This is a genomic window from Methylocaldum sp. RMAD-M, assembly GCF_017832375.1.
In the GTDB taxonomy this organism is placed as follows: domain Bacteria; phylum Pseudomonadota; class Gammaproteobacteria; order Methylococcales; family Methylococcaceae; genus Methylocaldum.
The window spans coordinates 1-57,474 of the sequence record NZ_JAFIBZ010000010.1; the positions used below are offsets into that span (position 1 = coordinate 1).

47 protein-coding genes (1 of these 47 only partly in view) are annotated in these 57,474 nt (G+C 63.4%); 13 read left to right on the plus strand and 34 right to left on the minus strand.

The features are described from left to right. Nucleotides 1–289: 289 nt before the first annotated feature. The 9 genes from JOD69_RS11645 to JOD69_RS11685 all read right to left on the minus strand — a co-directional run bounded on the left by JOD69_RS11645 (nucleotide 290) and on the right by JOD69_RS11685 (nucleotide 13,997). Nucleotides 290–787 (minus strand): hypothetical protein, encoded by a 498-nt coding sequence (locus JOD69_RS11645; protein ID WP_086134070.1) that lies wholly within the window; start codon nucleotides 785–787, stop codon nucleotides 290–292. Nucleotides 788–802: 15 nt separating this feature from the next. Then, complete coding sequence (locus JOD69_RS11650; RefSeq protein ID WP_168183799.1) at nucleotides 803–4,018, minus strand: DUF6519 domain-containing protein; 3,216 nt, start codon at nucleotides 4,016–4,018, stop codon at nucleotides 803–805. Nucleotides 4,019–4,030: 12 nt separating this feature from the next. Then, the gene (locus tag JOD69_RS11655; protein ID WP_086134069.1) at nucleotides 4,031–6,229 is read right to left on the minus strand and encodes a hypothetical protein; all 2,199 of its coding nucleotides are present in this window, start codon (nucleotides 6,227–6,229) and stop codon (nucleotides 4,031–4,033) included. Beyond that, nucleotides 6,226–9,150, minus strand: coding sequence for a putative baseplate assembly protein (locus JOD69_RS11660; protein WP_205781043.1), 2,925 nt, complete (start codon nucleotides 9,148–9,150; stop codon nucleotides 6,226–6,228). The genes JOD69_RS11655 and JOD69_RS11660 overlap by 4 nt, the downstream gene beginning before the upstream one ends. Beyond that, the gene (locus tag JOD69_RS11665; protein WP_086134068.1) at nucleotides 9,150–11,726 is read right to left on the minus strand and encodes a putative baseplate assembly protein; all 2,577 of its coding nucleotides are present in this window, start codon (nucleotides 11,724–11,726) and stop codon (nucleotides 9,150–9,152) included. The genes JOD69_RS11660 and JOD69_RS11665 overlap by 1 nt, the downstream gene beginning before the upstream one ends. Then, nucleotides 11,723–12,088 carry a GPW/gp25 family protein gene (locus tag JOD69_RS11670; protein WP_086134067.1) on the minus strand — a complete coding sequence of 122 codons (366 nt, stop codon included), beginning with the start codon at nucleotides 12,086–12,088 and terminating at the stop codon, nucleotides 11,723–11,725. Before JOD69_RS11670 ends, JOD69_RS11665 begins: the two co-directional genes overlap by 4 nt. A gap of 211 nt (nucleotides 12,089–12,299) precedes the next feature. Then, nucleotides 12,300–12,620 (minus strand): hypothetical protein, encoded by a 321-nt coding sequence (locus tag JOD69_RS11675; RefSeq protein WP_077729990.1) that lies wholly within the window; start codon nucleotides 12,618–12,620, stop codon nucleotides 12,300–12,302. A gap of 1 nt (nucleotide 12,621) precedes the next feature. After that, on the minus strand, nucleotides 12,622–13,137 hold the full coding sequence (locus tag JOD69_RS11680) for a phage baseplate assembly protein V (protein WP_077729989.1): 516 nt from the start codon (nucleotides 13,135–13,137) through the stop codon (nucleotides 12,622–12,624). Next, complete coding sequence (locus tag JOD69_RS11685) at nucleotides 13,134–13,997, minus strand: hypothetical protein (RefSeq protein WP_205780745.1); 864 nt, start codon at nucleotides 13,995–13,997, stop codon at nucleotides 13,134–13,136. Before JOD69_RS11685 ends, JOD69_RS11680 begins: the two co-directional genes overlap by 4 nt. Between JOD69_RS11685 and JOD69_RS24670 the strand changes: the two genes are divergently transcribed. Beyond that, on the plus strand, nucleotides 13,996–14,259 hold the full coding sequence (locus tag JOD69_RS24670; RefSeq protein WP_245245578.1) for a hypothetical protein: 264 nt from the start codon (nucleotides 13,996–13,998) through the stop codon (nucleotides 14,257–14,259). The two genes, JOD69_RS11685 and JOD69_RS24670, sit on opposite strands and share 2 nt — an antisense overlap. Nucleotides 14,260–14,265: 6 nt before the next feature. Here JOD69_RS24670 and JOD69_RS11690 read toward each other — a convergent pair whose 3' ends face one another. From JOD69_RS11690 to nrtS, 15 genes are all read right to left on the minus strand, one after another. Continuing rightward, nucleotides 14,266–14,631, minus strand: a complete 366-nt coding sequence (locus tag JOD69_RS11690; protein WP_077729987.1) for a hypothetical protein — start codon at nucleotides 14,629–14,631, stop codon at nucleotides 14,266–14,268. 45 nt (nucleotides 14,632–14,676) lie between these two features. Further along, nucleotides 14,677–15,021 (minus strand): four helix bundle protein, encoded by a 345-nt coding sequence (locus JOD69_RS11695; RefSeq protein WP_205780743.1) that lies wholly within the window; start codon nucleotides 15,019–15,021, stop codon nucleotides 14,677–14,679. A 127-nt stretch (nucleotides 15,022–15,148) separates the two neighbouring features. After that, a complete protein-coding gene (locus JOD69_RS11700) occupies nucleotides 15,149–15,808 on the minus strand; it encodes a hypothetical protein (RefSeq protein WP_086134065.1) in 660 nt (219 codons plus the stop codon). A 109-nt stretch (nucleotides 15,809–15,917) separates the two neighbouring features. After that, on the minus strand, nucleotides 15,918–17,738 hold the full coding sequence (locus JOD69_RS11705; RefSeq protein WP_205781042.1) for a DUF4157 domain-containing protein: 1,821 nt from the start codon (nucleotides 17,736–17,738) through the stop codon (nucleotides 15,918–15,920). 413 nt (nucleotides 17,739–18,151) lie between these two features. Further along, nucleotides 18,152–20,503, minus strand: coding sequence for a DUF4157 domain-containing protein (locus JOD69_RS11710; RefSeq protein ID WP_086134063.1), 2,352 nt, complete (start codon nucleotides 20,501–20,503; stop codon nucleotides 18,152–18,154). Next, nucleotides 20,500–20,754, minus strand: coding sequence for a hypothetical protein (locus JOD69_RS11715; protein ID WP_077729982.1), 255 nt, complete (start codon nucleotides 20,752–20,754; stop codon nucleotides 20,500–20,502). The genes JOD69_RS11710 and JOD69_RS11715 overlap by 4 nt, the downstream gene beginning before the upstream one ends. Then, a complete protein-coding gene (locus JOD69_RS11720) occupies nucleotides 20,751–22,676 on the minus strand; it encodes an ATP-binding protein (protein ID WP_086134062.1) in 1,926 nt (641 codons plus the stop codon). The genes JOD69_RS11715 and JOD69_RS11720 overlap by 4 nt, the downstream gene beginning before the upstream one ends. Continuing rightward, on the minus strand, nucleotides 22,673–23,974 hold the full coding sequence (locus tag JOD69_RS11725; RefSeq protein ID WP_086134061.1) for a DUF4255 domain-containing protein: 1,302 nt from the start codon (nucleotides 23,972–23,974) through the stop codon (nucleotides 22,673–22,675). The genes JOD69_RS11720 and JOD69_RS11725 overlap by 4 nt, the downstream gene beginning before the upstream one ends. Beyond that, entirely contained in the window at nucleotides 23,971–24,693 is a 723-nt protein-coding gene (locus tag JOD69_RS11730) for a hypothetical protein (RefSeq protein ID WP_086134060.1), read from the minus strand. Before JOD69_RS11730 ends, JOD69_RS11725 begins: the two co-directional genes overlap by 4 nt. Beyond that, a complete protein-coding gene (locus tag JOD69_RS11735; RefSeq protein ID WP_086134059.1) occupies nucleotides 24,690–25,403 on the minus strand; it encodes a hypothetical protein in 714 nt (237 codons plus the stop codon). Before JOD69_RS11735 ends, JOD69_RS11730 begins: the two co-directional genes overlap by 4 nt. A 5-nt stretch (nucleotides 25,404–25,408) precedes the next feature. Next, the gene (locus JOD69_RS11740; RefSeq protein ID WP_077729977.1) at nucleotides 25,409–25,933 is read right to left on the minus strand and encodes a phage tail protein; all 525 of its coding nucleotides are present in this window, start codon (nucleotides 25,931–25,933) and stop codon (nucleotides 25,409–25,411) included. 16 nt (nucleotides 25,934–25,949) lie between these two features. Continuing rightward, on the minus strand, nucleotides 25,950–27,512 hold the full coding sequence (locus JOD69_RS11745) for a phage tail sheath C-terminal domain-containing protein (protein WP_086134058.1): 1,563 nt from the start codon (nucleotides 27,510–27,512) through the stop codon (nucleotides 25,950–25,952). Nucleotides 27,513–27,573: 61 nt separating this feature from the next. Continuing rightward, nucleotides 27,574–27,966 (minus strand): hypothetical protein, encoded by a 393-nt coding sequence (locus JOD69_RS11750; RefSeq protein WP_077729975.1) that lies wholly within the window; start codon nucleotides 27,964–27,966, stop codon nucleotides 27,574–27,576. Nucleotides 27,967–28,212: 246 nt separating this feature from the next. After that, nucleotides 28,213–29,277, minus strand: coding sequence for a cobalamin-independent methionine synthase II family protein (locus tag JOD69_RS11755; protein ID WP_086134057.1), 1,065 nt, complete (start codon nucleotides 29,275–29,277; stop codon nucleotides 28,213–28,215). A 66-nt stretch (nucleotides 29,278–29,343) separates the two neighbouring features. Beyond that, nucleotides 29,344–29,568, minus strand: coding sequence for a nitrate/nitrite transporter NrtS (gene nrtS / locus JOD69_RS11760; RefSeq protein ID WP_133718773.1), 225 nt, complete (start codon nucleotides 29,566–29,568; stop codon nucleotides 29,344–29,346). Nucleotides 29,569–29,758: 190 nt separating this feature from the next. Between nrtS and JOD69_RS11765 the strand changes: the two genes are divergently transcribed. After that, entirely contained in the window at nucleotides 29,759–30,259 is a 501-nt protein-coding gene (locus JOD69_RS11765; RefSeq protein ID WP_077729973.1) for a MerR family transcriptional regulator, read from the plus strand. A 319-nt stretch (nucleotides 30,260–30,578) separates the two neighbouring features. Here JOD69_RS11765 and JOD69_RS11770 read toward each other — a convergent pair whose 3' ends face one another. After that, on the minus strand, nucleotides 30,579–33,404 hold the full coding sequence (locus JOD69_RS11770) for a PAS domain S-box protein (protein ID WP_210023953.1): 2,826 nt from the start codon (nucleotides 33,402–33,404) through the stop codon (nucleotides 30,579–30,581). Nucleotides 33,405–33,952: 548 nt separating this feature from the next. On the opposite strand from JOD69_RS11770, the gene JOD69_RS11775 reads away from it, so the two are divergent. The 3 genes from JOD69_RS11775 to JOD69_RS11785 all read left to right on the plus strand — a co-directional run bounded on the left by JOD69_RS11775 (nucleotide 33,953) and on the right by JOD69_RS11785 (nucleotide 36,611). Continuing rightward, a complete protein-coding gene (locus JOD69_RS11775) occupies nucleotides 33,953–35,311 on the plus strand; it encodes an SIR2 family protein (RefSeq protein ID WP_086134054.1) in 1,359 nt (452 codons plus the stop codon). A gap of 389 nt (nucleotides 35,312–35,700) precedes the next feature. Next, nucleotides 35,701–36,036, plus strand: coding sequence for a hypothetical protein (locus JOD69_RS11780; protein ID WP_086134053.1), 336 nt, complete (start codon nucleotides 35,701–35,703; stop codon nucleotides 36,034–36,036). 110 nt (nucleotides 36,037–36,146) lie between these two features. After that, nucleotides 36,147–36,611 (plus strand): hypothetical protein, encoded by a 465-nt coding sequence (locus JOD69_RS11785; RefSeq protein WP_086134052.1) that lies wholly within the window; start codon nucleotides 36,147–36,149, stop codon nucleotides 36,609–36,611. A 447-nt stretch (nucleotides 36,612–37,058) separates the two neighbouring features. Here the strand turns inward: JOD69_RS11785 and JOD69_RS11790 are convergent, their stop codons facing one another. Beyond that, nucleotides 37,059–37,700 carry a hypothetical protein gene (locus tag JOD69_RS11790; protein ID WP_086134051.1) on the minus strand — a complete coding sequence of 214 codons (642 nt, stop codon included), beginning with the start codon at nucleotides 37,698–37,700 and terminating at the stop codon, nucleotides 37,059–37,061. A gap of 489 nt (nucleotides 37,701–38,189) precedes the next feature. Here JOD69_RS11790 and JOD69_RS11795 point away from each other — a divergent pair, with 489 nt between their 5' ends. From JOD69_RS11795 to JOD69_RS11805, 3 genes are all read left to right on the plus strand, one after another. Next, nucleotides 38,190–38,948, plus strand: a complete 759-nt coding sequence (locus JOD69_RS11795) for an alpha/beta fold hydrolase (protein WP_086134050.1) — start codon at nucleotides 38,190–38,192, stop codon at nucleotides 38,946–38,948. A gap of 82 nt (nucleotides 38,949–39,030) precedes the next feature. Beyond that, nucleotides 39,031–39,348: a hypothetical protein gene (locus JOD69_RS11800; RefSeq protein WP_086134049.1), complete on the plus strand. Its 318-nt coding sequence runs from the start codon at nucleotides 39,031–39,033 to the stop codon at nucleotides 39,346–39,348. 43 nt (nucleotides 39,349–39,391) lie between these two features. Further along, nucleotides 39,392–39,700, plus strand: a complete 309-nt coding sequence (locus JOD69_RS11805; protein ID WP_086134048.1) for a hypothetical protein — start codon at nucleotides 39,392–39,394, stop codon at nucleotides 39,698–39,700. A gap of 204 nt (nucleotides 39,701–39,904) precedes the next feature. Here the strand turns inward: JOD69_RS11805 and JOD69_RS11810 are convergent, their stop codons facing one another. Continuing rightward, on the minus strand, nucleotides 39,905–40,282 hold the full coding sequence (locus JOD69_RS11810; protein WP_077729964.1) for a thioredoxin family protein: 378 nt from the start codon (nucleotides 40,280–40,282) through the stop codon (nucleotides 39,905–39,907). Nucleotides 40,283–40,351: 69 nt separating this feature from the next. Continuing rightward, nucleotides 40,352–40,663 carry a Rieske 2Fe-2S domain-containing protein gene (locus tag JOD69_RS11815; RefSeq protein ID WP_077729963.1) on the minus strand — a complete coding sequence of 104 codons (312 nt, stop codon included), beginning with the start codon at nucleotides 40,661–40,663 and terminating at the stop codon, nucleotides 40,352–40,354. A gap of 521 nt (nucleotides 40,664–41,184) precedes the next feature. On the opposite strand from JOD69_RS11815, the gene JOD69_RS11820 reads away from it, so the two are divergent. Beyond that, nucleotides 41,185–42,318 (plus strand): Glu/Leu/Phe/Val dehydrogenase, encoded by a 1,134-nt coding sequence (locus JOD69_RS11820; RefSeq protein WP_086134047.1) that lies wholly within the window; start codon nucleotides 41,185–41,187, stop codon nucleotides 42,316–42,318. Between the two features lie 70 nt (nucleotides 42,319–42,388). Here JOD69_RS11820 and JOD69_RS11825 read toward each other — a convergent pair whose 3' ends face one another. The 3 genes from JOD69_RS11825 to JOD69_RS11835 form a co-directional block, all read right to left on the minus strand. Then, nucleotides 42,389–42,862: a hypothetical protein gene (locus JOD69_RS11825; RefSeq protein WP_210023954.1), complete on the minus strand. Its 474-nt coding sequence runs from the start codon at nucleotides 42,860–42,862 to the stop codon at nucleotides 42,389–42,391. A gap of 262 nt (nucleotides 42,863–43,124) precedes the next feature. Next, a complete protein-coding gene (locus JOD69_RS11830) occupies nucleotides 43,125–44,771 on the minus strand; it encodes a thiamine pyrophosphate-binding protein (protein ID WP_077729961.1) in 1,647 nt (548 codons plus the stop codon). Between the two features lie 67 nt (nucleotides 44,772–44,838). Then, entirely contained in the window at nucleotides 44,839–46,203 is a 1,365-nt protein-coding gene (locus JOD69_RS11835) for an APC family permease (protein WP_086134045.1), read from the minus strand. Between the two features lie 315 nt (nucleotides 46,204–46,518). Between JOD69_RS11835 and JOD69_RS11840 the strand changes: the two genes are divergently transcribed. After that, nucleotides 46,519–47,967, plus strand: a complete 1,449-nt coding sequence (locus tag JOD69_RS11840; RefSeq protein WP_086134044.1) for a diguanylate cyclase — start codon at nucleotides 46,519–46,521, stop codon at nucleotides 47,965–47,967. Nucleotides 47,968–48,309: 342 nt separating this feature from the next. Here JOD69_RS11840 and JOD69_RS11845 read toward each other — a convergent pair whose 3' ends face one another. Next, nucleotides 48,310–51,726 carry an HAD-IC family P-type ATPase gene (locus JOD69_RS11845; RefSeq protein WP_210023955.1) on the minus strand — a complete coding sequence of 1,139 codons (3,417 nt, stop codon included), beginning with the start codon at nucleotides 51,724–51,726 and terminating at the stop codon, nucleotides 48,310–48,312. 374 nt (nucleotides 51,727–52,100) lie between these two features. On the opposite strand from JOD69_RS11845, the gene JOD69_RS11850 reads away from it, so the two are divergent. Together JOD69_RS11850 and JOD69_RS11855 are read left to right on the plus strand one after the other, a co-directional pair. After that, complete coding sequence (locus tag JOD69_RS11850) at nucleotides 52,101–52,742, plus strand: YsnF/AvaK domain-containing protein (protein ID WP_205781040.1); 642 nt, start codon at nucleotides 52,101–52,103, stop codon at nucleotides 52,740–52,742. A gap of 53 nt (nucleotides 52,743–52,795) precedes the next feature. Beyond that, a complete protein-coding gene (locus JOD69_RS11855) occupies nucleotides 52,796–53,887 on the plus strand; it encodes a DUF2382 domain-containing protein (RefSeq protein WP_086134043.1) in 1,092 nt (363 codons plus the stop codon). 601 nt (nucleotides 53,888–54,488) lie between these two features. Here the strand turns inward: JOD69_RS11855 and JOD69_RS11860 are convergent. Both JOD69_RS11860 and JOD69_RS11865 read right to left on the minus strand, forming a co-directional pair. Next, nucleotides 54,489–56,639, minus strand: coding sequence for a molybdopterin oxidoreductase family protein (locus JOD69_RS11860; protein ID WP_086134042.1), 2,151 nt, complete (start codon nucleotides 56,637–56,639; stop codon nucleotides 54,489–54,491). Between the two features lie 39 nt (nucleotides 56,640–56,678). Then, entirely contained in the window at nucleotides 56,679–57,356 is a 678-nt protein-coding gene (locus JOD69_RS11865; RefSeq protein ID WP_086134041.1) for a DJ-1/PfpI family protein, read from the minus strand. A 114-nt stretch (nucleotides 57,357–57,470) separates the two neighbouring features. On the opposite strand from JOD69_RS11865, the gene JOD69_RS11870 reads away from it, so the two are divergent. Beyond that, nucleotides 57,471–57,474 carry the start of a TetR/AcrR family transcriptional regulator gene (locus JOD69_RS11870; RefSeq protein WP_086134040.1) on the plus strand. It continues 593 nt past the right edge of the window, so only the first 4 of its 597 coding nucleotides appear in the window; the start codon lies at nucleotides 57,471–57,473; its stop codon lies beyond the right edge, outside the window.

The window sequence follows — 57,474 nt, forward strand, 5'->3', positions numbered from 1 at the left end:
TGCCGCTTCGCACTGCGCTTCACTGCCGTATTGCGTCAGAAACTCGGCCAACGACAAACCCTTTTGAAATTGCACCCGGTTCATAGGCATGGGACACCCCGCTTGTGATAGATGCCCATAGTCTAAGGACCCTAGCGGCTCACTATGTGAGCCTGTACTGAACTTCGTCGCTAATCAGGATCGATGTTGAGAAACGCGTCCACTGCTCGCTACCTCGTGACTGCTTTCCCCTAAATAGACTGCCGGAACCGGTAGCGAGTTTGTGAAGAGGTTAGGAAAAGCCGCTCGATCAGACGAGGGAGGAAAGATCCTTTTCGATCTGAGCGAACACCTCCTCCTGGCGTTTCATGTCTTGCGGCAATGTCTTGGCCGCCTGTTTCAGCGAATCGGCGAGATCCTTCGCCAGTTCCTCCGCACCCGGCACGTTCTTCAGCAAGGCCGCGATCTCGCGCTGCTTGAGCAGTTCCAGTTGGGCCTTGATTTCGCCGTTCTCGGCTTCCAGCCCCGCCGCCAAGCGGGCGCGATAGCCGGACACCGCCTCCCGGAGGCCGTCGATCAGATCGTCGCGCGGATCCTTGTTAGCCGCCGACGGCTTGGGCTTCACGCCCGGCACTTCGGGGAGCCGCACCACCGCGCCCGGCTTGAAGGCGTCGGCGCGGGCGAGATGGGGGTTGGCCTTGAGCAGCGATGCCTCGGCGACCTTGCGCGTTTCCGGCGTGAGATTGGCGAAGAGGCGATCGGCCAAGGCACCGATATTGGCCTCGCTCCTGAGCGTAATGACACGCATGAATTCACTCCTTACCTAAATATGGACATTTAATGCGTTCCACGGTGCCGGCAACGCCGTTCCGTTGACCTCGATGGCACCGCTGGTCAAGTTGCCGAGGACCGCAAAATTTCTCGCGGTCAGCGACAGGGTCGGAAATTCGGTCACGCCGACCAGACGGTTGTTGGCCACGCTCGCGTGATCGCAGCCGATGCGCCCGACCAGCGGCGCCGGTCCTGCGGTGACGGCACCGCTCAGTTCGGCATCGTTCTGATCGAAGAGACAGCTCAGCACGTCATCGATTTCCACCAAAGGCATTACCGTAAGCGTCCCGCGCAGGCGGTTTCCCCGCAAGCTGGTATTGCCGCGCGCCAGGCTCGCCAGGATGCGCGCCCGAAAGGCGCTCAGGTAGAGGTAGCCTTCCTTCACGGGCAAGACCATCACCCCCGGCGCGGTCACCGTAGTCCCGCCCGCGGGTCCGCCCTGCGCCGCGCCGGACGGGGCGACGACGATCGCTTGCCAAGCGGCGGCACTCGTGGTTTCGGTCCCCTCCAGGCGCGCCAGCGAGTTGTCTTCCACCGCCAGTTGGCTGAAGCTGGCGCCCACCGCCAATCCCACGGTGCGCCCCAGAAAACTCTGGGGGCCGATGCCGAACATCCGGTTGCCCGCCACCCGCAGTTCCCCCGAAGCCACCGCCAGCAGTGCCGCGCGCAGCGGGCTCTGGTTGGCTTGACGGGCGACGCCGGCGAACAGGTTGTTGACCACATCGGCCCGCGCGACATCCGTCAGGAGCACGCCGAAAAACGGCCGACCCTCCTGATTGAATCCCGCCCCCAGGTTCGAAAACTGGTTGTTTTCCAGGCACAGATAGGCGGCGCCGGCCTTGCGCTCCATGACCAGCGCGCCGAGTCCCGTGTCCTCGATGACGTTGGACTTGATCATGGCCCTGCCCAGCGTTTGGCGGATCGCCAGGCCGTTGCCGCGTAGTCCGCGAATCCGGTTGCCGTGGATCATGACCCGATCGATGGAAACCTTGTCCAGGCCGGGTTCCAGCACGATGCCGTCCGCCGCCGCCTCGCCCGAGCCCACGATCTCGTTGTCGACGATGCGCAAGCCGTCGGTGCCCGCGACCACCCCGGCGCCGGTGATATGCATGAGGTTGCCGGCGATGGCGATGCTCGCCGCCGGCAGCGCTCCGCCCGTCACCACGACGCCCGCCAGGGAGCAGCCGAGCAGCAAGTTGCCCGCCAGCCGCAGTTCGCCGTAATGAAGGCTCATGCCGGCGAAGTTCACTCCCCTCTGGCTGCATAGGAACACGTTATCGGTCACCCGGCATTGCCCGGTGAGGAGATAATTGCGCTCCCCGGTCAGGGCCGCCACGCCCTGCTCGGCGACCAGGGTGCAATCGCGGATCGACGCGGCGAGCACCGCGCCCGAGAGGCCCACCGCGGCGGAGGTCGCATCGCCGGCCGCCACAGCGAGCACGGCCAGGTGCACCAGGTGCAGATCGATGCAGGCCGCGACCTCGATCAGCGCGGTCGTGCCTCCGCCGGCGGCCGCCCCGGCCAGGGCCAGGTTCTCGACGGTCACGCCGACGCCCTGGGCGATCCGCACCAGGGGCCCGGCGGCGGTGCCCTGCAGGAGGGTCTGCCATCCCTGACCGCGTATCCTCAGGGAACGGACGCCTTCCAGGTTGAGCGGCGCGTCCAGCCGGTAAGTCCCGGTATCCAGACAGATGGTGCCGCCGCGCTGGCGGATGCTGTCGATGGCCTGCTGGATCGTCGCGGTGCCCGCGTTATGTCCCTCGGGGTGGACGCACACGGTGCAGTCGCAGCTCTCGCCCACCGCTTCGGGCGGCCAGAATACCCGGCAATCGGTCTCGCTATCGGGCAGGGTTACCACCGCGAGCCGGGCATAATGGTGATGAATTCCCCGGGGCGGGGCATGGTCCAGCGGCTCGATGCTGCCGTCCGCCACCCGCGCCGCGAACACCCAGTAATCGCCGGCCCGGTATTCGCCGCCCGCCGGGTCCAGGTCGAATTCGACGAGAATGCCGTTCTCCAGCGCCAGCCGGGTTCCCGCGGGCGGCAGCGGAATGCCGTCCGAGCTCGCCGAGGCGTTCAGATCGTGGAAGGTGGAACCGTCGGCGCGACGCACCAGCCCCGACTGATCCCAGCGGCGGATGCGGGTATGACGGGTAGCGTTGGTGCGGCCCTGGGCGTCGACGGGAAAGAGTCCTGCGGGCAGCGCGTCTTCGAGCAAAATCGAGCGGGTGGCGGCGTCCACTCCGTCGCCGGACCGGATACGGCGCAGCAGGCCGGGTCTCCCGTGCAGTTCGTGCCAGTCGTCCAGGATTTCGATCCAGCCTCCGGCATGAAAGCCGAGCACCTCGTCACGGCCGACGCTCTCCACCACCAGCCGGTTGCCGCCCTGGATCTCGATGACTCGGGTAGCGACCGTGGCATTATCGCGGGACCACTTGAAGGTGGCCGTTCCCTGCCCGCCACCGCGATGAATCTCCACCCGGTACAGCTGGTTCTCCAGGCCCTTGTAGCCCGCGGTGGGCGGTACCAGGCAAGGGTCGGGATCGCCCGGCACATCCCCCGTGGAATTGGTGAGCCGGCCCGCCGAGGGCCGGATGACCGCCGCCCAGCCGGGCACCTCGCTGTCCGGCGTGGCGCAATTGGCGTTGTCGATGCCGGCCAGCACCTTCACCTGCCAGACGGTTTGCAGGCGCGCCGTGGTGTCCACCCCCACCGCCTTCTCGACCAGCGCCGGTTCCTGCACATGGGTGACCTCGCGCTGCCAGACGTCGAGATACACCAGGTGCGGCCCCCCGGTGAGGGCGGGACGGTTGAAGATATCCGCGGGCGCGGCCTGGTCGGTGGCGTTGAACGGCAGGTACGGCTGCCCGAAAAACGGCACGTCGCCGGTGCCGGTGAGCTCGGCGAGCGTGGCGTCCCACTGCGCGGGCTGTGCGCCGTGATTCTCCGCCAGCAGGCCGTCCACATACAGGCGTCCCGGACCTATGGTCAACGCCCCGGCGGTGGCGAGGATGCGGAAGCCGTTGGGCGTGGTGCGGGGCACCACCGCGCGGCCCACGGTATCCAGCGTCCCGGCCTGGAGGCGGCGCGCGAGCTCCGCCACCCACTCGTTCCAGTCGGAATCCAGTTGCACCCTCCCCTGTTGCATCACCACCCCGAAGAAATCCTTCCACGGGTGAAAACTGAAACGGCTGCAGTCGAAGCTCATGGCTCGGGCTCCTCAAGTCTCGTAGAAAACGCCGGACGACAGCCCGACGCGTAGAAATTCGCGCAGACGAATCTGCAAATTGGCCTCGCGCTGGGCGGCGAACAGCGCGTGATAGGCGCCCATCTCGCTCTCGTCGTCCGCCCCGCGCCGGATTTCGTCCGGAGTGCTGCGCATGAGCTGGCAATACGCCGGGACGCCGTAGCGCAGCGAGGTGAAATGCGGAGCAATGTCGGACTCACCCTCCGCGCTCTCCGGCTGACAGCGATGGCGGCGCGGGACCAGCGAGGCGAAGGGCAGATAGGAAAAACGCACGCAGCCGGTCTGGCGGCGCCGCGCGTACACCGGCGGCAGGGTGTCGCCCGGCGTGGCGCGGGCCAGGAGGATGCTGTTGGAAATAAGACCCACGGCGTCCGCGTTGATCTTGCCGATTGCGGTGCAGGCGGTGAGGGAAAGTTCGCCGCCCGGCGAAACCTCGTCCGGCGCGCAATAAGCCGTGGCGGCGGAATCGTTGGCATCGAGAATGGCATCCGTGGCCGCGAGTCTCGCCCCCTCGGCCACCCGTAGGGCGCCCAGGATCGCCCGTTCCAGTTCCACGGCCAAGCCCGGCAGTTCGGCCACCAGGCTCGCGGCGCCCGGTGAAACGGGATCGCCCGCCCCGTCCAGCGCCAAACCGGGCACCAGGGTGGCATGGGCGATGCGAAGGCGCGCGAGTTTGTTGCCCGCAGCGGGCACGTGCAGCCGCGCGCCGGCCACCAGCAGCCCCTCCAGGCTGAAGGCGCTTTCCGCTCCGCCCGTGACGGAAAGATCCCCGCCGAGGATCAGCGTCGGCCGGCACCGCTCGGCGGCCCGCAGGATCACATGCCCGCCGGCATTCACGTTCACCGCCAGGGTTTCCTCGTAGCGCCCGCTGTCGGTGATTTCCACCACCCCGTCGCCGGCCAGGGCGGCCAGGGCGGCCTGGATCGTGGCGTGGTCGTCGGGTACCCGGATCACGGAAGTTCCCGGCGCGTCGGCGCGACGTTCGCGGGGATATTCGCCGCCGCCCAGGTCCGCCGGGAACCCGTAGTGATAGGTGACCCGAAGGCTTTGGGGCACGGCCACGGAATCCCCCAGCGCGATCCTTCCCAGCACGGGATCGATGCCGTACTTGTCGCCCAGGGTCGTCCCGTCGGGCAAGTTCCCGGTAAGCGGCGCGTGCGCCCAATCGGCGCCGTCGTCGGCCAGGTTGCAGGCCACGACGCTTTCTCGGGGCACCTCGACGCCGTCCGCGTACAGCACGAGACTGGGCTCGGCGTTGTCGACCTCCGCCCCGGACGATTCCCGCGAACCGTAATAAAGCGCCTTGCGGGCATCCAGCATCCGGCGGCCGATCGGGTCAGGCACGTTGATGGGCTCGGCCAGGTGGGTGATTTCGTCCTCGGCCACGGGGTTGGCGTAAATCTGGAGCGGATGGCCCAGGGGGCTCGCCAGGTAACGCCGGTCGTCGACCCGCACCGCCGGGCTCCGGGTATGCGGATAGGCGTCGAGTCGCCAGAGGAATATCCCCACGTTGGGGATGTTGAAGCGCCCGCGCCGGCTCTCGATCCGCCGGACGTCCACGGTGTGCGCCGTCGAATCGAAGGCCGTGCCGATCCGCGCCAGCGGTTCCCATTGCCGGAGGTCGGGCGCGTACCGGCTGTGCGGCCTGAGATGGTTCATGTACTGGGTGGTCCCCAGCAACTGGAAGAACTCCACCGCGCGGGCGTTCCACCCGGTGACGTCGCGGGCGAGCTGCTCCAGCACGGCCGCCGTACCCTTGCGGCGGCGCAGGGCGATGGTGTGGGCGACCTCGGCGCGAGCCAAGCCGCGCGCTTCGCCCAGGGCGTGCAAGGGTTCGTAGCCGATCAGGTCGCCGATATAGGGAATCGCCCAGTCCGCGCAGGTTTCGATGAAAAGGTCGTCGTAGAGCTGGTCGAGATTCTCCTCCAGGACCGCGAACTCGTCCGCGAAGGCCATCAGCAGGGCCTTGAGGGGCCCCTGGGCGGCTTTCCCGCGCAGCGCCTCGATCCGCTCCTGCTCGGCGACGGTCGGGCTCGGCAAAGACTCCAGGGCGGCGAGTTCGGCGGCTTCCGCCGGCGTCAGGAGACCCTCGAGGCCCGCGGCCAGCTCGGCGTCGCGGATGCGGTGGATGGCCGGCAGTAGCCGGAACAGGGTATCGGCGTCGAAGCTCATGACATCGTCTCCAGCACCAGGGGCGCGGCGTCCAGGGTGAGCAGCTCGGCGGCCAGCGGCGCCGCGCCGAGGGAGGCCACGGGCAGCGCCGCGAACAGGCGGGGCGCGAATTTCGGAACCGGCGTGTCGCTCCGGTGCAGCTCGGCCACGTGCACCGCCTCGACGCCGGTTACGGCCTGGGCGACGGCGGCCACCTCGTCCACCGAGACCCCCTGGCCGAAGCCGCGCGCCTCGAAGCCGAAGGCTTCCCTGAGGCGGGCTTCGACGCCGGCAAGCACCAGCTCCGGCTCGGCCTCGGCGGCGACTTTCACCGCCAGCCGCGTCCGGAACCGCGCGTCGCGATAGCTGACCAGGGTCAGCGGCAGGAGCGGATCGCCATGGCGGCGCAACGCCGTCTGCAGGTTGCGGAACGTATCGCCGTTCGCGGGAACGGCGCTCCCCTCCTCGCCCGCCACGGTGAGGAACACCCCGCGGGCCGGACCGCTGGGCAGCCACAGGGCGTGGGCCTTGGCGATGCCGGCGAAGGCGCGGGCGAAATCCCGGTAGTCCCGGATCGATACCGCCCGCTCCAGGGTGAGCACCGTGAGCGGCGCGTTGACCCGCGCCCGCTCCTCGGCTTCCGGGTCTTCCCCGCCGCCCGCCGGCTCGGGATTGGTGGCGCCGGTAACGCCCAGTGGGCGCGAGAGCAGGGTGGTGAGCTTGCCCGCCGCGACATTGCCCGCGAGCCCCAGGCCCTTGCGATAGGCGGCGCGCAGGTTATGGTCGCCGGACGGCGGGCGGGCACCCTCGATGCCGTCGCCGAACCGCACCGTGGCTCGCGCCTGGTCGTCGATGGCGAGTTCGTACACCCGCTCGTTCGGCCCCCGGGCGTAGAGGCTGGGAACCTCCTGCCAGAGGAGATCGTTGGCGCGCAGCGCCAGGGTCGACTGGCGCCCGCTCGGGGTGGCCGCGCTCACGAAGGTGAGCGGCGCCTGGCGCAGGCCGAAGCCGGCGTTGGCCACGCGGGCGTCGCCGCTGCCCAGGATCTCGTTCACCGTTTCCCCGTGGGTGGCGCGCGCGACGTTGGCGTTGACGCGCACGGACTCGCGGTCGTAGACGTGCTTGAGGGGCGCCGCGAGGGTGAAATAGCTGCGGTCGCGGTCCTGGCTCACGGAACTCGCCAGTTCCCCGACGAAAGCGATTTCCGACACCTCCTCGTCGCCCGGTTCCGGCGGCGCCGGTTCGATGGCAGCGGCGGCCGCCTCCAGCACCCCTTCCCGCCCGTCCCGGTCCAGCAGCCGGAGGCGCAACTCCGCGCTGCCCGGGTTGGCGAGCCGCTCGCCGAACTGCGGCGGGGAGAGCACCAGCCATGCGCTGCCGGATTTCTGCTCCGGCGCGGCCGCGAGGCGCAGGGAGTCTCCTTCCTCGACGGTCACGCTGCCCCCTTCCACGAGCGTCATGGTCACAGCGCTCCTGCCCTTGCGCAGCCGCACGCGGGCGCGCTTGCCGCCGATCGCCAGCGCACGGCCGGGGCCGATTCCCGGCGCGAGCCGGCCCAGCGCGAGCAGGTCGCCGTAGAGAGGAAATCCGAGCGGCGTCGAGGTCACCGGCAGCGGCTCGGACTGGGCCAGCACCAAGGTCTCGCGCAGACCGAACAGGCCGATGTTTTCGGTCGTGTCCGGCACTATGCGGGTAATCTTCCCGCTCAAGCCGTAGTCGCGGCGGGAAAGATGCGCGACGGATTGGGCGCGATAGAGTTCCACATACCCTGCGGCGAGCTTCGACGAAACGGCACTGGCTAAACCCGACGGCATCGAGGAGAGTGCGCTAGCGACCGGTGACGCCACGGCCGAGTTGGCGAAAGCCACCGGAATCAACTCGATGGGGCCCAGAATCCCGATATCCACAGAATCGGGCGGCGGCGCCGCGGCGACCAGGGCGATCCAGCTGCCCGGAACGATTTTCGGATACTCCGCGTCGAGATCGATTCGGGAACCCTGAATCCCGAAGTTAGCCCACTGCTGCCCGTTTGCCGTAAGCAGACCCTCGGGCGCGGGGTTGTTCGGGGTGAACAGGATACGCGGGTCCGGCGCATTGTGACCGAACAGCGCGGCGCGCTGGCGGAAGATGTAGACGGTGGCACCCGCGGCGGCCGGCTCGACATGGGGGCTGGTGCTGCCCAGGGGTTCGTCCCAGGCGATCCGGGTGCGCTGTTTCTCCCTGTCTTCCTCCACGAGGGTCAGCAGCCGGACGTCCCAGCGCTCGCTGCCGGTATCGTCGAGCCGCTCCTGGCCCACCACGAGGATGACATCGCCCGCCCCCACGCCGTTGCCCACTCCGGCCAGCCACAGCTCGCGGTCGCCGAAGCGCGGGTGCCAGGGGACCGAGGTCTGCACAGGAATGGCGTTCCATTCGGCGCGGGCTTCCACCGGCTCCACGGTCTCGAAGGTCTGGGGCTGCTCGCCCGGACCCGGCACGCTCTGCACCCTGGCACCCACCGGAATCTCCACGGGACCCGCGGCCAGCGCGGGACTGCCCGGAACCTCCTGCAGGGTGAAGGCGAGAAAGGTCGAGGCGGCCACGCCGGGCGCGAGCTCGTAGCCGATCAGGCGGGCCAGTTCGAGAATCGAGCGGCGCTCGGTCGCCGTGCGCAGGAAGTTCTCGTTGGCAATGCGTTCCTGATAGAAGGACAGCACGTCCAGGGTGGTGGCCAGCGCATCGCAAAGGGCGATGGTGAAATCGCCGCCGTCCCGGGTGGTAAGCCCCGCGAGGGCCGGCAAGCCGCTGCTCGAAAGCCGGGCGAGCAGGGATTCCCTGAAGCTCGCGTGCACGCCGACCCGGTAGGCGACGGCGGACTGGCCGGGCGGGTTGTCGATGCGCGCCGGCGTCTCGGCGTCGAGGCCCGCGCAGCATCCGCAGTGGTCGAGGCTGGAATCGGCCATCACTTGCCTCCGAATAGGGACAGGCGAAGCACGCCGTGCTCCGGGAAATTGGGGTCGTTGTCGAGGCGGGGAATCTCCAGCCGGGACAGGCGCAGGAAACCGTCGGCGAGCGGCCCCGGGTCCTCGCTGCCCTGGCGGTGGAAGCGGGTCACCTGCACCGAGCCCACGCCCGCGACCTGGCGGGCCGCCGCGTATAGCGAGCTCAGGTAGACGGTTTGGCCGAAGCTCAGGTTATCGGGATGAAACAGCCCGCGCCGCCCGTCGGGCAGCATCCGGTTGCCCAGGACCGCCAGCAATCCCGCGCGCACGTCGGAACGGAAATAATTCGCCTGGACGCAGACCAGGAGATCGATTTCCAGGGAGACGAACACCGGATCGTTGATTTCGGTGTCGTGGCCCGCCATTCGGTAACGCTCGAGGTGGCGGGTGATCCGGGGCTCGAAGTCGTCCGTGGCTATCGACAGGCCGCCGGCCCGGTCCACGGTGACGAACACCGTGTACCAGCTCCCGGTCCAGCGCAGCGTCGCCGCCGCACGCTGCACGCCGGGATGGCGCTCGGTGACTTCGGCGTAGTCCTCCGGCGTGACCGCCCGTTCCTGGCGGCGGAAGGCTTGCGGGGCGCGCCGGCGCACCACCGCGGCGTCTTCCGGGTCCACGCCGCCCTGGGCGGCCAGGGGATTGCGCGCGCCGAGCACAGAACCGTCGCCGCTCGCCACGTGGGCGATGGTGTCCGCGCCGACGTTCCCGGCGCGGCCGTTGCCGACCCGGTAGCGCGTTGTAAATGCCATACCGGTTTTGGGCCGTTGCCCGTGCACACCGTTGCCGAAGCGCAAGCTGGCCGAACCGTCGTGCTCGACCTCGACGACGAAATGGGGATCGTCCGGCTCGCTGTTCAAAAGGTCGCGCCGCGCCGTCCAAGTGCCGCCGTTCAGGGTGATCGCGGGCAGGCAGTCCTCCATAAGCCATTGCATCGCGAACGCCGCCGGCGCTTCCGGATCGAAGGCCAGGCGTTCGGTGCGGCTCACTCCCTCCTTCACGGTCGTCTTGAGCACCGTGCCCGCGTAGGTGAGCGGCAGGTTACGGAGCCTCGGCGCGAAACGCGGCGAAAGCTCCACGGGCTCGGCGCCGGTGCAGCGATTGGCGTCGCGCTCGGGCGGATAAACCAGCCGCGCCGGGGGCACGCTGCCCAGGTTCTCGTCCGCCGGCAAGGTGAAACCGTGATCGGCGAGCACCAGGTTGCCCCTTGCGACGCTGACCCGGTCGAGCTCCACTTCGCCGTGCGCCTCGTCGGTGACCGAGGAAATGCACAGCGGGAACGGCAAGGCGTCCTCGGCGGCCCAGGCGATCTCGGTAATCTCCGCGCCGCTGACGGGATCGGTGAGCGGCGCCGCGGGGTCGTCCGGCGAGAACTTGCGTACCGAGACCAGCCGCACCACGTGGCGGTGCGCGGGATCGGCGTCGCCCGGCTCGCCGGTCGAAGGTCCCAGCACCTCCTCGAACAGCAAGGCGTCGCCCGCTTCCAGCACGGCGAGATGGCCGGCGAGCGTCGCCCGAATCGCGCCCTTGGGCAGACAGCAGCGGCGATCGCCCCAGGCATGGAAATCGATTTCGTTATGCGCCGCGTAAAGCACGACATCGTGCAGCGGCTCGAAAATCGCGGGACTTTTCCGCAAGGCGGCTTCGTCATCCCGCGATCCGGGGACGATACGCGACGGCAAACCCGGCACCCGGCCGTAGAAACGGGTGCCGGCCCGCGGCAAGGCCACTCCGTCCGCATTCACCGCCACGTGCAGCCAGACTCGGGCATTGCAGCCTTCGTGCATGGGATAGTCGACCAGCAGGGCATGGCGGCGGAGCGAAGTGCGCAGGCGCGCGGTTTCCAGGTAGGCTTCGGTGGCGATGGCGTCCTGCCGGTAGGACAGTTGATCCGCCACGTAGGCCATGAGTTCGGCGAGGGTCACGCCCAGGTCGGCGGCGCTGCGCTCGCGCCAGTCCGGCACCAGTTGGCTGATCCGGTCCAGGATGAGCCGGCGGAAGCTTGGATAATCCTTGGCGAGATAATCGATCTCCGGCGCCGGGACGGGCTCTTCGGGACAGTCCTCCCGCTTCCGGCAGTCGAACTCGCTGTCGCACTCGACCTTGAACGAGAATTCCACCTCGGAAAGCCGCGGGTCGAAGTTTTGCGGCGGCGTTTCGTCCAGCGCCGAGCGCACCAGACGCAACCGGTACGGCGAGAAATCGCCGTAGCGGTCGACGCGGACCAGCAGGACGTGGTCCGGCTCGGGCAGGCCGGCGAAGAACGCCGCTTCGGCGGGGGTGGCCTCCGCCGGCGGCGCGGAAGCCGGCGCCACCCATTCGACGCGGACGCCGCGCACCCGCTCGCCGCCTTCGATGCGGACCTGCTGGGCCGCGAAACCCGGCGGAACCGCCTTGAACAGCCGGACCAACAAGGTTTGCTGGCGCGGGCTGCCGAGCGGCGCTTCGCGGTCCAGCACTTCCAGATAGTCGATGCCGTTGAGGGTGGGATGGGCGGCGACCTTATTGCGGCGCCGTTCGTCGCAGCAATGGTAGATCATGGCAGCGCCCCTCCGCGTTCGAACGTCGCTACTTGGCTGGTACCGGTACGGCGGATCGCATAACGCACGGTCACCCTCAGGGTCGACTCGATCGCTTCCACCTCCACGCCGTCGAGCGCGATCAGATGGCCCAGCCATTGCTGCAGCGCGCCCTGCACCAGGAACTGGGTGGTCGCGGCCAGTTCGACGCTATTCGGCGCGAACACCAGTTGTATGAGCCCGCTGCCGAAATCGGGCCGCATCACCCGCTCGCCCGGCGAGGTGAACAGCACCTGCTCGATCAGGCCGCGGATGTACGCCTCCTCGCCGGCTTCGGCGGTGCGCCCTCGATCGTCGAACTGGTAGGGGTATTGAAGGTTCATGGATGTTAGCTATCAGCTGTCAGCTTTCAGCGATCAGTTATTCTTCTCGTTCCCACGCGTGGCGTGGGAATGCCGTTCTGGCGCGCCGCGCCCCGTCACGGCCCGCAGCGCGGGCCGAATCGGTTCCCACGCAGCGCGTGGGAACCAGAAATCAACTCGCTGTCAGCTTTCAGTTCTCGGCTGACAGCTGATAGCTGATAGCTGTCAGCCATCAAGCTCCTATCACCCGCGTCTGTGCCGCCACCGGCAGGAGCGGCGTGCCGTTCGGCGCGCAGACGGCCTGACTGTCCATCAGCACCAGCGGCTGGCCGTTGGAAAAGACCCGCGTGGCCGCCACCACCCACTGTCCGGTGACGCAGGGCACCGGGCCGCCGCTCACGTTGAACGGGCAGCCGGCGATGGCGTAGGGCGCGGCCATGGTTACCGTGGGCTGGCCGCTCACCAGCACCCTCGGGTTCGGAGCGGTGGGCGTTGCCGTGCCGCCGTGCGCGCACAGTACCGAAGCGCCGACATGCAGAAGCGGTCCGGGCATCTCAGACCACCGTCAGCGCGCCGTTGTTGATGGTCACTGTCGGCCCGACGAGGGTGATCATCGCGCCCTTGCCGTTCTGGATGTAGATGCCGGTGTCGTTGACGATCAGCGTCGCCCCCGTGGCGCTTTTCAGCATGATGCCCCCGGTGGGGCCCGGCAGATCCGAAATCGTCAGTCCGTTCTGCAACGGCGTCTGCAGGGTGATGGCGGACAGGCCCGGCGGCGTGGCGCGGGCCAGCGCCGGCACTTCGGCCCCGCTGCCCCAGAAACAGCCCACCCAGATCGGATAGTCCGGATTGCCCTGCTCGAATTCGATCCACACGCCCGAACCGATGATGGGCAGGGCGAACATGCCGTTCTGGATGCCGGCGATCGGCACGCAGGGCATGGCCCAGGTCGCCGGGGCGAGGCCCGCCACGTCCGGCACCTGCACCTGCAAGCGGCCCTGCTGCAAGGGATCGATGTTGTTGAGCACCATGCCGCGGTACTTGCCGTAATATTTGCCGCTCTCGTTCATACGGGCACCCTCGGCGTGATGGAAACCAGGCCGTTCCGCGTGAGCCGAAAGCTCTGCTTGAACTCGCCGCGCTTGAGAGTGCTGGTGACGCTCTCGACGTAGTAGAGCCCGTCGTAGGCCACGCCCGCACCGCGTACTCCCACCAGTTGCCGGGCCTTGAGCACCCGGCCGTAGCGCAGCACGTCCAGGCTGCCGTTGGCGCTGACCGCGTCCTGCGACTTCTTGGCCTCCGCGAGTCCCATGGAAATCGCCTGCATGGGATTCATCTTGGCCGTGTCCTTGAGCACGGTGAGATTGGCGATGGGCGTCGGCAACGCACCCAAGGGCGGTTGCAAGGGATTGAGATTGGGGATGGGAATCGGAATCGGCACACGGGTCAGCTGATTCTGAATGAAGACCACCGGCAGCACCCCCTTGGTGGGATCGAAGGAAAAGCTCAGCGACTCCACGTTGGTCAGTGCGTCCATGTCCACGTTGAGCGCCGGCTGCGGCACGCCCACTTTGATCTCGGGTCCGAAGTAGGCGATGTTGGTGCCGGGCGTGGGCCCCGGCTCGATGTAGAAGACGTAGCCCACCTCGTCCGCCAGTTGCCGGATGTACTGGAGATCCGTGCCCTGCTGGGCGGGAATCTTGTCGACGGGGATGGGCACGTCCGGAAACAGTGCGGGAATCACCAGCGGAATGATGCCGAACGGCGCGTACTTGGCGCACAACAGCGCCACCCGCGCCTCGATGGGCAGCGCCGGGAACGGCAGGCCGCTGAGATCCAGCATGTCCATGGCCTTGGTGAGGTCTTCGCCGGTGACCGTCACCGTGCCCGGGGCCCCGTTGCTTCCCGCCTGCACCTGGACATTGGTCATGACGCCGTCGAACAGCGGCTGGGGCGTACCGTTCAGGGTCACGATCAGCATCACCCGCAAAGGCGGCGTCGCGGGACCGGTGCTCTGCGCCCCGGCGATCAGAAAGATCGTGTTCAGCTCCGACTTGCTGCCGAACTGGAACGAAAGCTGGAAACCGCTGTCCGCGCCCGCCGCGGTCCTGACCTCGACGCTGTCGAGCGCATCCATCACCACCCGCGGGGCCGGAACGGGCACCACCGGGCCCATCAGCAAGGTGAGCTGAATTCCTTTAGCCAGCATCCGCTACTCCCGGAACGCCTTCCGGCAAGGTGATGCGCAGTCGCCGCCCGGCGGTCTCGGTCAGTTCCTCCGGGCGCATGGCGCGGTTGGCGTCGCAGATGCGCCAGTATTGCAGCGGATCGCCGAGATAGCGCGCGGCCAGATTGTCCAGCCGGTCTCCCGCCGCCACCGTGTGCTCCTGGAGCAGCGCGAAGTTTTCCGGCGGCGGCACGAAGCGGCGTTTCAGATAAGCGACCGTCGTGCCGTCCGGCCGCACGAGCTGGGCCGCCGCGATGCCGTGATAACGGCTGGTGGCGGGAAACAGCGGCGTGACCAGGGCGTTGGCTTGCAGAAAGGCTTGGATTGGATCAGTCATTAGTTAGCTCTCGGTAGTTAGCTGTCAGCCGTCAGCTTTCAGCAATTAGCTGTCAGCTTGTCTCAGCGTCTTAAGGAAACCCGCTAGCATCCTCTTTATCTCCATAATGTCGTCTCCAAGTTGATCGCACGTTGCCTTATCTAAGTATCGGAGATCGCCGGCCAGTAGCGCTTGGTATTCGAGCTCACTCGCCGAGCCCATGGCGATTTGGAGAAACCGGGCAAGCTCCGCATCTCCGCTACGGCCACAACCTTCAGCAATATTGGCCGGGATCGAGGCGCTCGACCGCCGCATTTGGGTCATCAATCCGTACAGCTCTTCCGGGGGAAAGCGCTTCGTAACGTGATACACGATCAGGGTCAGTTGATGAGATCTTTCCCATACTTTCAACTCTCTAAAGTTCCGCATTGTTAAGCTATCAGCATTCAGCTATCAGCGATTCCAACTTATTTGCTGACCGCTGATAGCTGACCGCTGATAGCTGACGGCTGACCGCTGAAAGCTGATAGCTGACGGCTCATCCAACCCCTCCGATGCCGAGCGCCGCGAAACTGCCCGGCTGGGCCTTCGCCGCGAGTTGTTCCTTGGTTTGCAGATAGCTCATGAACAGGCTTCCGCCCTTGTGGGCGAAGCCGAGGTCGTCCACCGAGAGCACGCGCAGCCCCAGGCTCACCTTGGCGCGGATCGGGTTCAGGGCGGGGTCGAAAGCTTCCTCGGTGATGGAGAAATCCGTCAGCCGCACCGGCACCACACGGCTCTTGCTCCACACGAACAGCATCAGCGGCGCCTCCATGGGCGCTATTTCCAGCGTCCCGGAACTGGCCTCGGCATCGACCCGCAACAACTGGGCGCTGGTCGGATGCGCCAGGGATTCGAGCACCGCCAGTTGAGGCTGGATGCCGTGCTCGACCACGGCGCGATGCTGGTCCGGAAACTCCAACTGGTCGGCGGCATCGATCTCGGCGTCCAGCTTGATCGTCTCCACCGCCGGCCCCTTGAAGCGCATCGGCTCCGAGCGGTTGGCCGCTTCCCCCCCGGCCGACTGGATCTGCAATGTGCGCGACAGCGAGTCCGGGTTGTACTGCAGCGAAATGATGCGCAGCACTCGCGCCGACTCGGGATCGATCAGCACCAGGCCGCCTTTGAGGACCTTCGGTGAGTTGGGATAGGTGGTCATCGATCGTTCCTCGCAGCTTGGCGTGACGAATTAACGCCGATTGCGCCGCCGAAGGAAAAGTTCGAAGGCCGCGATCTATCGGGTGAGGCTCGCAAGGGTTTGGCCATGTTCACGGCTTCTTGATTTTCTTCAACAATTCCAAGGCGTAATCGAGTTCCGAACCGCTCATCTCGTCTTCGATGCGTTCGCGCAAGCTCATTTCCTTGTCGAGTTTCGCATAGGCGGCCTCGAGCTCCTGCAACTTCTCCGGGTCGTTTTGGAACGGCAAGAGCACCGCATACACGGCCTCCTCGTCCGTGCCTATCTCACCGAAGAAAGCGGTATACAAACGCTTTGCGGCAACATCCAAATCGGCGGGTTTGGCCGGAGCCGCGCGAATCGCTTGAGGCGTCTGCGGCTTGCCGCGATTGATAAGCTGCAGGGCATATTCGAGTTCGGTGCCGCTGAACTCGTCCTCGATGACTGCATCAAGCGTCAGCCCTTCGGCTTTGTGCTTAATGCGGTAACGACGGCGGAACTCTTCGATCAGGGTTTGGTCACGCCCGAGCGTTTGCAGAACGCGATAGACGCCCTCCTCGTCGGTTCCCCACTTATCGATGGTCGCTTTGTCGAACTCTTTGATGAGACGCTCGAAATCGATGACGCGCTTGGGTGTCACGCCTACGCAGGACTCCCGATTGGTGATGAGCGACTTCACGCTGCGGAAGAAGCGTTCGCAGCGCGGCCTGGATTCCGGGAGTGGATCGTTCGGATTGGCGATCCATACACGCCCGCGATCGCTGTCGCCGATTCGTCGAGTGCGCGAGTCCCAGGTGATGCAGTACTGGATTTCGTCGGAGAAGCCTCGCACGCAGACTTTGAACGCATTGCTGATGGCATCGAGCAAATCCTTGCCCGAGCCGGCGTTACAGCCGTACAGAATGATCTTGGCGTCCTCCGCGAAGCGGTCGCGCAACTTGGCGATGCGTTCGGCTTTGGATTTGAGGGTGTCGACATTGATCAGCGCGTCGGCACGATCGAAGATGACATCGTTCTGAGCCAGGTCGATGGTTCCCGCCAGCGCGAAATGGCTCGAATTCGAATGCGCGATCAATCCCAACTCCGTGATCGCACCCTTGCCTTGCGCCTCGATATGCGCGAGCAATGCATCGAGCGTACTGACGCCGCTGCCGCCACCCGATCCGGCGGCAGCCTGCTCCATATCGATCGACGCCGGATGCCAGCGACTGCGCTCGGCATCGCGCGTTTCTTGCTGATCGGCATTGCGGCCTCTATAAGGCCGACCATAGCCGGCAGCGAACACCAAGTCCCGCTGTAGGCGCAGCATCGATCGGTCACGCTGCCGCAGGGACCGTAATGGCATAGGGGAAAATCCATGTTTTTCTTTGCCTTGCCGAACATGAGCCTGATCCGCACCCGACTGCTGCACCACGTGCGTCAGCTCATGCGCCAGCAAGCGCTGCCCCTCGCGAGTCTCGGGCGCGAATCTGCCGGCGCCGAACACGATATCGCGTCCCACTGTATAAGCCAGAGCGTTCACCTCCCGAGCCGACTGCTCGGCGTCCGCGCCGGTATGCACCCGCACTCGGGAAAAGTCGTAACCGAAGCGCGCTTCCATGTCCTGCCGCACCGCCGGTTCCAGCGATGTGCCGGAGTCGGCCAGCGTCCGGTCCACACTGGCGGGCGCGGCTTCGGCCTGCTCGGCCGGCTGCCCGGCAAAGCGCTGGATGCGCGTCGGCGCGTCGCGGGTGGCGGGTCGCGAGGGCGTCGCGAGCACCTGATCGGCGATCCGGTCCGCTTCCAGTTCGTACGAGTCGCCGGGTTCGCCGATCGCTAGCTTGGTCTGAATACCCTGCATCTTCTTCTTTCGGCACTCCTCGCATTCGCCGCTCAGGCCAGACGAGCCGCCGCAGGCGCACTTGCGCTGCAAGAGTACGCCTCGTCCCGTTACTGACGAGGCTGCGGCGGCGTTCCTCGACTGTGACCCCGTGTACGTAATCATCGGCTCACACCATGGCGGGCAGCTCTCATATCTTCGGTTCGTTCCAAAAAACCAATTCCGACGCCGATCCCGTTCATATCGAGCAGTTCCCATTCCTCCTTCGTCGAATGTCGGGATTCATGCCTCGCCTCTGACCACCGCCGCCGCAGGATGGGTAGAGGTGATAGCCGAAACCCATCATCCCCTGGCCTTCCATCTACGCGGGCTTTTTGCCCGGCGTGTGGCTCGCGCGCAATACGGTGGATACACGCCGCCACTTGCAGGGACGCCAAGGCGCCATTCGATTCGGGGCCGACTAAATAGGTCATTCCCTGCTCTTCAACCAGATAGCCTTGGGCAGGTCAGCAGGTCTGCTTGACATCGGTCTTGAACCCCTTGAGGTAATAGCGTGTTCCGGCAGGATGTGTGTAAAGGTTCTCCGGCAGCGGCTTCAACTTACCGGGCGGCTTGAGCATCTGCGGTTGGTGTTGCAGTTGACGGTGCCCTTTCAAGTGAGTGGGGCCCTCGATCAGCGTCATGTTCATCGGCGAATCCAGACCGCCCAGAAACAGCGGCACCGAGTGGTGGACGTGGTAACGCCCGGCCACAAAGCCCGGATCTACCGTTTGCCGATAACGCAGTTGCTGGCGCTGCTGGTCGGCGACGTCCGGTTCGCGGTCGACGCCGGGGGTGCGAATGAACTGGGTCACCGGAACCCCTGCAAGCATCGGCGGGCGCAGGATGACGGGCCAACAGAGCGGATAAGCGCCACTTTTCTTCTCCTTGCGCTTTTCCTTACGCTTCTTGCGGCGCTCCTGCTTGGCCGACGACTTTTTCGATGTCTTCTTCGAGCTTGCGGTTCTACGCAGTTGCTTGCGCGGGCGCGCGGTCGGGCGCGGGCGCTTGGCTGCCCGGCCCCGAAAGCGTGGCGGCCGGCGTAGCGCAAAGCGGCGACCGCGCAACGCCATCAAAATCTCGGCAACTGTTGTCGCGACACCGGAAGCATCGGCGCGGTCCTGGATCTTCTTGCCTTCGGCGATGATTTCATCAACATGCTTGTCAACTTCGCCCAAGGCCTTCCCTTCCTCGGTGCCGCGTTTCTGGTAATCGATGAAGTGTTGGGCGACGTTGAGATCGATCCGAATCGACTCGTCCTCGCCCGCCAGCAAGCCGACGAGATCCGACGCGAGGCTGCCGACTTCCGCGTTGGTCTCGATCCATGACTCGTGCCAATCGGTGTATTCGGTCAGCTTCTCTTCGACCTCATCTACGTTCTCGACGGCAGGCGGGACATCCCAGGCGACGATCTTGGCCATGTCCTTCAGATGCTCGGCATTCCGATACAGCATCTGTAGTTCGATTGTCGCGGCGCCGACAACGACCGCGCGCTGGTCTGCCGGCATCGCCGCAAGCACGGGCATCAGCGCTTCGAGCGTCTCGAACGTGTCGTGCATCGATTCAGCCTGCGCTTCGACAATGTCGACAAGATCCGGATCGAGCTTAGGCGCCGCGTCGGCAATCACCTTTTCCGCCTCGGCAAGCGAAGTGCGGCCCCGTGCGATGCCCTCCGTCAATTCCTTAGTCGATTGAGCCAAGCCTGCTTCGAGTTCTTTCGCGGCTTTCGCTTCGGCAGCCACATCGCCGCCCGCCGGCGTAGGATCGGTACGCGCCTTCTCGTGCAAGGCTGCGAGCATCTGCGCGCGCTCGGCCGAGAAATTGTTTGCCACGTATTTCGCGAATTCGTCGCCCTTGGCGCCCGGTTCGAGGCGGGCCGCCAGACCCGCCGCGTGCTCAGTGGGCACGCTTTCGCACAGATCGAGAACGGCTGCCAAACGCCGCGGGCCCGTAAGTGTGCCGTCGTCCTGGATCTTCTTCAGCGTTGCAAGTACGCGTTGATGCACATCGGCGCGCGATTCGACCGGCGCTTGTGGCGCGCGGGCAACGCCGACGCCGATCGGCCCGTGGATTTGGGCGGCAGGCCTGGCGTCGGCACTCGCCAGAGCCGCGGGCGATGAGCCGAGTTGCTGGAGGCTGTGCGCCAGCTCGTGGGCAAGCAGCGCCATTCCTACGCCTGTCTTCGGCGCGTACTGCCCGGCATTGAAAACGAGGTGCTCGCCGACAGCGTAGGCGCGGGCCTGCAGTCCAGCGGCGGAGCGGGCAGCCGCGGCGTCGTCGTGGACGCGCACCGCGGAAAAGTCACACCCGAATGAAGATTCCAACCGGGCTCGCGCCTGCGACTCGATCCCGCGGCCCGGCGACCGCAGCACGTCTTGGACAAACCATGGCGCAGCGACGCTGCCGCCGTGGCCCAAGACGCGCAGCGACAATGCAGGTGCGGTATTGCCGTTTCGAGGGATGGACGAGCCAGGCGCAACATCGGTCGGGTGTTCGAGCCCCTTGCGCTGAGGCAGCGGACGCCGCACGCGCGCCTCCATCGGCGGAACGCGCGGTGGAATCCCATCGTTACCGCCATGCGCCGGTTTTGCCATCACCTCTTCAGCCACCCGATCCGCCTCCCGCTCATAGGGATCGCCGGGTTCACTGACAACCCGCTTGCTCTGAATACCTAGGACCTTCTTCTTTCCGCATTCCTCGCATTCACCACTGAACCTCGCCGGGCCACCGCAGGCGCATTTGCGTTGCAGCTGCCCAATCTGGCCCCTAGACGAATGCGACTTCGCCTGGGCAGTCTGCAAGGTTGCGGCTTGCCTCATGATTTGATGCTCCGTGCGATAGCCTGGGCCGTTTGCGTTCCGATCGACTGTGGTTTTGCACCGTGCTCTAGGGGCACATTGCCCACAGGTACACGCGTGGCGTTGCCGATGTTCGCGAGTCTCTCTACCGTGACCGGATCGGCGAGCAGCCGGGTTAACTCCGCGTGCAGACCGGCGGCAACGGCATGCCGGTCCTCGTGCCGAAATCCTTTCAGCACCAGCCGATCGATATGCACTACGACACGCTTCATACCCACCCCCGCGTTTCCACGTCCGTCAGGGGCCGCTCGCGCTTGGCGGCTTCGTCGTAGGCGGCGCGCAACAGGTGCGGCATGCGTACCGGTTCCGCGGCTTCGGCGGCGAAAAAGGCAGCGTTGAGGGCGATGTTCCGGATGTTGCCGCCGGCGACGTGGAGCCGGGCGAGCTTGGCGGGGTCGAGCCCTTCGGTCGGGGTGGCGGCGGGAAAGATGCCGCGCCAGATGGCTTCGCGCTCCCCAGCATCCGGGAAGGGAAACTGGACGACGAAGCGCAGCCGGCGCTGGAAGGCCGTGTCCAGGGCCGCCTTCTGGTTGGTGGTCAGGATGGCGAGGCCGCGGTAGGCCTCCATGCGTTGGAGGAGATAGCTCACCTCGATATTGGCGTAACGGTCGTGGCTGTCCTTGACCTCGCTGCGCTTGCCGAACAGCGCGTCGGCCTCGTCGAACAGGAGGATGGCGCCGCTGTCCTCGGCGGCGTCGAACACCCGCCTGAGATTCTTCTCGGTTTCGCCGATGTACTTGCTGACCACCGAGGACAGGTCGATGCGGTACAGGTCCAGGTGCAGCTCGTTGGCCAGCACTTCGGCGGCCATGGTCTTGCCGGTGCCGCTCTCGCCGGCGAACAGCGCCGAGATGCCTAGCCCGCGCGCGCCCTTGCCGGAAAAGCCCCAGTCCTCGTAGACCTTGAGCCGGTGCCTCACATGGGCGGCCATCTGGCGCAGCGTGGCTTTTTGCGGCTCGGGCAGTATCAGATCGTCCCAGGTGGCGGCGGAGTCCAGCCGCTGTGCCAAATCATCGAGCCGGGTTCGGCCCAGCGTCCGGCAGGCTCGCCAGAGTTCTGCGTCGGGATGGGAGCTCGCGGCCAAGGTCGCGCGCAAGGCCGCGCCGGTGTTCGAAATCGTCTCGGCGCCCAATCGGAACTGGCCGGCAACCCCCTCCAGCGCGCCGTTGAGCCGGGCGGCGGCTGTCCCCAGCGCCGCCTCCCACAGCCGTTTCTGCTCCCTGGCGTCGGGTTTATTGACAAGGAACCGCAGGTTCGCCCGGTGCACGGCCAAGGGTTCGGGGGCGGAGAGGAACACCAGGCCGCCGAGCCGTTCAGCCAGCCGAACCGCCGTCCCTTGGGCCGTTTCTTCCCGGCCGCAGTCGATCAGCAGCGCGGCTTCCAGCAACACCGCCTCCCGCTGCCACAACACGGCCAGCGAATCCAGTTCGTGGACGGCGGCGGGAATGTCTCCGGCCCGCAGCACGCAAAGCTGCAAGCCCATCGTCGAGGCGACCCGAGCCGCCACGTCCTGCCGTCCCGAGGCGTCATCCCCTGCCAGTTGCACAATCGGCCAGGATTCGCGTCCTTCGAAGGCTTCCAGCACCGCTTCGGCGGCCTTGAGTTGAGATTCAGCCATCGTCCGGGCAGGCGGACGCGGCTGCAACAGCGGTTGCAGCCGAACATCGAGATAATTCACCCCGGCGAGATAGTGCAGGACCCGCTCGTCCATCTTCAGGCGGGCGGCGCTGAGTCCGGCGTTCTCGTCCACCTCGATCAGCCGCCAGCGGCGCAGCGGGCGGGCCGGCGTGAGCGCGCTCCAATGGGCGTCTTCCAGGACGGCGAGCGCCAGGCCGAAAGTGACATGCGTCCTGGAAGGCTGACCCTGGGCAGCCGCGCAACGGGCGGCCAGTTCGCTGTCCATCTCCAATCCGGCGCAGAGGAGCAGCAGGTCGCGCTCGAAAGGACTCAGATCGAACCGTTCGGCCAGGTGGTCGATGGCGGCGGGCGCGGGCATCGCGGCCCTTGCATTATCCAAAGCGGCCGGATCATCGCTCCCGTGCCCGTCGAGCCGCGCCTTCAGGCGGGCGAATTCCGCCGTCAGCAGGCGCTGGTTACCGGCGGTCCAGTCGTGTTCGAACTCCCGGGCGTTCATGTGATGGTAATCCGGCGATCGAGGAACACCGGCGGTTTGGCCGCGCGGTCGATGATCGGGCTGTCTATCCCGTCGATCCGGAGCCGTGCCAAATGGGAGCCGACCGGTGCGTCCTCGATCACGAAATTGAGCGCGGTAACCGGCGGGACGTAAGCCACCGGAGCGAACTCCTGCTGGCCCAGCACCAGAACCGCCCGCTGTCCGGCGCGCAAGGCGGGATGGAAATTCAGCGTGAAACTGGCGGTTCCGTTGCCATCGCGGACCACGTTCATGGGCAAGCCGGTGATGTCGGGAGCCAGCGTCAAGGCGAGCCGGTTGGTCTCGCGCGGCTCGGTCTCACCCGGACGGACCAGCCGCGCACCGACACGCCAGACCCCGACCGGAAAGCTGGCTGCCTGCGCCACCGGGATGGAAAACCGAATCAGCGCAGTGCCTCCCGTTCCCATGGCAGCGATACTCTGCTCCACCTCGAAACGATCGTTGGTGAGCAACACCGTGCGCCCGGTCCCGTCCAGGTGGTGGCCTTCGAGATCGATGGTCTCGCCCAGCCGCGCCACAGGCTGACCGCCGGACGGCTTGACCGCTTCCAGCATGGGCAGCGACGGCACCAGGCCGGGTTCCACCACCACGCCGCGGTCACGTTGGGTGATCGGATCGATCGGACCGCGGGACAGCACCGGGAGGGGCGAACGGACGGGCTGGTCCGCCTCGATCAGCACCACGCTCGCCAGGTAGGCGGCGGTGGGCCGGTAGTGGCTCTGGATCGCGGTCCAGAGCTTGGACATTTCCTCGGTATTGAGGTACGCGGGGGTGATCTTGATCTGTTCGATCTGGTCCGCGAGGCCCGACTCGGCCAACGCGCGCTGCAGCGGGGTGCCTGGCGGCGGTGAGGGAGTCAGGGCGTTGCGGATCGCCTGGCGGGCGAGCACCGGGGTTTCGTGCAGGAATTGCATGGCGTAGCCGAGCAGGATCTCGGCGTGCAAGTCGCCGCTGCTGTAGGCCGAAATGAGATAGTGCAGGTCGAGTGCAAGGGGCGGATTGGAAAGGCGATGCCGACCCGAGGCGTCGCGCGAGGGCAGGCCCTCGTTGCGCCAGCCGGTGTTGGGCGTGACCTGGTGCAGGAACAGGTTGAGCTGGGAAGCTTCGCTGCCGTTGGGCGGCACCACCCGGTCGGGCGGGCCGACGCTCACCGACACCGAACTGCCGATGACGCCGGCCACGTTCTGATTGATCAGGCCGTCGTTGAGCAGGTCGCGCAACACGGCGGTGACTCCGGCGATGGCGAGCGCGCTGCTCATGGGCGCTCTCCCCGCCGCCGCGCCAGGTATTCTTCCAGGGTCATCGGCTTGGCCGACGGCGGCGTCCGGCGCTTGGACGGAGGCGCTTCGTGCACCGCGGTGACCTCGATCCGGCCTATGGTCACGTGCACCTCGGTGGATTCCCCGGCCCGGCTTGCCGAGACGGCGCCCCGTGAGGAATCCGGCGGCCGATTCCCCGCATTCCATGCCGGCGAATGCATGGCCCGTTGCGGAGGAAGAAGCGGCTCGACCATGTGTGCCAGGCCATGGACATTGACTCGTCCTTCGCGATCGGCAGAATCGCCCTCGATCATCCTGCGGGAGCTGCGAGGCACGAGGTCTGCCACGGATTCAGCAGACGATTCCTCAAGGCTTTCTGCATCCATAAAGCCCGCTTGCCCCGTCTCGGCTGCGACCGGCGTCGGGCCGATGCTCGCTCTGGGTACGTCCGGAACAAAGGCCGCATGGTCGGCGACGCGTGCTTCGAAAGCGGGCTTGTCCGGTACGTTCTCCGGAACATCGAGCCGCCGCACCGGGTCCTCTACGGTCCACTGGCGGGCAGACCGGCTGTCGCCGGGAACCGAGTTCGGCAGAACGGCTTCCGGCAACTCCGGTTCGACCAGGGCGGGCGGCGGCGCATAGGGCAGCCGTGCGGCGGAATGGACGCTTTGCGTAAGGCCCATGGCCCGTCCGACGAGACGCTGCACGAATCCGCTCATGATGCGTCCACCATTTCGAGATAGATCGCGCGCCGCTCGGGCGAGAGCGCCAGAATCTCGGGTTCGGTCCAACCGTAGGCGCGGGCGAGACGATGAACTTCGGTCAGCAGCGCGCGGGCACGGGCCTCGATTTCCTCCCAGAGCAGCGCGCCGATGTCGAGGCCCGCCACCCACCGGTGTCCGCAAGCCTCGCAGGCCAGCTCCAGGGCGATGTCGGCCATGGGGTCCAGCGCTTCCAGCCCGGCCTCGACTTCGGCCCGCAGATCGGCGTCTTCGGTCCAGGCCGTATTCCCGCCGTCGACCCGGCAGCGGTCGAGAAACTTCCGGCTCGCCGTCTCCACGTCGTGTTCCCCCGCCACCGCTGCGAGATCGCGGCTCGAAGGCGGGCGGAAACGGAAACCGGCGACCTCCAGTTCGGAACGCCCGTCGCCCTGCCCCGTGCAGGCGAGCAATTGCCGGCTATCGAGCGCGAATTCCAGCCGTTCGCCGCAGCGCTCGCAGTCCAGGTACGCCTCGATGCGGGGTCCGAAGCTGGCCTCGCGTAGGCCCAGCAACGCGGTGTTGATCACACCCAAGGGGAGATCGGGGAGGCGGGAGGACGGAAGGTCCGGACGGGCGAAACCGCCCAGCAACAGCGCCCGATCGATCGGGTGCCGCGTTCGACCGCGCTCCCACAGCGCCAAGAGTTCCGCTTCGCTCGGAGCCCGCATGAGCTTCAATCCGGTTCGGTGAAGCTAGTCTCGGCGGGCTCGGTCACGTCGTAATCGCGCTCCCAGCCCTCGTTCTCGAGCTTGATGGTCTGGATCGCCACGGCGTTGGCATTGGCGTCGAGATCGGGCAGCGCCTGGTACTCGGACACCCAGCAGCGGAACACCTTGTAGGCCAGCGCGAGTTGCCCGGCCTCGTTGTAGACCTCGATGATGATGTCCTTGCGGAAATCCTTCAGCGAGACCTCGGCGCCCAGGCCGGAGCCGAAGTTCCACACCTTGTTCGCCCATTTCTCGAATTCGGTATCGTGGGTGACGCCCCGTTCGAGCGTGATGGCCTCGAACTTGGTGCGACCGGGAGACTTGCGCGAGGTGGAAGGGTCGCCGCCTTCGCGGTGTTCGACCATCTCGGTGGAGCGCTTGAGAGCGCCCACCTTGGAGATGCCGGCGACGTAGCGGCCGTCCCATTTCACGCGGAATTTGAAGTTCTTGTACGGATCGAAACGCTGAGCGTTCACGGAAAACTGCGCCATCTTGAATTCTCCCCGGTTAAGCCTGAATCTGTCCGGCCAACTGCTGGATGCGGATCACCACGAATTCGGCGGGCTTGAGCGGAGCGAAGCCCACCAGGATGTTCACGATGCCCAAATTGATATCGTTCTGCGTGGTGGTCTCGCGGTCGCACTTGACGAGATACGCTTCCCTGGGACTCTGGCCCTGGAAAGCGCCCTGGCGGAACAGGTTCTGCATGAACGCGCCCACGTTGAGCCGGATCTGCGCCCAGAGGGGTTCATCGTTGGGCTCGAACACCACCCACTGGGTGCCGCGGTAAAGACTTTCCTCGAGAAAGAGGGCCATACGCCGCACCGGCAGGTATTTCCATTCCGAAGCGAGCAGATCGGCCCCGACCAGGGTGCGGGCGCCCCACACGACCTTGCCGGCGACCGGAAAGCTGCGCAGGCAGTTGAGGCCCAGGGGATTCAAGCGCCCGTTCTCGCCGTCGGTGAGGGTGTAGGTGAATTCCTGGACCCCGGAGAACGACGCTTCCAGGCCGGCCGGCGCTTTCCACACGCCGCGCTGGGCGTCGGTCCGCGCCATGATCCCGGCCACTGCGCCGCACGGGGCGAAGCTGCCCAGGCGATTCTCGTTGAGGGGGTCCGGCATTCGGAGCCGCGGGAAATACATGACCGCGTTGCGGGCGTCGTCGTTGCCGATGGTTCCGCGGACCCCGTTCACCCCGGTCTCGGCCGTGGCGACCGCCGTGCTAGGATTCGCGGTCCAGGCCGCGGGCGGGTCGACGATCAGCATCGCCCGGCGGTCCTGGCAGTATTTCGCAGCGGCAGCCCAGGTCGTATCGGCCACGTCGGCGGTAGGCGACAGCGGCGGAATGCAGAGCAAGTTGAACAGGTCGACCGGCTCCAGGGCATGGATCCCGGTGCGCTGATTCGGATCGCCGGTGATTTGCCCGTCGACCAGCGGGTCTCCGTCGTCGGTGGCGTTGCCTACCGCCGCTTGCGTGGCGTCGGTGGGGCTTTCGCCGTCCGGTGCCGAGGTACGCACCCTCACGAAACTCGACCCCTGGGCGAGAACGGTATCGACGAAGCGCGGATCCGTGACCTTGCCCGACACGTTGCGGAAACGCTCGGAGGCGATCACCCGTGTGCCGCCGGGGCGGTCGAGCTGCTCGACGGTCAGGTTGAACAGGGCCGTGTCGCCCGGATCGCGGGTATCGTGATCCACGGTGGCGCGCAGGGCGCCGCCCCAGGTGCCTGGGCTGGAGGCTTCCAACACCAGGTTGCCGCTTGCCGTGACCAGGGTGATGGTCGCGGTGCTGGCCGCCACGTCGCCATTGAAGACCCGCACGATGATCGCATCGCTCCCGCCGTGCTGGAAGAAATGGCTGACGGCATAGCTCATGGTGCTGGCCTGCCACAAACCGCCGAAGAGGCGGGTGTACTCGGCGAAGCTCTGGATGCGAACGGCTTGGTTCACGGGGCCTTGCAACGCCCTTCCGATGAAGGCGGTAATGGAGGTGGCCACGCCCGTGATGGTTCGAACGCCGCTGGGCACTTCTTCGATATAGACACCGGGATAGGTAAGAGCAACGGGCATGGCGATCTCTCCGTATCGACTGGTTGGTTAAGAACGGGGACCTGCATCCCCGGCCGTCATATCAAGGCGTGGCATCCCGCGCGACGAGGATCTCGACGCTGGCGGGCTTGTCGGAGCTGCTATTGGTGAATTTCATTTGGCGTGGCGCCACGCCGAACAAGGCGACGCCGCCACCGGAGAAGATTTGGGGACTGTCCAGTGTCAGAGAGGAGGAATCGGTGGTCCCGTCACTGACCTTGAAGCTCAGATGCGTACCGTAAGCGGAAGACTTGATCACCAGAAGGTGAATGGCGCTGCTTCCCCCCGGTTGCAGGTCGATGACCTTATCGCTGTCGCCCGGCTGGATCGAAACCTCGATCCGGTCGGTTGCCTCGATCTCCTGAGGCGGGCGGGAAAGAGTCACCGCCGCGCTGCCACTGACCTGTATCGTGAGCGACCAACTCAGAGTTGCCATGAGCTTTCTCCTTTTTTATTTGAGCGTCATGAGCCTTTCCCGAGCGGTAATACGCCTCTTGAGGACCCTTTGTCAAGGCCGAGAGACATCCGTCGATATCTTGAGACGGAATACGAGATTTACGCAGTCGTAACCATCACGGCAGCCGGACATGGCGTACCGGGTGACGGGAGAACAGGCGGGCCATCAAAGCGCCAAAGCCTGACCGACTTTCCATGGTCCCCGTCTTCCAAGCCTCTCGATCGGCTATCGTTCCAGAATGAGCTCGGCTAGCTTCGTACCCAGCACTCTCGATCGAATCTTTCCGAACGCCGTATCGCGGCCGGTCGATGTGTCGTCCTCGAACGGCGAAAAGCCGCAATCATCGGTCGTTCCCAGTTGATCGAGCGAAAGGTATTCTGCGGCCTTCAACACGCGATCGCGCACCGCCTCCGGCGTCTCGACCTCCGGATTGAGCACGTCGATCACGCCGACGAAAATCCTCTGCCCCGGCCGCACATGCCGCCGAAGCGCGGCGAGCGCGCGGTCGGACTGTTTTTCGCTGGCCAGCTGAACGTAAAAATTGTCGGCCTTGAGCTCGAGCAAACTCGGCAAGAGTTCGGCATAGTCCACGTCCGCACTGTGGGTCGAGTCGCGGTCGCCGCCGGGGCAGGTATGAACGCCGATGCGCCGCCGCTCCTCGGGAGTGAAATGATCGAGCACGCGATTGTTCAAAGCGATGAATTCCCGAAGCAACCGCTTCGAGGGATCGAGCTTGACCGCGAGCCGACCCTCCGTGAAATCGATCTGCACGCGATAGGCTCCCGCCTCGAGACAACCCCGGATATCCCGGGCGGCTTCCCGGACGAGGTCGTCGAGGAAAGCTTCCCGAGGATAGCCTTCGATCCCATCGGGCGGATAGATCAGACTGAGCGCCGAAGCCGAAATGACGGCCTGCTTCACGGGCAATGAGGTCAGGCGTTGGGCAGCCCGGAGGTATTGGTCGGCGTACGTCGCATAGCGAAACGGCTCCGCCGTCAACCGCGGCAACTGGCGCGTATGGCCATCGGCAAACGTAATGACCGCGCCGTCCGGGGCGATGTTGGGAAGGCCCTGTAGCGGATAAGTGGCAAAGCTCGGCTTGGTTTGTTCGCCATCCGTAACGACTGGCGACCCGGTGTCTTCGAAGCGGCGGAGGGTATCGCGCAGAGCCTCCTCGGACACCGTCGCCAGTCGTTCCGAGGAAGCTCGACCGGCACGAAACTCCCGCAATAACGCAAGAAGCTCCGGAGGACGGGGAATGCTGCCTATCGGTTCAGTTGGAATCGTCATGGTATTCTCCGCAAGATAACGAAATGGAGGAGATCACTTTCGGCCGCAAAGTGTCTCTATCAGCGTTCATGCCGAGCGGCCGTTCTGTCGGGTGCTCCCGGACACGGCACCATAGGTGGCGACAAGAAAAGGCACCGCATACGTCAAAATCGCCTGCGTCAAATTCCAGGGCGACGCGCCCAGGAGAGCCTCGGGTTGGTTGATAAGATTCAAGAGCGTGCCGACGACCAGGGTAACCCGCAGCGAGCGAGGATAAACTCCGCCCGTCAGCGCCAACCGGTGACAGGCCATCACTTTCGTCCTGTAACGGAATAACATGTCAACCCAAAAAGCCTTGTTTGCTCGCATTCCTGAAGCTCATCAATATCTATATTTAATTAAAATTCATTAATATAAAACCAATCTTGGATGGAAACCTTATAACTCGGCTCCATCCGATGCGTCAACAGAATCTTCCGTAAACGTCAAATATAGAGATGTAATGGTTATGCGCCTCCCTCCGCGCGACCAGCGCGACATGCTGAAGATCGGCGAGTTAGCCGAAGACCTGGGAACCACGCCCAGAACTATCCGCCTGTACGAAGAACTGGGCCTGATCGCGCCCGAACGGACCCGTGGCGGGACCCGGCTTTACCGCAAGAAAGACGTCAAACGCATGGCGATCGTCCTCCGGCTTGCCCGCTTGGGGATGGAATTGAGCGATGTCCAGCGGCTCGCTTGCGTTCGCGAGCAATGCGGCTCCGGGGCGGAAGCCGTATCGAAGGTATTGCCGCTCCTGGATGAACTGCGGGGATGGATTGATTCGACCCGGAGCGAGCTGGAATTGGTGGAACGCGATCTTGAACGGGCTGAGATGCTGATTCGCCAATGCAGCCGATGCCCGAATCGGCCCAATCGCCTGGATTGCCCGCAATGTCCCGTCGACCGGGATGTCGACTTGACGGATCTCGCCCGTCTTATTTGGGATCCGACCAGCCCCTGATCCGGAACGCCTATCCGGCTATGCCGCAGGACCGGCATTGCCCAAGCGGGCGAGGCGTTCAATGTCACCGGCCCATCACGGGCTACCCGGATATCGCCGTCGGAAAATTCGAGCAGCAGGCCGCGAGGCCGCAACCCACCGCGCGACCTCGGATCGGTGGGTTACGCGGAGCCTGTCGCGAGCGGAGCCGAGGGGCTATCCCACCATCGATGGGTTTCGCTTCGCTCTACCCATCCTACGATGAATGTCCATTCGAATGCCGAATGGAATTAGCCGCCACCAGGATTCAACGCGGCGACTCGTGCAGAGACGGCCTGGCTTACGGAACCGCGGCTTCCGAGATCGCGGCGTCGGCCGAAGCGGCGGCGGCCAGCGGCAGATACACCACGAACTCGCTGCCCCGTCCCGATCCCTCGCTGTGGACCTCGACCCGGCCGCCGTGCAGCTCGACCAGGCGGCGCACCAGGGCCAGCCCGATTCCCAGCCCCCCTTGAGACCGGTCGAGGGTACGGTCGACCTGGGTGAAAAGATCGAACACGTGGGGCAACATCCCGGCCGAAATACCGACGCCAGTGTCGCGGACGCGGACGACGGCCTCGTTGCCCATTTGCGCCGCCGTGAGATGAATGTGTCCGCCGGCAGGCGTGTACTTGGTGGCATTGTTGAGCAGATTGGCGAAAATCTGGGCAATCCGCACCGGGTCCGCATCGAGAAGCAAGGGTTCCGGCGGGAGGGAAACGCTCAGATCGTGGTCGTTTGCCTGGATGAGCGGCTGATTGGTTTCAACGGCATGACCGATGACAACCGCCAGATCGACTCGTTCCTTCTTGAGCTCGATCTTGCCGCGGGTGATGCGGGACACTTCCAGGAGATCGTCCACCAGCCGGACCAAATGGTTCACCTGGCGCTCCATCATCGTGAGCATGGCACGAGTGCGTTCGTTGGCCACAGCTTCGGCGTCGGATCTTTGCAGCACGTACAGGGCATTGCGGATCGGGGCCAGCGGATTTCTCAGCTCGTGCGCCAGCATCGCCAGGAACTCGTCCTTCTGGCGGTCGGCAGCGCGCAAGGCTTCCTCCATGTGGTGGCGCTCGGTCATGTCGGTTACCAGCGCCACCAGGTGCGCCGGCACATCCGCCGATTCACGCAGCAGCGAAACGAACTTGCGCACCCAGACCGTTTGGCCGTCCTTGCGCAGGTAGCGGTTTTCCATTTCGAAGTAAGGAAGTTCCTCTTCCCGCAGGCGGCGGAGCGCGGAAAAATTGGCGGCACAGTCGTCGGGATGCACCAGGTCGGGCAAAACGAGGTGACCGAGTTCCTCCTGGGTATAGCCGAGCAGAGTGCAAAATGCGGGATTGCACTTCAGAACATGTCCCTCTTCGTCGGTGATGGCGATGCCGGTCCCCGCATGCTCGAAGATGGCGCGGAAGCGCTGCTCGCTGGCGCGGAGGGCCTCGTCGGCGCGCTTGCGCTCGGTGATGTCGTTGAAAAGAATCGCCACTTTTCGTTCCTCCGGCGCGCCGATCCGAAAGGCGTAAACATCGTAATAACGGTGGAGCTGCGCCGCGCGGTTTTCGAAACGCATCGGCTCGCCCGTCAAGGCGATCCGGCCGTAAATCTCGAACCAGTGTTCCTCGTGCAGAGGGGCGATTTCCCGCATCCGTCTGCCGGCCGCGTTGGGAATTCCCGTCTGGCGTTCAAATGCCGGATTGACGGTCAGGAACCGGTAATCCACGGGTTTTTCGTTTTCATCGAACAACACTTCGATGGTACAAAACCCCTGGTCTATGGACTCGAACAGGGCTCGGTATTTCTCTTCCGACTCGCGCACCGCGTTCTCGGCCACCTTGCGGTCGGTGATGTCCTCGGTAAAAAGGATTATCCCGCCGATGGCGCCATCCGCCCCGCGCCACGGCCGCACCTCCCAACGCTGCCATTGGACGGTTCCATTGGTTCGGACGAAGTGGTCTTCGTCGGCGGTAACGACTTCGCCGGCCAGTGCGCGGCGATGGGCGTTTCTCCAGCGCTCGGGAATCTCGGGGAAGACGTCGTAATGGGAACGGCCCCGCACCTCGCCTTCGAGACTGTAATCGTCCAGCCAACGGCGGCTGACGGCGAGATAACGCATTTCACGGTCGAACATGGCTACCGCCGCGGGCGCATATTCGATAAACAGCCGTAGCCGCTCCTCGTTCTCGCGTGCCTCCGCCGTACGTTCGAGCACGCGGGCTTCGAGCTCGCCGTAGGCGCGCTCTAAACTGAACAGCGCCTGCCGGTGTTGCCGGGTAAGGGCGGCGACCACGAGCGCCGAGAAGGCGACGATGACCAAGAACATCTGTACCAGCCACTGCCGCTCATCGGGAGCGAAGTCGGGATTTGCGAACAGCCCGAGCCCGCCCGCCGTGTAGCGCACCGCCATGACCGTCAGGATGGCCATGGTCAGCGCCATTCCGAAAATTTCGAAGCGCAGCGTGGCCCACAGCAGGGGCAGCATGATGATGTAGCCGTACGGAAATCGGCCGGTGAAGACGAGGTGGGCAATAGCGACGAACACGGCGATCATCGTCCCGGCTTCAACCCAGCGAGCGACTTGGATGTCCCGCCATTTCCATCGAGCCTGAAAGACCTCCAGGACCAGGGGAGCCACGATCAGGACGCCCACGCCGTCGCCGACCCACCAGAGCGGCCAAACCCAGGTGAACGCCTGCCACCCGAGCGCGGCCAAGATCGCGGCACCCAACGTCGCGCTGAGGACGGGGCTCAATAACGCGCCGAAGAGGATCAGCACCAGCACCTCCCGCAACCCGCGCAACTGAAACGGCGCGCCGCACCAGCCGCGCACCAGGCTTGCGCCGACCAGTGCTTCGAGCGTATTGCCCAAATAGATGGAAAGAGCGGCGGAAAGCGGAATGTGGAACAGCCACAGGTCGCCGGCCGCTTCGGCGGGCAATCCGGCCAATATCCACCAAGGCCAATGGCGTTTCTCGCTCAACAACAGCACCGCAAGATAGAGACCGCTCGGCGGCCACAAGGTTACGCCCGATCCGGGCAGCAGCGTCAGCCAATGGCCGAGCCAGGAACCCAGCAGGTAGGCGGCGGGGAATAAGGCAAGGTGAAGGAATTTTGGGCGGGGCGACTCGAACACGGCTTTACCAGGGTCGTAATTACGGGGCAGGCAGGCAGATGGACCGATCGATTTCGGCGGAGTGGAAGACCGATCTTCCCCGCGTCACGCCCTGGATATCCAGGCGTTTGCCAGGCTCAACGGGCGCACCGGCAGGAGTTGTAGTCTCATCCTAATGTACAGAAAGGGTATTCCGTTTGAATCAACGCATTTTCGCATTTGGTTCGAAGCGAAGGAAGGGTCAACGGCTCGCGGTAACGGAACCGACAGGCGAGTGCACGGCCACCCGGCCGGGCAAAGACGTCTTTGGAGGTCGCGGATCGAAGCCTCAAACGCGCCATGGGAGTGCGGCCTCTTTATGGCGTTTCGATTGTTTCGGTTGAGCCGACAAATTACCGGCTGGACGGGGCCGTTTCCTCTTGGCCCAGTCCGCCTAAAAATCCTTGACTCGAAAATTCGGCTTTTGGATCATCGACGAGCTACCGTCCCCAATCTGTTCATACCATTGCGTTTTTCATGCCCGTCAGGGCGGCAAATGCGCGATTGCTGCAATCGGAGGACACTTAAAGATGCCTCAAGATCGGTCATTGGTCCCGCGCCCGTCGGAGCAGCACGCCGCCTGGCAAAGAGCGCTGCACGGCGGCGATCTTTCGCGATTGGAACAGCTTGCTCTCAACGACGATCCGGCCGCCGCGCTGTTCGAGCTCGAAACCTACGTCAACGGGATCTACCGGGCCAGTCAGCATCCGCTATCCAACCGTCCGCTGCCCGATATCCGCTCCGAAGTGCGTCTGGTACTGCCTTACATCGAGGAGATCCGGACCCGGCTCGGATGGCGCATTCGGGAGTTCGATCTCGGGCTGCTGCGCCTGATTCGCCGATCGAGCGCGCTGTCGCCGGTGTTGGGAGCCGGAGTCTCGATGGGCGCCGGTGCGCCGTCCTGGTCGGATCTGGTGCTCTTGATGCTGGAGGAAACGCTCGACAAGGGCCTGGAATTCCATGAATCCGTGCCCGCCGCCGACAATCCTCCTCAAGCTCCGATCGAATTCCTTCCCGACGGCACCGTGCGCACCGGCGGGAGCGGCACCTGGCGCTTTGAGCAACGGGTCAGCGAAGTGAGGCGCTTTACCTCGGAGCAGGAGCAAATCGCACGAAGGATCTTCGCCGAGGTGAAGGCCAAACGCTCTTCCACCGATGTCGAGACCCTAATGCAGGGAGCGCAAGTGTGTTACGACCTTTGCGGTCAACACCTGTTTCGCCTGCTCACCAGGATTCTCTATACGCGCGCGAAAGAGCCCAGCGAGATCCACCGGGCCATCGCCGAACTGGCGCATGCGCAGGAGGTGCCGGTGCGCGGTCCCGGCCTGTTTCCGGGCTGGGACTCGATCATTACCTACAACTTCGATGCCCTCATGTCCGAAGCGCTCGCCGAACAGAAGATCCCGCATGCGGCCTGGGCCATGAAGGGCGATGAGCTTCGAGGCGACCCCGACGAACTGGCCCGCAACAGCCGGTGGCACCAACCGGTCTTTCATCTGCACGGCTACACGCCCAGACGCATTTTTTTGATAACGGACGTCCGCTTTGTCTTTTCGACGTCCCAGTACCTGACGGTGTACAAAGGTCCGCGATCCAGGATTCTGGAGACCGTTTATCGGGGATTTCTGGCCAATCCGGTACATATCGCGCTATATGTCGGTTGTTCGTTCACCGATGACGCGATGAACGACCTGCTTCGGGAAGCCATCGCGGAATACCCGGGCCGCTACCACTACGCGCTCCTGAAGTGGCCGCGCGACAGACAGGGGAAGGAACCGGCCCCGGACGAGATCGAGGCGGAATCGGCCAAATACCTCGAATTCGGCGTGCGTCCGGTATGGTTCGACGATTTCAAGGAATTGCCGGGTTTGATCCGGCACTTGCAGTGATGATGGCTTCGGTAACGAGTGTACGTGCCGGTGCCGTGTGCGCCCTTGCTGAATGATCATGCGCGCTCGTTGCCGGCGATCAACACACCCAATCGCAGGCGTTTCGGCGCGCATGAAAGCGTGCGGGCATTTCCGATCTTCGCATTCGTGGTCTTCGTCAGGAGGCCGCTTCGCGTTTTTTCCAAGATCATCAATCGCTCAGCTTCGGGCGGGTCGCGCCGACATCAGCCGTTTTCGGAAACAGTGCGCTGCTCGATAAGAGCGCGATCAGCGTCACCGGCAGCTAACTCTCGGCGGGAAATGCGGGTAATAATAAGCCGTCCCGGTCAAGGCCAAAGGTCGTCTTGGTCCATCGACCGGTCGAATCCGACGGAATTGTGTAGAAAGCGATGAATAACGTTACCTCATTGATTCGATTGATCGACAACGGGCTCTCGACCCAAGTGATGCTTAACGACGGCGGCATGATCTTCGGGTTTTGGCCGCACGACATCATCGCGCGGGGAAATGTAGGGGCGGGGGTTGTCGTGGTAAGGGGGATGGTTTGCGTTGATTGTCAGCCGCCGCAGGACCGCGTCATTCCGCTATGCGACATCGGCGGCGTGTTCAGCGAGCGGCCACGACAAACCTTCATGGCTGACCCGGCGTTTTTCCAGCGCAACCCGGTACCGAGGGGATGGACGACGATTCACACCTTGCTTCCGAGTACCGTCGCCGCGCGCTGAGAAGAACCGGATCAGGCCGGCATCTCCCGAACAATCCAGTGGTTTATGTTGAGCTCTCTCTTAGCAGGGAGGGGAGCGACAATGCCCACGGGCACATTAAAGGCAAGATTATGGCTTCATTAGTAAAACATATCGCTTCGATTGAACTGGCGCCCGCCAAAACCACTGGACTCAACGATCTGGGCGTTCCCATCGGCGAGACGACGCAGGTGAAAAAGGGAAAATTGCAGGAGTTCCTGCAAACCCTCGACACCGGCGCCGTTGCCCGCCGTTACCAGAATATCCGTGTCACCGCGGTCAAGACGACCGAAGCGGGCCGCCTGTTTTCCAAGCTATTCATCCAGTTCGAAGTGTTCGGCGATGACTGGAGCAGCCGTGGCGACAACACCGGGGTCGAATACGTGCTCTACCGAGGGGACAAGGTTTTGCACCACATCCATCAGGGGAGGATCTTCCTACCGTATTGCCGCAGCTGGTATGAAAACCAGTACGAGCACACCATTCCCAACGAGGTATTCGACGAAGTCACGCGCATCGAATTTGTCGCCAATACCGATGAAATGCAGCCTGGCTGACAGGAAAGACGAAGCCCGCGCGCTTGCGGCGGCAGAGAAGCAGGCTCACGCCAACATAACGCGGGCGCCGGGCTCCCTGCCCTGTGCTTAAGGTGCGTCCGAAAACAATGTTCCGATTCGTATATCTGGTGTAGGGTGGGTTAGGCGCGCACTCCCACGAAGCATTCGGCAGTCACGGAACTCTTCGCGCGCCGTAACCCACCGGTTGCGCGGCCTTGGTCGGTGGGCTACGGCGCGCGGAAACACCAAAGGAACTTTGCAGGTGTCGTGCGATACGCGCCTAATTCCATTCGGCATTCGAGTGAACATTACGTAGGGTGGGTTAGCGGAGCGTAACCCACCGATTCGAGGTCGCTCGGTGGGTTACGGCCGCGCGGCCTAACCCACCCTACTACGAAATCGTTTTCGGATAGAACAGAATGTTATCGGCGACCAAGTCCGTAACGATCAACTGCCGTTTCCGGTGTCACCGGAGCCGGTTTGCTTTTTCCTCGCGATAGCTTCAGCCAATTGATCCGCCGCGGCGGTGATTGCGGCGGCGCGCCTGCGCATTAAAGCCAGCATCTCGTTCAACAGGACTTGGGGATGGTCCTCTACCACGCTTTCGCCCACCAGCCAGCAAGCCAGTGCCGGTTCGTCCCGGCCCAAGGCCCGAGCAGTGTCCCGCTGCCAATCGCTGCCGAACAGAAACCGCGCCGCATTGCGAAAAAGGTCCCGCTCGGAAGCATCGGGATCGAATACGCGCGTGGCGGAATCGCCCGTCGACGGGTTTGGCGCATCCGCACGTGCGTCGAGTGGCGGCTCCTTTTGAGCGGGCGGAGCAGGTACTCTGAACTCCTCGTGAGTGGCCTCGGCCAGGCGCGAGATTTCAGGCAACACCGAACGTATCAGCTCGGCGCCGGACAGGGGCACCTTCCAGTGGCGTTTCTCGGGAACCCATTGCACCTTCGGAACCCAGCGCAGCATCCGGTGCAGCGTGTCGCTATAGCCCGCCTTGATGATGATGCCGTCATCGGTAACTTGTACCCATGGGTTCGGCGGTAAGGGGTTGGCCGCCAGGGCGGCGCGCGCTTGGTTTTCGTCAGTCATAAATTCGGTACGGAGACTTGGCCTCGACAATCAAGTGAAGCGAATAAGGTAACGCAGCCTGTCAACCTGGAAACGGCAGTTCAACCTGCTCGAGTGTGCGGCTGGCCAGGTTCTTTTGTTCGAACAAACCCGCCCCAAGTGTGGAGAATTGTCGACTAAATTACAAGGTTATTTGTGTGGAAATTCGCTGCGTTGCAGTATTCCGCAGCCATCGGCGAGGCCGGAGCAGCGATAAAATTCGTTCATTCGCCCGCTCTAGTGCCTTATTTTTCCGTCCCGCAACGGCAAACTCGACTGACCGCTCGCGCCCTAATCACACCGAAAGACATCTGCCTCACGCACTCAGACCACGGTTTGGCGCGACAACTGCTTAGTTATTCAAAAAGGCCCGAATCGTCCCGTTTGCCGGAATGTGCTTCGTCTATACGGTGTCGATGTGACGGCCTTCGCAAGGGTATCGATGAGGATTGACAGATTGCGGGGTGTGCGATGATCGAGATTTCTGCGGCCGACGGCCACGTATTTTCCGCTTATCGGACCGAGCCGCCGGACGCGCCCAAGGGTGCGGTGGTGGTGCTTCACGAGGTGTTTGGCGTCAACCGGCACATTCGGACGGTGACCGACGCATTCGCGGCGAAGGGTTATATGGCCATCGCGCCATGCCTCTTCGATCGGGTAAAAAAAGATGTCGAGTTGAGCTATGACGACGCCGGTGTTGCCGAGGGTCTGGATCTCGCGCGGCAGGTAGGACTGACGAACGCCATCGCCGACATTCAGGCGGCGGTCGATGCCGTCGCCAGTACCGGCAAGGTGGCTATCGTCGGCTACGATTGGGGCGGCTACCTGGCTTACCATGCGGCCAACATGGTGAAGGGACTGGCTTGCGCCAGTATCTATTACGCCTGCGGGGTGACCCAGGATTTATACGGAAAGCGGAAGATTCAGACGCAGCTGCATTTCGGGTCTCTCGATCCGTATATCCCTTTCGAGCTGGTCGTTCAATTCCGTTCCGCCAGACCGGACGTCAGCGTTTACGATTATCCGGCGGGACATAGCTTCAACTGTGAAGAGCGCGATACTTACGACGCTTCGGCGGCCCAGAAGGCATTCGAGCGTACCTTGACGCTGATTTCCCACAACTTGGAAGGCCCGCCTCCCGTCACCCTGAAGAACGCGGGAAGCTACGCCTCGGCGAAAGTCGAGAAGAAGAAAAAGCAGGCTTCGGACGACCTCGGACCGCCGCTGTAACGGGAAAGGTACGAAATCCCGAGCAGTTTCGGCGTCTTGAGTTCGGAGCCCGCCGAGAGTTTGAGAAAGAGTCGGAGTGGTTATGACGGTCATCGAGCGCAATTTCGGGAAGAGAACACGCCAGACGATAAGGCGCTTCGGGGAGCTCTTGTGCCTGGATGCCCTGCATGAAGCCAATATCAAGGCTAATCCGGTGCCTTACCTCGAGCGGGCGAGCGAACGCATCTTTCAATTGGAACGGGCTTTATTCGAAGCCGCCCAGGCCGTCGCGCCACCGGCGGAAGTCTCTCCGTCAGGCGAGTGGGTTCAAGTCGACAAAGCGGAGTACGAACGCCTACTGCGCTGCCGCGACATCGTCGAAAAAGCGCTCGCCGAGCATGCGAGGGATGAGGAGTTTTAATCATCGGGCGCGGCCCGGTGCTCGATTTTTGGAGACTTTTGCTATGGCCATGAATCTTAGATCGTTTTTCAACGGCCCCGAGTGGGCGGAAATCGGCATTCCCGACTGGTTTAAGGGACGAGCGGAGGCTTTGATCGCCCAGCTCGGCGACGACCATCCCGATGTCCAGGTATTCAAGGACATTCTTGCCGCCGGGCGGATCGGGCAGGAGGCCGTGATGCGTGCGGATAAGCTGGCCGGAACGACCAAGAACGCCGATGTCTTTCTCCTCGCCGTCGACATCGCGACCCATGGATTTACCGTATTGCAGGTGATCGCACAGATGGTTCCCCTGCGCCGGAAAGCAGCCTAGGGGCTTTCCGATCACGTACGCCGGAGCCCGGCCGCCCCCGTGCTGCCTGCCGGCAAGCCCACCGGTACGTGCTCATTCCTCCTGTGACTGGGAGTTGCGTACCGCCGGGGTGGCGGGAAACCGGGAGAGGTCGCGCCAAAGCGGTCAGGACATCCCCTGCCCCACGAGCTGATCGGCCGGATAAAACAGAATGCAGCCGGGCGCTCAGCCCGAAACCGCGGCCTTGTCCCGAGCGTCGAGTTCCGCGCGGATCTTATCCATGTCCAGCGCCCGGACATGCTCGATCACTTTTTCCAGCGAACTGGCGGGCAATGCGCCGGATTCGCGAACCACCACGATCCTGTCTCGCAACACCATCAGCGTCGGCACCGAGCGGATATCGAATCCTTGCGACAGTTGGCGTTGTTGATCCGTATCGATCTTGCCGAAAAACAAATCGGGGTGTTTTTCGGAGGCGGCTTCGAAAACCGGCGCAAAGGCGCGGCACGGCCCGCACCAGGTTGCCCAGAAATCCAGAACGACGATGGGATGGGTTTCGATCACCTGCTGAAAGGTGTCGTCGGTGACTTCGATAATGGCCATGACTCAAATACCAGGGCTGTTGGGGTGGAGAAAGAGGTCGGCGCAGGTTCGCTGCACCGATGGCGAAAGCTAGCCGGTGATGTCCACCTGCACCATGCCGTTCTGCAGGCGCATGGGATATTCCTTCATCTGCCATCCGGCAGGTTGCAGAGACTTGCCGCAGCGACCGTCGAACACCCATCCATGCGCGATGCAATAAAGAATTCTGCCGTTGAAATCGCCCTGGCCCAGGGAAACGCCTTCATGCGGACAACGCGCTTCATAGGCTTTCGGCTCTCCGCCGTCCGGCCACATGATGACGATCTCTTTGTCGCCCACCTTGCAGGGCACCAACTCCCCTTCGCCGATCAGGCTTTGTTTGCAAACGTCTTCATAGGCCATAAAGGGTCTCCGGATGATTCAAACCAGGCCGGGGTCGATCGAAATGCGCCATTTTCGGTTCAGACAGGACCATGCCTGCAACGACACCGTAGGAGCGGCCTCTTTGCACGGTATCCAGATTTTTTGTGGCGCGTATGTATTGGAAGCGATAAACATGCCATCGGTTTGCAACGGCAATTTCTCAATGATTTCAGGACGATCGTCCCTCGATGCAATGTCCGGAACTGGACAAACCCAACAAACCTGATCGCTGTTTTCCGAAATCGGCAGAGCCTTACGACTATCTTCTTGAATGATGCGGCGCCTTACTCCCGCCTGGCACGCATGCAGGGTGACGAAAAAAGAGGCCGGCAGGACGGCCGGGAGTTTGGCCGAACGATGGGCCTCTCATTCAGAAATCAGAACAGTGATAAAGTTGGTCGTAGTGCGTAGGCAGGGCTTCGCTCGGAGAATTTCCTGAACTTGGCCTGTCCGCGCGGCCTCCTTGACTGGGCATCAAACCGGCACATCGGTGAATCGAGATGAACGCGAGCGATGTTTTTGGGTTTGCGGACGCATTGGGTCCCGCCAGGATCATTCACGTTTATGAACCCTCCGCAGGGTTGAAAGGCATTCTGGTCGTAGACAATGTTGCGAGGGGTCCCGCCATCGGGGGATTGAGGATGGCGCCCGATGTCAGCGTGGCGGAATGCTTTCGTCTCGCCCGGGCGATGACGTTCAAAAACGCGGCCGCCGGTTTGCCTCATGGCGGCGCCAAGTCCGTCATTTTCGGCGATCCCAAAATGCCGGGACCGGATAAGGAAAGACTCATCCGCGCTTTCGCCTCGAGTTTGAGAAACGAAAGGGATTATATTTTCGCGCCCGACATGGGTACCGATGAAAACTGCATGGCCTGGGTGAAAGACGAAATAGGCCGTGCCGCCGGTTTGCCCAGCGATTTGGGCGGCATTCCGCTGGATGAAGTCGGCGCAACCGGCTGGGGGATTTATCAGGCCACGGAAATTGCGGCGCGCTACTGCAATATGAAGATCGACGGCGCCCGAGTCGTGATCCAGGGGTTTGGCGCCGTCGGCCGGCACTCGGCGCGCTTTCTGGCGCAAGCCGGGGCAGTCTTGGTCGGCGCATCCGATAGTCGGGGCGCCGTTTACAATCCTCGCGGCCTGGATGTCTCGGCTCTGATGGAACTGAAAAAGACGGGAAAGAGCGTTTCCGACGTTACGGCCGGGGAGAAACGGGACCGGGACGCCGTGATCGACATGGAATGCGATATCTGGATTCCCGCCGCACGGCCGGATGTGATCAACGCGGCGAACGCATCGCGTCTCAACACCAAACTGATTGTCGAGGGGGCCAACATCCCCGTCACCCCCGAAGCCGAAAAATTCCTGCACGAGCACGACGTGCTCTGCGTTCCGGATTTCATCGCCAATGCGGGCGGCGTGATATGCGCTGCCCTGGAATATCGCGGCGTCACTCAAGCGATGGTATTTTCGTCGATTGGGGAAAAAGTGCGAAGCAATACGGAGCAGGTCTTGGAGGCGGTTACGACAAAAGCCATCCCGCCACGCGAAGCCGCTCTGGAGCTTGCCGAGCAACGGATCAGGAAGGCCATGTCGTACAGGCGCTGGTCGTTATTTTCCTCGGCGGATAATTAGGAATAAGCCGTGTCGCTGCTTTTCTCTACCCGACGGCGCTTCGAAAAATAGCGGCGCCGGATCGTTTGCTTCACACGCCACCCCCTCCGAAGATTCGGGAGGCGATACGCGATAGGAGGCTTGGAAGTCCCCGAATAAGCCCTCGGCTGCGTTCGGCGAACCTGGATCGAAGGGACAGAGCAATGCTGTCTTTGGCCGCAGCATTGGTTGCTTCCAGGTCTCTGAGGAGCCGCACTTCAAGTTCCGGCGTGCCGGCCACGTGACATGCCCTGCGGATGTGGCCTTGGGTTGCCTCGTAGAGCTGCTCCAAGGACTCTGATGCGTCTACGACCAAGCGCTCAACCCATGACTGGCTGGCAAACAGTGCTTGTCTCACCGCCCACTCGTACTCCGCGACAACTGTCTCCGACTGAGCTTCTATCGATGCCTTGCACGTCGCCAATACCTGCTTCAGCATTGCACCGGATTTCACTCGGCCTTTCGCGGACAATTCGTGCTGGATTGCCTGAATCTCAGTAGGCAGGGAAGCAATGCGCTTTTGCATCATTGCCTCGGCTTTTTGTCTAGCTAATAGCTGGAGGTCTGACATTTCTGACGGCTAACTTAATGGATGATTTTATGCGGTCGCAGGTTAACGCCCGCTCCCACAGCAAGAGCCGTAGGATGTGGTGAACGAAGTGAACCGCATCGTTCGAGAATGCGATTGATGCGGTTCGTACCTCACGGCATCCTACGGCTCTGTCCTGAGCCAAGTCGAAGGGCTCAGAGCGAACGGTATTTTTGGGCCGGGTTAATAGAAATCAGCTTCAGCCCTTGACCCTGGATTTCAAATGCTCCGCAAGGCGCCTCATGGCCGACGAACTGTCATCGGGCGCAAGGCGAACATTGATGATGCTTGGCGTGGCGCGGTCTGCGAGCGATTTGACGAGCGCCTCCTCAAACGCTTCCTCATCGGGCGCATCGTATCCGTTCAGCGGACCGAAAAGCTCGCCCAGCCGGTCGAAACGCCAACAGCCGATGTCGTTGAAAGGCCCGTCGAGGATGAATCGTTCGGTGCTGTAACCGCAATTGTTGAAAACCACCACGATGGGCGCCAGGCCGAAGCGTACGTGCGTCGAAAGCTCGGTGCCGGTCATTTGAAACGCGCCGTCTCCGACCAGGATGAGCGCACGATGATCCGGACGGGCGATTTGCGCGCCGAGCGCGGCGGGCACCGCAAAGCCCATCGTGGTATAGAAAGCGGAGGACAAGAACTCGCTCCGCTCGTAGACCTGTAGGTCGATCGCGGCAAACAGGCAATCGCCCACGTCGCAGACCACGATCATGTCGGAGGTAAGCGCCCGATTCAGCCGTTCGATCAAACGGGCGATCGTCATCGGCCGGTTCGGTTCGGGAAACCCGCTCGCTTCAGGCACGGCGGGCGCCGCCGGGAAGGTTTCGCTCCGAGCTTTCACCGAGCGCGCCAAGGACATGACGAAATCCGACAGGGTGACGCGGGGATAGCGGTGATAGCGGATCACGACTTCGTTTTGAGCCGCGCGCACGATGCGATGGGGATCGAGACGCGCGGTGTAGATGCCGGTATCGATGTCGTTCAAGGTGACGCCCAGCATCAGCAGCAAATCGGATTGTTCCACCATGTAACGCGCGTTCTCCGAACTCATCGCGCCTTCATAGACGCCGAGATAGGCCGGGTGCCGCTCGGCAATCACCGACTTGCCGGTCAAAGTGGCCGCCACCGGCAAGCGTGCCCGTTCGACCAGTTCGACCAGAGCGTCCTGAAGTCCGCGTCGATGCAGTTCGAGGCCCGCCAGAATCGTCGGCGATACCGACTTCGTCATGAGCTCCGCGGTCTCGGCGACCGCTTCCGATAAGGCGGCTTCATCGCTCGAAGGCTCTTCGAGCGGCTCTTCCGGCACCGAATAGCCTTCAGCCATGACCAGATCGCGCGGGAGCTCGATGTAAACCGGTTTGCACGACCGGCGGGCGGTCGCGATGGCGCGGTCGATTTGACGAAAGGCGATGACCGGGTCATCGAGCACGACCGTGGCGCAGGTGATGCGATCGAAAATCTCGCGCTGAAACGTGAAGGGGCCGAAGCGGTGATGAATCAGTGGATCTTCTCGCTGTTCGCGCACGCCCGGAGCACCGCTGATGACGACCACCGGCGAGGACTCCGCATGGGCACCGGCGACCGCGTTGACCGTATTCAGCGCTCCCACGCCGTAAGTCACCGCCAGCGCGCCTATGCCCTGACAGCGGGCATAGCCGTCCGCGGCAAAGGCGGCGGTGTCCTCCCGCGTAGTACCGATATGCTGGATCGGACTTTTGACCATCAAATCGTAGAAGCCGAGCACATAATCGCCGGGAACGCCGAAGATATGTTTGACACCGGCATCGTATAGACGCTTGAGGAGGTATTGTCCGATAGAATCCGATTTTGCAGTGCTCATGACGATTTCTCCGGTACTTTCAAATTTGACTGTTTTGGCCGCTTCCGATTGCGTATCCGTAAGTCCATCATCGTTTCCGGGCCAGCCTCGGCCGGCCGATCCACCACCGGTTGACTCCCCACAACACGATGCCGACGCCCAGCAGCGCGAGCGAGATCGCGTAGTCGCTGGCCGGCCGTCCGGATAGTACCGGTAGAGCCAGATAGCCGCAGAAAATCGCGCCAAGCACGGGCGTTCCAGGCGGCGCCCGGAAGTGCGCATGCTCGACTTTCTCCCGGCGCAGCACCAGACAGGCGATATTGACCCCGGTGAAAACGCACAGCAAGAGCAGGGCCGTGGTGCCGCCGAGCTTCCTCACGCCATCCTCGCCAGCCGTAACGACCAGCGCGACCGCAATCGCGGTGGTGAACAGGATCGACACCCATGGCGTGCGCCGGGTCGGATGCACGGCGCCGAACACCGGCGGCAGAATCCGTTCGTTCGCCATGCCGTACAGCAGCCGGCTGGCCATCATCATGTTGATCAGGGCCGAATTGATCACCGCAAGCAAGCCGATGCCGGCGAACGCCTTTAGCGGAAACGCCGGCGCACCGATGGCGACCACCGTCAAGAGCGCATCGGATCTGGCGGCCGAAAGCGTCTCGGCGGGAATCAGCAGCGAAGCGGTAAGCGCCACTAGCTCATAAATCAGGGCCGCGGCAATCAGCCCCGACAGCAGCGACCGCGGGAAAATCCGCGCGGGGTCCCGGCACTCCTCCGCCATGTTTACCGCGTCCTCGAATCCGACCATGGCGAAGAAGGCCAAGGAAGTGGCTGCCGAAATCGAGAGCAGCAGGTTTCGGTCCTCGGTGTCGAATTCGAGGAGCCGGCTCGGCTCGCCTTGACCGCTCCCCGCCGCGTACACGCCTATGGCGATGACGATCAAGAGGCCCGATATTTCGACGCCGGTCAGTACCATATTGATCTTCACCGACTCGGCCACCCCTCGAAAGTTGATCAGCCCGAGAACGAGGAGAAAACCGACCGCCACCGGCAGCACCGGCCAGGGAGCGAACGGCTGGAGGTAGGTAGCGGCGAATGCGCGAGCCGCCGCCCCGGCGGCCGTAATGCCCGAACTCATCACGGCGAAGGCGACCAGGAAGGTCAGGAACGGGATTTTAAACGCCCGCTGGATGTACAAGGCCGCGCCGGCCGCGCGGGGATATTTGCCGACCAGCTCCAGGTAGCTGAACGCGGTGAGAAACGCGACTCCGAACGCTACGAGAAATGGCAGCCACAGCGCTCCCCCGATCTGGCCGGCCACGCTGCCGATGAGCGCGTAGATGCCGGTGCCGAGCACATCGCCGATCACGAAGAAGAACAGCAGCTTGGGACCGATCGCCCGCTTCAGCGCCGGCCGACTCTCAACCGTGGGCTCGCCGGTCTCGCTCATCTCGTCGTCTCGCCATAGCGGACCCCGGCACAAAACAGCACCCGAGAATGTGTTTCGGCGATGCTCCGATCGTTCCCTTGCGGCACTGGGTGCTCCGAGGCAGTAATCCGCATTTCTCACGGATAGAGTGTGCATTAAGAACCGAAAACCGGGAAACTTGTTTTACCATGCTCGTTATCAGGTTATTGCTAAAATTCCATTTAACAAAGGCGCAGGTTGAAATGCAGTAAACTTATCCGCCACCTTAAAAACGCAGTCCTCGTGATCCCCTCGACGGTCCAATCGAAGCTCGTTGCCGCACTTCAGCACAAACGAATGATACTGGCTCGCGTGCTGACGCTCGTCGTGATGTTGAGCGTCGGCGGAGTCGGGGAATATATGGTACGGCTGGAACGACAAAACGCCGAACGCGAGCAGCGCAGCCAGGTCATCAGCGAAGTCGGTCAACTCAGAGCCGCGCTGGAAAGCGAGCTTAACGCCACGCTGTTTCTGACGCAGGGCATGATCGCCTATGTCACCACACGCTCGACCCTCGAACCCGAGGTGATCGAACCGATGCTCAAAACGCTCTACGAGTACGGACGGCATGTCCGCAACATCGGACTTGCGCCCGGCAATCGCCTGACCTACATCTATCCGCTCGAGGGTAACGACAAGGCGCTTGGACTCTACTTCCCGGATGTGAAGGAGCAGTGGCCCGCCGTCGAGCGAGCCATCCGCGAACGCAAACCGCGACTCGCCGGCCCAACCCAATTGAAGCAGGGCGGCGTGGGCCTGATCTACCGGATTCCGGTATTCCTCGGCGCCCAGGGAGACTATTGGGGGCTGCTCAGCATGGTGATCGATATCGAAAGCCTGTATGCGCGCGTCGGCGTAGCGCCCAATGTACGGGGATTACAGCTTGCCTTGCGAGGCAGGGACGGCACAGGTTCGGAAGGAGAAACCTTCCTGGGCGACGACTCGTTATTCGATACCGATGCCATTATCGCCGAGGTCATTACACCGGGCGGAACCTGGGAACTGGCAGCGCGGCCCGACCGTGGCTGGGGCCGAGGCGGCCACTTCGGCTGGCTGCGCGGCGGCTTCTGGCTAGTCGGAATCCTGTTGGGGGGCGCCTTGCATCAAGTCCTGCTCTTCGCCGTCCGACGCGAACAACTCTCGGAGCAGCTGCGAGAACGTACGATCGAACTCGAACAAAGCCATGCCATGCTCATCGCGGAAGTCGACGAGCGCAAGCGTCTCGAAGAAGAACTGCGCCACTTCGCGTTTTATGATGCTTTGACGCGGCTGCCCAATCGCCGTTTGTTGCTGGATCGCCTTCATCAGGCGCAGCTCGCGAGCGCGCGCCAAAGATCCCATGTTGCCGTGATGTTTCTCGACCTGAACAATTTCAAGGAGCTCAACGACAATCACGGCCACGATATCGGCGACCAACTCTTGATGGATGTCGCCCGACGCCTGCAAAGCACTGTCCGGGAAAGCGACACGGTCGCGCGTCTCGGCGGCGATGAATTCATAGTGATGCTGGAGGGACTCGGCCCGGAGGCGGAAAAAGCGCGGAATTACGCCGCCGCCCTTGCCGACGATATCCGCAATGTGCTGGGTCAAGAATACGTCCTGGGCGATATCCGGCACCAATGTTCGGCAAGCATCGGCATCAAGCTGTTCCTGGGCACTAACGAGGACCCCGACCAGATTCTCAAGGATGCCGATATGGAAATGTACCGAGCCAAACAGCGTTCCGGCAGGGTGGCTTGGGGCTGAATGTAAACGATCGATGACGGTAAGACACACTGTCGGCAAAGGATTGCCGACCTACGCCCCTATGGCGCGGAGGTCGTAGGGTGGGTTAGGCGCACTATACCGCCGATCGATGACGAACACTGCGCTTCACGTGCGCCGTAACCCACCATAGTAGGTCGGAAATCCCTTTCCGACACACGGTCGGCAAAGGATTGCCGACCTACCATCCTGGAGCAGTTTCCGTTCGTCGCTCAATCGCGGTCTAAAGCCTGCTCGCACAGGCCGTAAACCAATCCGACAACCGCCCTGCCCTATAGTCCGGCGGAAACGGCATGGCAGTTGGCGCATGGCCTCCCCATCGGCTTATTGGATGATTTCATGGCGAAAGGAAGACGCGTCTTCCAAAGGTTCGATATGGGTCACGATGAGGAGATTCGGAATGACCTCGCGGATATCGGACTCGATGCGCTCCAGGAGTTCGTGTCCCTCCTGGACCGTCATCGCGCCGGGTACGAGCACATGCAGGGTGATCAGCCGCTGGGTGCCGGCGACGCGGGCGCGGAGGTCGTGGAACTGGATGCCTTGCCGCCGGTAGTTGTCGAGAATGCGTTCGATGCGATGGCGTTCCTCGGGAGGTATGGCGGCGCCGAGCAGCCCGGAAAGCGAGCGCAGTATGAGCTGGGTGCCCGAGACCACGATATTGAGGGCCGCCAGAAGCGCGATGGCCGGGTCCAGCCATTGCCACCCGGTCAATGCGATTCCGCCCAGCCCTGCCAGTACGGCGCCGGTGGTCCAGACGTCGGTCATCAAATGCTTGCCGTCGGCCTCGAGCGTGATCGATCCGGACCGGCGTCCCGCTCGCAGCAGCACCCTGGCCACCGCCAGATTGACCAGCGCTGCCGCCACCGAAACCAGCATGCCCAGATTGATCGCCGCCAGCGCCTGAGGATGCATCAGGCGATCCCAGGCCGCCCAGGCAATGCCGGCGGCCGCCACGACAATCAGCGCGCCCTCGAAACCGCTGGAGAAATATTCGGCTTTACCGTGCCCGAACGGATGGTTCTCGTCGGCCGGTCGCGCGGCCAGCGTGAGGACGACCAAGGCCGCCGCGGCTCCGAACAGGTTCACCAGGGATTCGGCCGCATCGGACAGAAGCGCCACGGAACCGGTCACGAGATAGGCGACCGTCTTCAAGGCGATCGTCACGAGGGCCGCGAAGATCGATAGCCAGGCATAGCGGGTGAGCGGGGCCTCCGGCGATCGCGAAGCGGTTACTTCATTCCGACCATCCTCAGCGGCGCGACGAAAATAGCCGGCGAGAAAATTACCCGCCGCCCGGACGAGACGCCTCGCCGCATAGTACAGAACCATGGGGCCGGCGACGGATAACAGCCCGCCGAACATGGCGATCAGCCAGTCGTCCCGGTGTAAGGGTTGCAGACTCAAACGCGCGGCCAGCCAAGGCGTCTGCACCAGAACCAGCGACGATCCGACGGTCGCAACGACCATCAGCCAGGCGGTCTTCGTCCGCAAACGGCTCAGAACGGCAGTGGCCGCCGCACTGGCGCAGGTCAGCGCCACCATCGCCATGGCGCGCGCATGTTCGACACTGCCGCCCGGCAGAAGGCTGCGGTCGTAGGTCCACAAGATCAGCGCAGTGATCAGAGCTCCGATCGTGGCGATCAGGAACCACTCCCCACCCGAGAAAAATCGCGCCTCCCGGCGCTTCGGCACCAGCCGTAGCGGCCCGCGCGCCGGCAGTTCCTGAAACACCAAAAGCGCCGTCGGGTGGATGAGCGTCTCCAGCCAGACGATATGTACGGGCAAGTACAGGATGGGATGCCCGATCAGCGGAATGAAGGTGGCCGTAATGACCAAGGGGATGTGGATCAGCAGCAGATATTGGAAGCTGAGCTGGAGATTGCGGAATAGCTGCCGCCCCTCGGCGATGGCTCGGACGATGGTGCTGAAATTGTCGTTGAGCAGGACGATGGAAGCGATTTCTCGTGCGCTGCGGGTACCGCGCTCGCCCATGGCGATGCCAATGTCCGCGGCCTGAAGCGCCGGAACGTCGTTCACGCCGTCGCCGGTGACGGCCACGATCTCGCCTTCCGCCTTCAATGCCCGCACCAGGGCCAGCTTCTGGGTAGGCAGGGCGCGCGCCACCACGTCGACATCCGGACGAAGAGAGGCACCATCATCGAGACGGCGGACCAGTTCGTCGCCCAGAACGATGCCGCCCTTCATCCCGATCTGCCGCGCCACGCCGCCCGCGGTCGCCGGGTGATCGCCGGTGACCATCACCACGCGGATGCCGGCGGCGCGGCATTCCCGCACCGATTCGATCACGCCGTCCCGGATCGGGTCCTCGAAAGCCAGCAATCCCAGGAACCGGCCGCCGCGGTCCGGTTCGCCGCCGCTCCAGGCGCCATCCAGATGCCAGCATGCGCAAGCGAGCACCTTGTGGCCTTCGGCGGCCAGGCGGTCGACCCGCGACGCCCAATCGGTCCGTTCCGCCTCGCTAAGGTTTACCAGCGCCAGCAAGACTTCAGGAGCCCCCTTGCTGGCCACGTGTATCCTGTCGCCGATCCGCACCACCACGGTTTCGCGGCGGCGCTGCTCGGTGTAGGGATAGGTCTCGAGCACGACATCGGCAGCGGCCGAAATCGCACGTTTCTGAACGCGTTCGAGGATCGCCGTATCCATGGGATCGCCGGATTCCGCACGGGACGCAAACGCCGCCCATCGGAGCAGTTCATTTTCGGAAACGTCCGCGCCGGGGGCCAGATGTTCGAGCCGAAGACGGCCCTCGGTAATCGTGCCGGTCTTGTCGGAACAGATGCAGGTGATGCGACCGATGTTCTCCACCGATACGCCGCGCCGGACCAGCGCCTTCCGCCGCGCCAGCCGATACACGCCGACGCCCAGAAACAGGGTGAATACCACCGGAAACTCTTCGGGAAGAGCCGCCACCGCGAGGGTCGCCGCGCTGACCAGGGCGTCCACCCAGCCGTGGCCTTGATGCAGCCGCACGCCGGCCAGAATCAGGCAAAGCACTCCGGCAGCCGCGATCAAGAGCGTCACCAGGTTGGAAATGGCGGTCTGCAACGGCGTGCGCTCCCGTTCGCCGGCGGCCGCGGCGCGGACGATCTCGCCGTAAAGCGTTTGCCCGCCCGTATACACTACCGTCATTTCCGCCTGGCCGGTCAACAGGCGGGTACCGGCGAATCCCCAATGCGCATCGTCGATCCAGGCTGATTCGTCGAATCGCAGCGGCATTGCTCTGAGAGCGTGCTTCGGCACCGGATACGCTTCTCCGGTCAGAGACGATTCATCCGCCTGCAATTGCTCCCCGGCGGAGATCAACCCGTCGGCCGGAAAAGCCTCGCCGGTCTCGATCCGCACCCGGTCGCCGGGAACCAGCTCGGAAGCGGAGATTTCCAATAGCGCACCGTCACGGACGACACGGGCGGTCTGAGCAAGCTGCCGGCCGAGTCCTTCAGTCGATACCTGTGTCCGGCGATGCAGAAAGGCATCCATGCCCAGCAACGGCAGAATGGCCGCCATTAGCGTCATCGCCTCGGCATAACTGCCGAGCACGGCATAAATGAGACCGGTTCCGACCAGGAACCAGATCATGGGGTCCTTGAGCGTATCGCGCGCCAGTTCCAGCCACGGACTGCCGGCGATTTCGAGAATGTCGTTCCGGCCATATCGTTTTCTGCGTTCGGCGATATCGATAGAGGACAGTCCGCGTGGGTCATGCGGAAGATCCTTCATTCGTACAGCGGGAATATCGCGACGCATGGCGGTGACGGTCTCTTTGGAAGGAAGCGGCCGGCCGAACCGGGCATTCTGGATAGTTGGCCCCGTATTATCGGCGTCGATGCCGCCGAATGTCACCGTTGCCGTCGCGACACAAGACCTGGATGGTTCTCCGCGTGCAAATAGCGTCGGAACTTGGCGGTTCGCGGGGAACTCCGCGATGCTGTCCGTTTCCAAATAGAAACATCGGCGTTACTTGATAAGGAATCGAGACATCAGGATGCAAAGAGGAATCACTTTAGTCTCGCCGCGCGAATCCGCATTCGCGGGTGTACAGAATCCACCGCCCTACCAGTCCGAATCGGAGACCTCAAGCTAAGCCGTACGCCATGGAAAGCTCATTCCAACCCGGTGCGGTAGTCGTCAGCAGAGACGGTTTACCGGGTTTTGTCGATCCCGCATTCCTTCCCGTCAACGAACAGGCCGTAGTGCAAGTGCAATTCGAGCGCGGCGAACGGCTGGTGATCCCCGTGAACGTCCTCGATCGGCAGGAAGACGGAACCTATGTTCTGCCCATGACCTTGGCCGAAGCCATGACCACTTGGCGGGACCCGTCGGAAAGCGGCGAAACGCTGACCATTCCCGTAGCGGAGGAACGACTGGTACGGCAAATCCGCAAAATCGAAACCGGGCGGGTGCGCATCACCAAACGCATTTCTACCCGGGTCGAAGAGGTCGATGATCCACTAATCCAGGAAACGCTTCATGTCGAGCGGGTCGCCGTAAACCGTCCTATCGATGAGCCGGTGCCCGCCCGGCATGAAGGCGACACGCTGATCATTCCCGTATTCGAAGAAACCCTGGTAGTGCGGAAGCAGCTGGTTCTGAAGGAAGAGCTGCACGTGACCCGACGCAAAACGGAATCGCACCGGCCGCAACAAGTGACCCTGCGGCGCGAGGAAGTGTCGGTCGAGCGGGTTCCTCCGGAGAGACAGACGACGGACCTTGAACAGCCTGGAGTCTCAAACTGAGATGCCTCGATGTTTTTAATCGTATTTTTTAACGTTCGGACGAGGAGAAAGCCATGATTAACACAGTGGTTGGATTACTGGATAACCGATCGGAAGCCGAAAAAGTCGTGCACGACCTCGAGCGTGAAGGCTTCGGCCGAGATCACATTCATGTCATGACCAGCGATGTCGAATACGAGCGCGAGCTAGGCGCAGCCGGTGGAGCCCAGAAGGAATCCGGCCTCCGCTTCGTCCTTTCCAAGCTCGGGCTGCTGGAAGAGCGCCGGCATGAAATCGGGCTGCCTGCGGAGGACATCCGTTATTACTCTGAAGGCGTACGCCGCGGCGGCCTCCTGGTCACCGTCGAAACCGACGAAAGCCACGCCGACCGTGCTGCAGAGATTCTGGAGGAACACGGCGCGGTGAATATCGAGGAGCGCGCGGGTCAATGGCAGCAGACCGACATGACACAACAGCCGACCATGGGCAAAGCGGGCACTACTACAGAACCTATGCGTACCGCCGAGGAAGCGAAAATCCCGGTCGTCGAGGAAGAGCTGAAAGTGGGCAAGCGCGCCGTCAAGCGTGGCGGAGTCCGCGTCTATACCCATGTCAAGGAGCGGCCGGTTGACGAAGACATCACTCTGCGCGAAGAGCACGTCAACGTCGAACGCCACCGGGTCGACCGTCCCGTGTCGGACGCAGACATGGCAGCCTTCAAGGAAGGCACCATCGAGCTCACCGAAACGGGGGAAGAAGCTGTAGCCTCCAAGGAAGCACGGGTGGTTGAAGAAGTCACCGTCAGCAAAGGCGTGACGGAACATATCGAGACCATCCACGATACGCTGCGCCGGACCGAAGTCGACGTGGAAGAATTCGGCAGAGGCGCAGCCGAAACACCGTCCGGCTTCGAGCGTTTCGATGCCGATTTTCGCCAGCACTATTCGACCCATTTCGGCAATCAGGGACAGCCTTATGATCGGTACCTGCCCGCCTACCGCTTCGGCCACGCGCTGGGTAGCGATCCCGCCTACTCCGGCAAGGACTGGGCAGCGCTGGAACCGGATGTCCGGCGTGTGTGGGAGAAAAAACAGCCGAGCAGCAAATGGGACCAGATGAAAAACGCGATCCACTATGCTTGGGAACGCGCGCGGGGTCATCGCTGAATGCATCCGGCTCGCCTAACCCTTTAGGAATTTCCTGAGAAAGCCCTCTCCCCTCTGGATGGCGTCGCGAAAGCGCCCCCGCCACTGGGGAGAGCACAGCTGCCCGGTCAGGCTGGAATCCCTTCCCAATCGCAAACGGTCGCTTTAGTCGCGACCCTTCCAATCGCAAACGGTCGCTTTAGTCGCGACCCTTCCAATCGCAAACGGTGTCTCCGGGAACACCAAGGCGACGATTTCCGACACAAAGCCCGTCGGCAAAGGGTTACCGACCTACGACTGTAGCACCCTGTAGGTCGGGAATCCTTTCCCGACGCCACGTCCCGGCCGAGCGTCTTCGTCGGCAAAGGATTGCCGACCTACGCTCTCCCCTCCTGGAACGAATCCGTACACCGGGATGGAAAACGCTCTAAGTACATTCAGGGAATGTCTTGCGGCATAGGCAACCTGCAGGACAACCCCGCCAATCAAGCCAATCTGTCGAGATTCCGCAAATATTTGCGGAATGTACTTAGCAACAGGTCGACCATGCTCGGTCAACGACCTGCCCCGGCGGCCGTTAACGAGAATGAGCGCGTGATGATCCGGACGTGGATCCTGCTCGCTATTGGAGCCGGACATCCGCCCGCCACACCTCGACCAGATTGTCCGAGAACGTCGGCGCATGACCGAAGTTGCAGTAGGCGGCCGAACTGATCACATTGACCGAGCCGTCGGTGCGATTGCGGCTCCGCCAGTATCCGAGAGTCGCGACCACCACGCCCGGCGGAGTATCCTCGGTAACCCGCGCGTCGGCTTCGAATTCGCCGCGGTCGTTGAATACCTTCACATTATCCCCTTCGCGAATGCCGCGCGGTTCGGCGTCGGCCGGGTTGATGAGCACGAATTGCTCGCCCTGGGCGCGAATCTTGTGCTCTTCGTTCGCGTAACAGGAGTTCAAAAAGCCGTGGCTTTTGGGCGAAAGGATATTCAGCGGAAACCGTTTCGCCCGCTCGGGATCGCTCTCCGGCCGCTCGCGGCAGAGCACGTAATCGGGCAAGTCGTCGATCGGTTCCGCGCCTTGGCCGCTTTCGTACATCTGTCGGAAAACGGCGCCGACGAAATTGCCCTGCGCGGCGCCCGAGGCCTTGAACTCGCACTTTCCCGAGGGCGTCGGGAAGTTGCCCTCGGCGTGCGGCGCCGAGGTTTCCGGTTTGCCGCCTCGGATATGGGCGTAACCGCGCCGCTCCAGATAAGCCAGGTCGATGTCCCGAAGCTGCGGCGCATTCCAGTCGACGTAGTGTTCGATCATCTCGCGATCGCTGCGCGTGAACTGTTCGTCGTCGAATCCCATGACTTTTGCCAGGCGCCGGAACAGCTCAGTGTTGGGCACGGCTTCGCCCGAGGCCGGGACGGCTTTCTGGTTGAGGGTCAAATAGAGGTGGCCCCAGGACCACATGATGTCGTCCATTTCCCCCGCCATCGCGGCGGGCAGAACGATATCGGCGTAGGCGGCGGTGTCGGTGATGAAGTGCTCGCTGACCACCGTGAACAAATCCTCGCGCTTCAGGCCCTCGACGATCCTGTTGGTTTCCGGCGCCTGCGACACCGGGTTGGCGTTGTAGACCATCAGGGACTTGACCGGCGGCGCGAGCGGCATGCGCCCTGTCAGCGCGTCGCCCAACTTCAGGATGTTGATCACGCGGGTCCCCGGCTTGATCCATTCCGGCCGGCACACCCGATCCCAGTGAATCGGAAATTCCCAGACCGGCATTTGTAGCAAGCCGCCGCCCACGTGTCGCCAGGCCCCGGTCAAGGCCGGCAGACAGCACACCGCGCGGATGGTCTGCCCGCCTCCGTGATGACGCTCCAGCGCGACGCCTATGCGAATCGCCGCGGGCTGGGTCGTGGCATATTCGCGGCTCAACTTCCGGATGTCGTCGGCGGGAATGCCGGTGATTTCGGCTGCGTACTCGGGCGTGTAGCGCGCCGCCCTCTCCTTCAGATCCTCGAATCCGATCGTGTATTGGGCGATATAGTCGCGATCCAGCAAATCTTCGGCAATGATCTGATGAATCATCGCCATGGCCAGGGCGCCGTCGGTGCCGGGCTTCGGGGCCAGATGCCAGTCGGCCTGCTTGGCGGTGCGGGATTTGTAGGCGTCGATCACCACCACCTTGGCGCCGTTTTTCTGCGCCTCGTGGACGATATGCCAGTGATGCAGGTTGGTGCTGACCGAATTGCAGGCCCAGATGATGATGTATTTCGACTGGGCGAAGCTTTCCGGATCGACGCCTCCGGTGGGGCCGACCGTGAGCAGCCAGGCGGTGGACGAACCGCTCGCGCAGAAGGTTTTTTCCAGCACGCTCGCGCCCAGCTTGTTGAAAAACGCATCGCCGACGGTCAGGCCCTGAAGAGTGCCCTGGTTGCCCAGGTAGTTGTAGGGAAGAATCGCTTCCGCGCCGTACTCGTCGATGATGGCAGTCCAGCGGGTCTTGATCTCGTCCAGCGCCTCGTCCCAGGAAATCCGCTCGAACCGGCGCGAGCCTTTCGGCCCCACGCGGCGCGAGGGATACAGCACGCGCTCCGGATTGTAGTGATGGTCGTGGAAATCCTTGAGCTTGGTGCAAAGGCCGCCCCGCGTTAGCGGATGATCGGGATTGCCGCGCACATTGACCAGCCGGTCGTTTTCGACTTCGTAGAGCATCGCGCAGGTGTCCGGGCAATCGTGCGGACACGCGCCGAATACGGTTTTCTTCTCGCTGGCAGCTGCCATTTCTTCTCCTCCGGTCAATCGTTTTTATACAAATTTCAATCAAGATGACGCATGGGAATCGTCATACTCGATGTCCGTCGCGTACACATCGTAAGCCTTGCTGTATTCCATGACCCGAGCCACCTCCGCGATGAAATCTTCGCCGTACCCGGCCCGGCGCAGCAGGTGAAATCCGACTTCCATGCCCGAACTGATGCCGCCGCCGGTAACGATCCGTCCGGCGTCGACCACCCGCGCCCGGCTGATGCGGCAGGCCGGGGCCAGCTCGGCCAGGCGGTCGATGGGCACTTTGCCCGACGGGGATTGTTCCACGCGATCGGGCTCCTTGCGGTTGGTCGCCGCTTTTCCGTCCAACAGCCCCATCTTGGCGTAAATCCAGGAACCGGTGCATACCGAAACCAGCAGGGTTCTCTCGGGCAAGCCGCGGATGAACTCGTGCAGATGCCCGTTGTTGATTTCCTGCCGCGTGCCGAAACCGCCCGGGATCAGGAAGGCGTCCATGTCGGGCCGGTCCGCAAAGGAATAGTTGGGCAGCACCGTAAAGCCGGCCTGCGCCTGCACCGGACGCAAGGACTCGGCGATGAAGAAAGCCTCCAGCTCGGGATCGAATCGCCGGGCGACCGAGAATACGCCATAGGGCGCTGCGAAGTCGACGATTTCCAGATCCTTGCAGATGTAAATGCCTAATCGGAAACCGGGTTTAAACGTGTAACTCATGGTCGTTTCCTTGTGCTGGTCGAGGAGCAATCCGCCATGTAGACAGATCTGTCTACAGCATTGATGAGACAGACCATTCTGTCAATAATCCCGTAAACGCTTTCAAAACCTCTTATGA

What these genes read in the sequence shown, in the direction of transcription:
- JOD69_RS11645 (WP_086134070.1), bottom strand. Translation starts at nt 787, where the DNA reads ATGCGTGTCATTACGCTCAGGAGCGAGGCCAATATCGGTGCCTTGGCC.
- JOD69_RS11650 (WP_168183799.1), bottom strand. Translation starts at nt 4,018, where the DNA reads ATGAGCTTCGACTGCAGCCGTTTCAGTTTTCACCCGTGGAAGGATTTC.
- JOD69_RS11655 (WP_086134069.1), bottom strand. Translation starts at nt 6,229, where the DNA reads ATGAGCTTCGACGCCGATACCCTGTTCCGGCTACTGCCGGCCATCCAC.
- JOD69_RS11660 (WP_205781043.1), bottom strand. Translation starts at nt 9,150, where the DNA reads ATGGCCGATTCCAGCCTCGACCACTGCGGATGCTGCGCGGGCCTCGAC.
- JOD69_RS11665 (WP_086134068.1), bottom strand. Translation starts at nt 11,726, where the DNA reads ATGATCTACCATTGCTGCGACGAACGGCGCCGCAATAAGGTCGCCGCC.
- JOD69_RS11670 (WP_086134067.1), bottom strand. Translation starts at nt 12,088, where the DNA reads ATGAACCTTCAATACCCCTACCAGTTCGACGATCGAGGGCGCACCGCC.
- JOD69_RS11675 (WP_077729990.1), bottom strand. Translation starts at nt 12,620, where the DNA reads ATGCCCGGACCGCTTCTGCATGTCGGCGCTTCGGTACTGTGCGCGCAC.
- JOD69_RS11680 (WP_077729989.1), bottom strand. Translation starts at nt 13,137, where the DNA reads ATGAACGAGAGCGGCAAATATTACGGCAAGTACCGCGGCATGGTGCTC.
- JOD69_RS24670 (WP_245245578.1), top strand. Translation starts at nt 13,996, where the DNA reads ATGACGCCGTCGAACAGCGGCTGGGGCGTACCGTTCAGGGTCACGATC.
- JOD69_RS11685 (WP_205780745.1), bottom strand. Translation starts at nt 13,997, where the DNA reads ATGACCAATGTCCAGGTGCAGGCGGGAAGCAACGGGGCCCCGGGCACG.
- JOD69_RS11690 (WP_077729987.1), bottom strand. Translation starts at nt 14,631, where the DNA reads ATGACTGATCCAATCCAAGCCTTTCTGCAAGCCAACGCCCTGGTCACG.
- JOD69_RS11700 (WP_086134065.1), bottom strand. Translation starts at nt 15,808, where the DNA reads ATGACCACCTATCCCAACTCACCGAAGGTCCTCAAAGGCGGCCTGGTG.
- JOD69_RS11710 (WP_086134063.1), bottom strand. Translation starts at nt 20,503, where the DNA reads ATGAGGCAAGCCGCAACCTTGCAGACTGCCCAGGCGAAGTCGCATTCG.
- JOD69_RS11715 (WP_077729982.1), bottom strand. Translation starts at nt 20,754, where the DNA reads ATGAAGCGTGTCGTAGTGCATATCGATCGGCTGGTGCTGAAAGGATTT.
- JOD69_RS11720 (WP_086134062.1), bottom strand. Translation starts at nt 22,676, where the DNA reads ATGAACGCCCGGGAGTTCGAACACGACTGGACCGCCGGTAACCAGCGC.
- JOD69_RS11725 (WP_086134061.1), bottom strand. Translation starts at nt 23,974, where the DNA reads ATGAGCAGCGCGCTCGCCATCGCCGGAGTCACCGCCGTGTTGCGCGAC.
- JOD69_RS11730 (WP_086134060.1), bottom strand. Translation starts at nt 24,693, where the DNA reads ATGAGCGGATTCGTGCAGCGTCTCGTCGGACGGGCCATGGGCCTTACG.
- JOD69_RS11735 (WP_086134059.1), bottom strand. Translation starts at nt 25,403, where the DNA reads ATGCGGGCTCCGAGCGAAGCGGAACTCTTGGCGCTGTGGGAGCGCGGT.
- JOD69_RS11740 (WP_077729977.1), bottom strand. Translation starts at nt 25,933, where the DNA reads ATGGCGCAGTTTTCCGTGAACGCTCAGCGTTTCGATCCGTACAAGAAC.
- JOD69_RS11745 (WP_086134058.1), bottom strand. Translation starts at nt 27,512, where the DNA reads ATGCCCGTTGCTCTTACCTATCCCGGTGTCTATATCGAAGAAGTGCCC.
- JOD69_RS11750 (WP_077729975.1), bottom strand. Translation starts at nt 27,966, where the DNA reads ATGGCAACTCTGAGTTGGTCGCTCACGATACAGGTCAGTGGCAGCGCG.
- JOD69_RS11755 (WP_086134057.1), bottom strand. Translation starts at nt 29,277, where the DNA reads ATGACGATTCCAACTGAACCGATAGGCAGCATTCCCCGTCCTCCGGAG.
- nrtS (WP_133718773.1), bottom strand. Translation starts at nt 29,568, where the DNA reads ATGGCCTGTCACCGGTTGGCGCTGACGGGCGGAGTTTATCCTCGCTCG.
- JOD69_RS11765 (WP_077729973.1), top strand. Translation starts at nt 29,759, where the DNA reads ATGGTTATGCGCCTCCCTCCGCGCGACCAGCGCGACATGCTGAAGATC.
- JOD69_RS11775 (WP_086134054.1), top strand. Translation starts at nt 33,953, where the DNA reads ATGCCTCAAGATCGGTCATTGGTCCCGCGCCCGTCGGAGCAGCACGCC.
- JOD69_RS11780 (WP_086134053.1), top strand. Translation starts at nt 35,701, where the DNA reads ATGAATAACGTTACCTCATTGATTCGATTGATCGACAACGGGCTCTCG.
- JOD69_RS11785 (WP_086134052.1), top strand. Translation starts at nt 36,147, where the DNA reads ATGGCTTCATTAGTAAAACATATCGCTTCGATTGAACTGGCGCCCGCC.
- JOD69_RS11790 (WP_086134051.1), bottom strand. Translation starts at nt 37,700, where the DNA reads ATGACTGACGAAAACCAAGCGCGCGCCGCCCTGGCGGCCAACCCCTTA.
- JOD69_RS11795 (WP_086134050.1), top strand. Translation starts at nt 38,190, where the DNA reads ATGATCGAGATTTCTGCGGCCGACGGCCACGTATTTTCCGCTTATCGG.
- JOD69_RS11800 (WP_086134049.1), top strand. Translation starts at nt 39,031, where the DNA reads ATGACGGTCATCGAGCGCAATTTCGGGAAGAGAACACGCCAGACGATA.
- JOD69_RS11805 (WP_086134048.1), top strand. Translation starts at nt 39,392, where the DNA reads ATGGCCATGAATCTTAGATCGTTTTTCAACGGCCCCGAGTGGGCGGAA.
- JOD69_RS11810 (WP_077729964.1), bottom strand. Translation starts at nt 40,282, where the DNA reads ATGGCCATTATCGAAGTCACCGACGACACCTTTCAGCAGGTGATCGAA.
- JOD69_RS11815 (WP_077729963.1), bottom strand. Translation starts at nt 40,663, where the DNA reads ATGGCCTATGAAGACGTTTGCAAACAAAGCCTGATCGGCGAAGGGGAG.
- JOD69_RS11820 (WP_086134047.1), top strand. Translation starts at nt 41,185, where the DNA reads ATGAACGCGAGCGATGTTTTTGGGTTTGCGGACGCATTGGGTCCCGCC.
- JOD69_RS11825 (WP_210023954.1), bottom strand. Translation starts at nt 42,862, where the DNA reads ATGCAAAAGCGCATTGCTTCCCTGCCTACTGAGATTCAGGCAATCCAG.
- JOD69_RS11830 (WP_077729961.1), bottom strand. Translation starts at nt 44,771, where the DNA reads ATGAGCACTGCAAAATCGGATTCTATCGGACAATACCTCCTCAAGCGT.
- JOD69_RS11835 (WP_086134045.1), bottom strand. Translation starts at nt 46,203, where the DNA reads ATGAGCGAGACCGGCGAGCCCACGGTTGAGAGTCGGCCGGCGCTGAAG.
- JOD69_RS11840 (WP_086134044.1), top strand. Translation starts at nt 46,519, where the DNA reads ATGATACTGGCTCGCGTGCTGACGCTCGTCGTGATGTTGAGCGTCGGC.
- JOD69_RS11845 (WP_210023955.1), bottom strand. Translation starts at nt 51,726, where the DNA reads ATGAAGGATCTTCCGCATGACCCACGCGGACTGTCCTCTATCGATATC.
- JOD69_RS11850 (WP_205781040.1), top strand. Translation starts at nt 52,101, where the DNA reads ATGGAAAGCTCATTCCAACCCGGTGCGGTAGTCGTCAGCAGAGACGGT.
- JOD69_RS11855 (WP_086134043.1), top strand. Translation starts at nt 52,796, where the DNA reads ATGATTAACACAGTGGTTGGATTACTGGATAACCGATCGGAAGCCGAA.
- JOD69_RS11860 (WP_086134042.1), bottom strand. Translation starts at nt 56,639, where the DNA reads ATGGCAGCTGCCAGCGAGAAGAAAACCGTATTCGGCGCGTGTCCGCAC.
- JOD69_RS11865 (WP_086134041.1), bottom strand. Translation starts at nt 57,356, where the DNA reads ATGAGTTACACGTTTAAACCCGGTTTCCGATTAGGCATTTACATCTGC.